The sequence below is a fragment of the Telluria sp. AZSoR62 genome (genome assembly GCF_058111565.1).
Genome location: NZ_JBYTST010000016.1, coordinates 1 through 57,671, shown reverse-complemented (window position 1 = coordinate 57,671; position 57,671 = coordinate 1). Strand labels below are relative to the sequence as shown.

At 65.1% G+C, this 57,671-nt stretch carries 45 protein-coding genes, 2 tRNA genes and 1 pseudogene (1 of these 48 running past the window's edge); 25 read left to right on the top strand and 23 right to left on the bottom strand.

Annotated features, from left to right (window positions below):
• Positions 1-412: the 3' end of a DNA topoisomerase (ATP-hydrolyzing) subunit B gene (gene gyrB, locus AC3XQU_RS20620; protein ID WP_489876034.1), read on the top strand. The gene continues 2,090 nt to the left of window position 1, outside the view; 412 of the gene's 2,502 nt are visible here — the last part of the coding sequence; its start codon lies beyond the left edge, outside the window; the stop codon is at positions 410-412.
• A 607-nt stretch (positions 413-1,019) separates the two neighbouring features.
• Complete coding sequence (locus AC3XQU_RS20615; RefSeq protein WP_489876033.1) at positions 1,020-2,006, top strand: TonB C-terminal domain-containing protein; 987 nt, start codon at positions 1,020-1,022, stop codon at positions 2,004-2,006.
• A gap of 27 nt (positions 2,007-2,033) precedes the next feature.
• Here the strand turns inward: AC3XQU_RS20615 and AC3XQU_RS20610 are convergent, their stop codons facing one another.
• The 3 genes from AC3XQU_RS20610 to AC3XQU_RS20600 all read right to left on the bottom strand — a co-directional run bounded on the left by AC3XQU_RS20610 (position 2,034) and on the right by AC3XQU_RS20600 (position 5,046).
• A complete protein-coding gene (locus tag AC3XQU_RS20610; protein WP_489876032.1) occupies positions 2,034-2,363 on the bottom strand; it encodes a hypothetical protein in 330 nt (109 codons plus the stop codon).
• Positions 2,364-2,400: 37 nt separating this feature from the next.
• Complete coding sequence (locus AC3XQU_RS20605) at positions 2,401-3,687, bottom strand: MFS transporter (protein ID WP_489876031.1); 1,287 nt, start codon at positions 3,685-3,687, stop codon at positions 2,401-2,403.
• Positions 3,688-3,831: 144 nt separating this feature from the next.
• The gene (locus tag AC3XQU_RS20600; protein ID WP_489876030.1) at positions 3,832-5,046 is read right to left on the bottom strand and encodes an extracellular catalytic domain type 2 short-chain-length polyhydroxyalkanoate depolymerase; all 1,215 of its coding nucleotides are present in this window, start codon (positions 5,044-5,046) and stop codon (positions 3,832-3,834) included.
• A gap of 368 nt (positions 5,047-5,414) precedes the next feature.
• On the opposite strand from AC3XQU_RS20600, the gene AC3XQU_RS20595 reads away from it, so the two are divergent.
• A complete protein-coding gene (locus AC3XQU_RS20595; RefSeq protein ID WP_489876029.1) occupies positions 5,415-5,915 on the top strand; it encodes an NMCC_0638 family (lipo)protein in 501 nt (166 codons plus the stop codon).
• A 24-nt stretch (positions 5,916-5,939) separates the two neighbouring features.
• On the opposite strand, the gene AC3XQU_RS20590 is transcribed toward AC3XQU_RS20595, so the two are convergent.
• From AC3XQU_RS20590 to infA, 3 genes are all read right to left on the bottom strand, one after another.
• On the bottom strand, positions 5,940-7,025 hold the full coding sequence (locus tag AC3XQU_RS20590; protein ID WP_489876028.1) for an NHL repeat-containing protein: 1,086 nt from the start codon (positions 7,023-7,025) through the stop codon (positions 5,940-5,942).
• 90 nt (positions 7,026-7,115) lie between these two features.
• Complete coding sequence (locus AC3XQU_RS20585) at positions 7,116-8,765, bottom strand: ATP-binding domain-containing protein (protein WP_489876027.1); 1,650 nt, start codon at positions 8,763-8,765, stop codon at positions 7,116-7,118.
• A gap of 131 nt (positions 8,766-8,896) precedes the next feature.
• On the bottom strand, positions 8,897-9,169 hold the full coding sequence (infA, locus tag AC3XQU_RS20580; RefSeq protein WP_171088499.1) for a translation initiation factor IF-1: 273 nt from the start codon (positions 9,167-9,169) through the stop codon (positions 8,897-8,899).
• 818 nt (positions 9,170-9,987) lie between these two features.
• On the opposite strand from infA, the gene leuA reads away from it, so the two are divergent.
• The 8 genes from leuA (at position 9,988) to AC3XQU_RS20540 (ending at position 18,502) form a co-directional block, all read left to right on the top strand.
• Positions 9,988-11,667: a 2-isopropylmalate synthase gene (leuA, locus tag AC3XQU_RS20575; protein WP_489876026.1), complete on the top strand. Its 1,680-nt coding sequence runs from the start codon at positions 9,988-9,990 to the stop codon at positions 11,665-11,667.
• 140 nt (positions 11,668-11,807) lie between these two features.
• Positions 11,808-14,768, top strand: a complete 2,961-nt coding sequence (locus AC3XQU_RS20570; RefSeq protein WP_489876025.1) for a DUF6701 domain-containing protein — start codon at positions 11,808-11,810, stop codon at positions 14,766-14,768.
• Complete coding sequence (locus AC3XQU_RS20565; RefSeq protein ID WP_489876024.1) at positions 14,765-15,250, top strand: prepilin-type N-terminal cleavage/methylation domain-containing protein; 486 nt, start codon at positions 14,765-14,767, stop codon at positions 15,248-15,250. The genes AC3XQU_RS20570 and AC3XQU_RS20565 overlap by 4 nt, the downstream gene beginning before the upstream one ends.
• 7 nt (positions 15,251-15,257) lie before the next feature.
• Positions 15,258-15,707 carry a type IV pilus modification PilV family protein gene (locus AC3XQU_RS20560; protein ID WP_489876023.1) on the top strand — a complete coding sequence of 150 codons (450 nt, stop codon included), beginning with the start codon at positions 15,258-15,260 and terminating at the stop codon, positions 15,705-15,707.
• Entirely contained in the window at positions 15,704-16,546 is an 843-nt protein-coding gene (locus AC3XQU_RS20555) for a prepilin-type N-terminal cleavage/methylation domain-containing protein (protein ID WP_489876022.1), read from the top strand. Before AC3XQU_RS20560 ends, AC3XQU_RS20555 begins: the two co-directional genes overlap by 4 nt.
• On the top strand, positions 16,543-17,028 hold the full coding sequence (locus tag AC3XQU_RS20550; RefSeq protein ID WP_489876021.1) for an MSHA biogenesis protein MshP: 486 nt from the start codon (positions 16,543-16,545) through the stop codon (positions 17,026-17,028). Before AC3XQU_RS20555 ends, AC3XQU_RS20550 begins: the two co-directional genes overlap by 4 nt.
• 95 nt (positions 17,029-17,123) lie before the next feature.
• Positions 17,124-17,864 (top strand): SDR family oxidoreductase, encoded by a 741-nt coding sequence (locus AC3XQU_RS20545; protein ID WP_489876020.1) that lies wholly within the window; start codon positions 17,124-17,126, stop codon positions 17,862-17,864.
• A complete protein-coding gene (locus tag AC3XQU_RS20540) occupies positions 17,861-18,502 on the top strand; it encodes an HAD-IA family hydrolase (RefSeq protein WP_489876019.1) in 642 nt (213 codons plus the stop codon). The genes AC3XQU_RS20545 and AC3XQU_RS20540 overlap by 4 nt, the downstream gene beginning before the upstream one ends.
• Before the next feature lie 58 nt (positions 18,503-18,560).
• Here AC3XQU_RS20540 and AC3XQU_RS20535 read toward each other — a convergent pair whose 3' ends face one another.
• Positions 18,561-19,799, bottom strand: a complete 1,239-nt coding sequence (locus tag AC3XQU_RS20535; protein WP_489876018.1) for an RtcB family protein — start codon at positions 19,797-19,799, stop codon at positions 18,561-18,563.
• A gap of 148 nt (positions 19,800-19,947) precedes the next feature.
• On the opposite strand from AC3XQU_RS20535, the gene AC3XQU_RS20530 reads away from it, so the two are divergent.
• Entirely contained in the window at positions 19,948-20,970 is a 1,023-nt protein-coding gene (locus AC3XQU_RS20530) for a lipid A deacylase LpxR family protein (protein ID WP_489876017.1), read from the top strand.
• Positions 20,971-21,069: 99 nt separating this feature from the next.
• Positions 21,070-21,480: a hypothetical protein gene (locus AC3XQU_RS20525; protein ID WP_489876016.1), complete on the top strand. Its 411-nt coding sequence runs from the start codon at positions 21,070-21,072 to the stop codon at positions 21,478-21,480.
• A 63-nt stretch (positions 21,481-21,543) separates the two neighbouring features.
• Here AC3XQU_RS20525 and AC3XQU_RS20520 read toward each other — a convergent pair whose 3' ends face one another.
• The 3 genes and pseudogenes from AC3XQU_RS20520 to folE all read right to left on the bottom strand — a co-directional run bounded on the left by AC3XQU_RS20520 (position 21,544) and on the right by folE (position 23,266).
• Positions 21,544-22,152 carry a phosphatase PAP2 family protein gene (locus AC3XQU_RS20520; protein ID WP_489876015.1) on the bottom strand — a complete coding sequence of 203 codons (609 nt, stop codon included), beginning with the start codon at positions 22,150-22,152 and terminating at the stop codon, positions 21,544-21,546.
• A 176-nt stretch (positions 22,153-22,328) separates the two neighbouring features.
• Positions 22,329-22,604: pseudogene (locus AC3XQU_RS20515) on the bottom strand (transposase); the annotation flags it as partial.
• 95 nt (positions 22,605-22,699) lie between these two features.
• A complete protein-coding gene (gene folE / locus AC3XQU_RS20510; protein WP_489876014.1) occupies positions 22,700-23,266 on the bottom strand; it encodes a GTP cyclohydrolase I FolE in 567 nt (188 codons plus the stop codon).
• A gap of 146 nt (positions 23,267-23,412) precedes the next feature.
• On the opposite strand from folE, the gene AC3XQU_RS20505 reads away from it, so the two are divergent.
• A complete protein-coding gene (locus tag AC3XQU_RS20505; RefSeq protein WP_489876013.1) occupies positions 23,413-24,267 on the top strand; it encodes a hypothetical protein in 855 nt (284 codons plus the stop codon).
• Here the strand turns inward: AC3XQU_RS20505 and nudC are convergent.
• The 3 genes from nudC to AC3XQU_RS20490 form a co-directional block, all read right to left on the bottom strand.
• The gene (gene nudC, locus AC3XQU_RS20500; protein ID WP_489876012.1) at positions 24,264-25,085 is read right to left on the bottom strand and encodes an NAD(+) diphosphatase; all 822 of its coding nucleotides are present in this window, start codon (positions 25,083-25,085) and stop codon (positions 24,264-24,266) included. The two genes, AC3XQU_RS20505 and nudC, sit on opposite strands and share 4 nt — an antisense overlap.
• An 84-nt stretch (positions 25,086-25,169) precedes the next feature.
• On the bottom strand, positions 25,170-26,327 hold the full coding sequence (locus AC3XQU_RS20495; RefSeq protein ID WP_489876011.1) for an MFS transporter: 1,158 nt from the start codon (positions 26,325-26,327) through the stop codon (positions 25,170-25,172).
• A 473-nt stretch (positions 26,328-26,800) separates the two neighbouring features.
• The gene (locus AC3XQU_RS20490; protein WP_489876010.1) at positions 26,801-27,811 is read right to left on the bottom strand and encodes a LacI family DNA-binding transcriptional regulator; all 1,011 of its coding nucleotides are present in this window, start codon (positions 27,809-27,811) and stop codon (positions 26,801-26,803) included.
• A gap of 270 nt (positions 27,812-28,081) precedes the next feature.
• Here AC3XQU_RS20490 and AC3XQU_RS20485 point away from each other — a divergent pair, with 270 nt between their 5' ends.
• The 6 genes from AC3XQU_RS20485 (at position 28,082) to AC3XQU_RS20460 (ending at position 37,553) form a co-directional block, all read left to right on the top strand.
• Positions 28,082-30,529, top strand: coding sequence for a TonB-dependent receptor (locus tag AC3XQU_RS20485; protein ID WP_489876009.1), 2,448 nt, complete (start codon positions 28,082-28,084; stop codon positions 30,527-30,529).
• 77 nt (positions 30,530-30,606) lie between these two features.
• Positions 30,607-31,941 carry a GH1 family beta-glucosidase gene (locus tag AC3XQU_RS20480; RefSeq protein ID WP_489876008.1) on the top strand — a complete coding sequence of 445 codons (1,335 nt, stop codon included), beginning with the start codon at positions 30,607-30,609 and terminating at the stop codon, positions 31,939-31,941.
• 36 nt (positions 31,942-31,977) lie between these two features.
• On the top strand, positions 31,978-33,054 hold the full coding sequence (locus AC3XQU_RS20475; protein ID WP_489876007.1) for a glucokinase: 1,077 nt from the start codon (positions 31,978-31,980) through the stop codon (positions 33,052-33,054).
• Complete coding sequence (locus AC3XQU_RS20470) at positions 33,041-34,378, top strand: MFS transporter (protein WP_489876006.1); 1,338 nt, start codon at positions 33,041-33,043, stop codon at positions 34,376-34,378. Before AC3XQU_RS20475 ends, AC3XQU_RS20470 begins: the two co-directional genes overlap by 14 nt.
• Positions 34,375-36,567 carry a heme-degrading domain-containing protein gene (locus AC3XQU_RS20465; protein ID WP_489876005.1) on the top strand — a complete coding sequence of 731 codons (2,193 nt, stop codon included), beginning with the start codon at positions 34,375-34,377 and terminating at the stop codon, positions 36,565-36,567. The genes AC3XQU_RS20470 and AC3XQU_RS20465 overlap by 4 nt, the downstream gene beginning before the upstream one ends.
• Complete coding sequence (locus AC3XQU_RS20460) at positions 36,564-37,553, top strand: Gfo/Idh/MocA family protein (RefSeq protein WP_489876004.1); 990 nt, start codon at positions 36,564-36,566, stop codon at positions 37,551-37,553. Before AC3XQU_RS20465 ends, AC3XQU_RS20460 begins: the two co-directional genes overlap by 4 nt.
• Here AC3XQU_RS20460 and AC3XQU_RS20455 read toward each other — a convergent pair.
• Positions 37,535-39,319 (bottom strand): ABC transporter ATP-binding protein, encoded by a 1,785-nt coding sequence (locus AC3XQU_RS20455; protein ID WP_489876003.1) that lies wholly within the window; start codon positions 39,317-39,319, stop codon positions 37,535-37,537. The two genes, AC3XQU_RS20460 and AC3XQU_RS20455, sit on opposite strands and share 19 nt — an antisense overlap.
• Positions 39,320-39,489: 170 nt before the next feature.
• Positions 39,490-39,993, bottom strand: a complete 504-nt coding sequence (gene ssb, locus AC3XQU_RS20450) for a single-stranded DNA-binding protein (RefSeq protein ID WP_489876002.1) — start codon at positions 39,991-39,993, stop codon at positions 39,490-39,492.
• 454 nt (positions 39,994-40,447) lie between these two features.
• Here ssb and uvrA point away from each other — a divergent pair, with 454 nt between their 5' ends.
• Positions 40,448-43,315 (top strand): excinuclease ABC subunit UvrA, encoded by a 2,868-nt coding sequence (gene uvrA, locus AC3XQU_RS20445; protein WP_489876001.1) that lies wholly within the window; start codon positions 40,448-40,450, stop codon positions 43,313-43,315.
• 87 nt (positions 43,316-43,402) lie between these two features.
• On the opposite strand, the gene AC3XQU_RS20440 is transcribed toward uvrA, so the two are convergent.
• Both AC3XQU_RS20440 and AC3XQU_RS20435 read right to left on the bottom strand, forming a co-directional pair.
• Entirely contained in the window at positions 43,403-44,221 is an 819-nt protein-coding gene (locus AC3XQU_RS20440; RefSeq protein WP_489876000.1) for a lipid-binding SYLF domain-containing protein, read from the bottom strand.
• A gap of 173 nt (positions 44,222-44,394) precedes the next feature.
• Positions 44,395-46,257 (bottom strand): phosphoenolpyruvate carboxykinase (GTP), encoded by a 1,863-nt coding sequence (locus tag AC3XQU_RS20435; RefSeq protein WP_489875999.1) that lies wholly within the window; start codon positions 46,255-46,257, stop codon positions 44,395-44,397.
• Positions 46,258-46,594: 337 nt separating this feature from the next.
• Between AC3XQU_RS20435 and AC3XQU_RS20430 the strand changes: the two genes are divergently transcribed.
• Positions 46,595-47,587 (top strand): D-2-hydroxyacid dehydrogenase family protein, encoded by a 993-nt coding sequence (locus AC3XQU_RS20430; protein ID WP_489875998.1) that lies wholly within the window; start codon positions 46,595-46,597, stop codon positions 47,585-47,587.
• On the opposite strand, the gene AC3XQU_RS20425 is transcribed toward AC3XQU_RS20430, so the two are convergent.
• Positions 47,584-48,360 (bottom strand): L-asparaginase, encoded by a 777-nt coding sequence (locus AC3XQU_RS20425; RefSeq protein ID WP_489875997.1) that lies wholly within the window; start codon positions 48,358-48,360, stop codon positions 47,584-47,586. The two genes, AC3XQU_RS20430 and AC3XQU_RS20425, sit on opposite strands and share 4 nt — an antisense overlap.
• Before the next feature lie 136 nt (positions 48,361-48,496).
• Between AC3XQU_RS20425 and AC3XQU_RS20420 the strand changes: the two genes are divergently transcribed.
• Complete coding sequence (locus tag AC3XQU_RS20420; RefSeq protein WP_489875996.1) at positions 48,497-48,982, top strand: asparaginase domain-containing protein; 486 nt, start codon at positions 48,497-48,499, stop codon at positions 48,980-48,982.
• A gap of 155 nt (positions 48,983-49,137) precedes the next feature.
• On the opposite strand, the gene AC3XQU_RS20415 is transcribed toward AC3XQU_RS20420, so the two are convergent.
• The 5 genes from AC3XQU_RS20415 to AC3XQU_RS20395 form a co-directional block, all read right to left on the bottom strand.
• Positions 49,138-50,034, bottom strand: a complete 897-nt coding sequence (locus tag AC3XQU_RS20415) for a recombination-associated protein RdgC (protein ID WP_489875995.1) — start codon at positions 50,032-50,034, stop codon at positions 49,138-49,140.
• A 75-nt stretch (positions 50,035-50,109) separates the two neighbouring features.
• Entirely contained in the window at positions 50,110-51,222 is a 1,113-nt protein-coding gene (gene dinB, locus AC3XQU_RS20410; protein WP_489875994.1) for a DNA polymerase IV, read from the bottom strand.
• A 191-nt stretch (positions 51,223-51,413) separates the two neighbouring features.
• Positions 51,414-53,198, bottom strand: a complete 1,785-nt coding sequence (locus AC3XQU_RS20405) for a S8 family peptidase (protein WP_489875993.1) — start codon at positions 53,196-53,198, stop codon at positions 51,414-51,416.
• Positions 53,199-53,540: 342 nt separating this feature from the next.
• A complete protein-coding gene (locus AC3XQU_RS20400; protein WP_489875992.1) occupies positions 53,541-55,751 on the bottom strand; it encodes a TonB-dependent receptor in 2,211 nt (736 codons plus the stop codon).
• A gap of 211 nt (positions 55,752-55,962) precedes the next feature.
• Positions 55,963-57,231, bottom strand: coding sequence for a glycerate kinase type-2 family protein (locus tag AC3XQU_RS20395; protein WP_489875991.1), 1,269 nt, complete (start codon positions 57,229-57,231; stop codon positions 55,963-55,965).
• Positions 57,232-57,418: 187 nt separating this feature from the next.
• Here AC3XQU_RS20395 and AC3XQU_RS20390 point away from each other — a divergent pair.
• Both AC3XQU_RS20390 and AC3XQU_RS20385 read left to right on the top strand, forming a co-directional pair.
• Positions 57,419-57,494 (top strand) — tRNA-Val (locus tag AC3XQU_RS20390).
• Between the two features lie 44 nt (positions 57,495-57,538).
• A tRNA-Asp gene (locus AC3XQU_RS20385) sits at positions 57,539-57,615 on the top strand.
• Positions 57,616-57,671: the final 56 nt, after the last annotated feature.

Here is a 57,671-nt window from a genome sequence, read left to right as displayed (position 1 = left end):
GCAGGTGACCTCGATCGACGCCGACTTCGTGCTGAGCAACGACTACGCGGTGCTGGCCAATGCGGCCGCCACCTTCCAGGGCCTGATGGGCGAAGGCGCCATCATGCGCCGCGGGGAAGGCGACAAGATGAAGGAATTCGCCGTGCGCGAATTCCACGAAGCGATGATCTGGCTGCGCGAAGAAGCCGAGCGCGGCGTAAGCAAGCAGCGCTACAAGGGCCTGGGCGAGATGAACCCGGAACAGCTGTGGGAAACCACGATGGACCCGACCGTGCGCCGTTTGCTGCGCGTGCAGATCGAAGATGCGATTGCTGCCGACCAGATCTTCACCACCCTGATGGGTGATGAAGTCGAGCCGCGCAGGAATTTCATCGAGAGCAATGCACTGCGGGCGGGGAATATCGACGTCTGATCGACGCCAGCCGGCGCCGGCATCCCGGCGCCGGCGCTCTCCGCTGTTTCGATTCTTCCTGCTTGCCCGCCGAGGCCAAACACGGCGGGATCTCCGCGCCTGGCAAAGGGTTGTCAATGTGAGTGCTGCGTTCTTCACCCGGCCCGATCCCAGGCGAATGAGCGCCGCGGTGGCGCTTTCCGTGCTGGCGCACGTGCTGTTGCTGAGCATGACTTTAGGTGGTTCCGGCGCCGGACTGCCAGGCCTTCAATTTCCCTGGAAAGAGCGACGCCTCGGGGCGAATGATTTGCAGGTGTTGCTGGAGCCGGGGCGGCCTGCTGTTCCAATACCGGCGGCGCCTCCGCCGGCAGCCGCAGCCACGACGGCGCCGGTCGATCCTCCCAAACCTGTTGCGGCAAGCGCGCCCGTGACCAGGACCGTTCCACCTCCCGTCATCACGCATAGCGAAGCCCCTGGCGTTTCGTTTGCACCCGTTCCGATCGCGCCTGCCGCTGCAGCAATCGTTCCACCTGATATAAAACTACCGGTTGCAGCGGATGCGCCGCCTGTGCGTGCGCCTGCCGACACGGTAGCGCGCGCCGTTCCGGCGCCAGGCAACGACGCGCCCGTGCCCGTTGCCGTCAAACCGGATAGCGCCGCACAAAAGGCGCTCGAGCAGCGAGCGCGGGAACAGGCGCTGGCGCAGGCCAAGGTGGAACAGGAAAAGCAGGCCGCGCAACAGCTGCGCCAGGCGGAACTGGCGGCGGAAGCGCAGCGGGAGGCGGCGCGCCAGGAGCAGCGGAAACTGGATGCCGCGCGTACCGAGCAGAACGCCAGGAACGAGGCGGCGCGCGTGGAGGCCGAACGCCAGGAACTTGCACGGCAGCGGCAGGAACAGGCAAAACAGGAAGCCGCGCGGGAAGAGCTGGCCCGGGCCGAGGCTGCGCGGCAAGAACGTGCACGCCAGGATCAGGCCCAGCGTGAGCGCGCCGAGCAGGAAGCGAAGCTCGCGCAGGCGCGGCAAGACGCGGCCAAACAGGAGGCGGCGCGGCAGGCGCAGACACAGCAGGAGCAGGCACAGCGCGAACGTGCCGAGCAGGACGCAAAACTCGCGCAGGCGCGGCAGGACGCGGCCAAGCAAGAGGCGGCGAAGCAGGACCAGGCGCAGCGCGAGCGCGCCGAACAGGAGGCCAGGCGTGAGGAGCTCCTGCGCGCGATTGCCAACCAGCTCAAACAGGAAGCCGCGCAGCCTACGACAAGCGGACTTCGCCGGGGATGGCTGTTCGGCCGTGGCGACCCGAACGCCGACCTGGTTCTCTACGCGGAAAACCTGCGCAGGAAGATCGAATTGAACATGACCCTGGACATGGTGCGCGACGTGGCGAAACAGCGTCACACCCAACCGATCGTGACAATGGCGATCCGTGCCGATGGCTCCGTGGAGAAGGTGACCTTCGTGGTATCCAGCGGCGTGGCGGCGATCGATGAAGCGATACGCAAGGTGGTGGCTAGCCAAGCGCCTTATGGCGTCTTTCCACCAGGGCTGGCGCGGCAATACGACGTGATCGAGATTCGCCGTACGTGGATATTCGATACTGCGATTCGGTTGCAGTGAAGACGCCGACGGTGATGCTCCTTCACCTCATTGATGGCCGCTTGCCGGAGGCAACTCGATACCCTCTTCGAACTCGTTCAAACGCTTCATTACGGCTTGATTCCTGGCGTACTTGCGCTTCAAGTTAACGAGTTTCTTGTCGGTGCCCGTACAGAGCTTGCGGATCTCGCGCTCGACTTCCTTCATTCGCTGTTCGTCCGGCGGGTCCGGGATCTCGCCACGGAAGTGATCACAGCTTTCACGCTGCTCCACGTAGTTAACGACATCGGCAGGGAGGCGCGCCTCAGCTGCCATTGCGGCAACGGCTCCGAAGCAGAGTCCTGCGACTGCTACCTTACGCACTACATGCATTGTCATGGCGCCGCTCCAGGATGTCGATCGCTAAGTAGGCCGTTCAGTCCTGCTCAGGTATCGACCGAACAACCAGGAATTGGTACGACATCGCACCAAGGAAGGCAATGCCGGCGCCAGTCAGCAAGGCCGGCACAAACGACCACGTCTGTGCGATGAAGCCAGTCAGGATCGGCGCCAGCGCTCCCCCAATAAAACCGCCGAAGTTCTGAATCGCGCCCAACGACCCGATACGGCTACGCGGCGCGACCACTGTGACGAGCGACCAGGAGCAGGCCGACGCCGCATTGGCCAGGAAAATCACGATCGAAATGCAGGCAATGGCCACCGTATTGCTCTCGACCAGCGCCGCTGGAATCGTGAACGCGACCATGCCCAGCATCGACGCCACCACCGCCCTTCGGCGACCGACGAGCGGCGAGGTCGACAGCCGGGCGACGCGGTCGGAGGCCCACCCCGCCACCAACGCGCCGGCAAAGCCGCAAGCAAAGGGAATCGAGGCCGCGATGCCGGCATAGGCGATGTCCATCTGGCGCTCGGTGCGCAGGTAGCCTGGAAGCCAGGTCAGGTAGACCCAGTTCAGATAAACCGAACCGGAAAAGCCGAACAACATGCCCCAGGTTGCACGGTGCCGGAACAGCGCGCGCCATGATGCGAAGGTGGTTGCCGGTGCAGGCTCCGCTTTCTGTCCTGCGTCGAGGTAGGCCAGTTCGGCTTCCGACATCTGCTCGCGGACCGGATCGCGGTACAGCGCAACCCAGACGACTGCCGCTACCAGGCCCATCGCGCCGGTCACGAAGAAGGCCCAATGCCAACTGGTTGCCGCAATCAGCGGCGACAAGAGCAATGGTGCAAGCGCCACGCCCAGAGGCGATGCCGAGTTATAGATACCCGTCGGCGTGCCGCGTGCGCGAATGGGGAACCAGTTGCTGACGACCCGCGCCGCCGCCGGGAACTGCGGCGCTTCACCGATTCCAAGCACGATACGCGCGATCACGAACCAGCCGAAGGTAGAGACGAGTCCACCTGCTGCCTGTGCCAGCGACCACACGACCAAGCCTATGCCGAGCAGCCATCGTGGGCCGATCTTGTCGACCAGCGCACCTACCGGCAGCTGGCACAGCGCATAGCTCCAGGAGAACGCGGACAACAGCAGTCCCATCTGGCCAAGCGAGAGGTCGAGATCGGCGCGGATGTACTCGTTGGCGACGGCGAGGGTAGCGCGGTCGAGGTAGTTGATGACACCGGTGACGACCAACAGCACAAGGGCTAAGGTCTGGCGGCGGCGGATTCGGAGAGGGGCAGCTTCGTAGGCAGGGATAGCGTTCATTTCGGAATGCTATCAAATGACCGTTGATAGAGGGAAAGATATTCTGATTGTGTTGGATTGCGTATCACGACGACTGTTGGCTGGCTCGACTTGACCAATGACGAGGGCCCGGTACGCCGGGCCCTCGATTGACCCAGTGATCGCTTACGAACACGTCCCGTACGCGTAATACCCCGCCGACGTCCTCCTGACATCCGTATAAGCCGTCGTCGTGTAGTAACCCAAATACTGATTCGAATTCACCGCATACACCTGTCCATTCGAGCCAATGTAGGCGCGCCCTGCCGACACATGCGAATAGTTACTGCTATACCAGGAACTACAGGTGAACGGCGCCGCTGTATTCCCACCAACGATCTTGTCGATCATGGTCTTAATCGCCACCATCTGCCCGCCGCTCTTGGCCGGGAAGTTCACGTCGTCGTGGCCCCACCAGTCCCAGCAGCCGCCTGGATTATTGAAGGTCGTCGTCGCCTGCGGATACAGGACGACGATCTTGTTCGTATCCGCCCAACGGTTGTAGCCGGCATTCTGGTAGAAGGCCGTGCCAACGCTTGCCACACTCTGCAGGCAACCGTGGAAGGCCACGTGCAGGCGGCAAGACTGTCCGGCGGCGCAGGCGGCAGGCACGTAGGCATAGCCGCTGCTGGCCATGCCGTGGGTGTTCGGGTTGCGATTGCCCCAGAATGCGGCCTGGTCGAAGTTGATGAAGCTGCCGGTCAAGCTGCTGACGTTCTTCGCATTCAAGGGACCATAGAGCCATTTCAGGATCTCGCCCGCGGTATCGAAGTTGCAGTTGTTGACGTAGGGCGAGCCGTTGGCGCCACAGCTGCTGCCGAAGAAATCGGTTGGGATCGAATGCTCGGCTGTCAGGTTGTTCTTATAGCTGATGTTGGCAGCCGGGAGATAGTTGCCGTACATGGTGCGCAAGTCGTCCATGACTGGCTGCCTGACGGTCGAATCGATGGTGCCGGATAACAGATACACCTTGGACGCCGCCATGTTGCTGGTCGGGTCGATATAGCCGTTCCCCGACCAGGTGTTCACCACCGACAGGAGGTAAGGCAGGTTGCGCGATGCTGTATTGGCCATGCACGGGCCGGTCGCGATCGCTGCGTTGCCTTGCGAGCAGTAGACCGGGCCACCGGCGATGACGCCTGCTCCCTTCTTCACCGTCTTCGAATAGGCGAAGTGCATCTGCGCGGCCATGTGGGCGCCGGACGAAAAGCCGGACACCGAGACCTCGTTGACGCTAACGTTGTATTTCGGGAGGGCGACTACTGCTGCGTGGGCCTGTGTTGCGACCAGGCCGATGGCCAGGGTGGCAAACCCCAAGATGGTTCGTTGTTGAACTTTCATTCTGTCTCCGTTGTTGTCCTTGTCGGGGAGTCGTCGTGCGACGCTCCAGCCATCGTTCACGCGTGGCTGAAACCAGAATAGTTGAGGTAGGGACATAGTCCAAGCGAACAATCGGCTCAGCGATGCACATGCGGTGTGCATGATTGCGCCGACAGGAAGGCAGTCGCAGTCAGTCGGGAGCAGCGCTTCGGTGACAGCACAAGCTGCTCATGCCGGAATGCCAGCCACCCACATGCTGTGTTCAATTCCTTTTGGCAAGCCAGTTTTTGATGACCAGATTGTTATAGTAGGACCTCCCAGCAACCAGCCGGAGCACGCCTTTTATGCGACTTCTTCGCCAGGCCGCCATCACACTCGGAGGGACCATCTTGCTTACTTCAACCGCCATCGCGGCGCCCGAGCAGCAGGCCGCCGCCTTCATGGACATCTATTCGTCGCACTGCCTCAAGTACCTGCACGACTTCGACGGCCTGCGCAAGCAGCTGAAAACCTTGCCACAGCTGCCGGCGGAGAAGGCGGCGATGTTCCTGCAGGGCGCGAAGGGCGGCGCCTGGGTCATGCCGAGCCGGCACGGGCAGTTCGTGCTGGTGGTCCACGCCGACAAGAACCTGTGCGCGTTGTACGCGAAGACGGTGCCGGCCACGGCTGCGCAGCAACTGTTCGAAAAAGTGGTGGGCAAGGCGCCGGCGCCGTTCAAGAGCGAGCGCAAGCGCAACACCTCGGAGACGGGAACGGACGGGGTCAAGCAGACCGTCGCCTATGAGTGGAGCACGGAGAAATCCGAACGCAAGCCGCTGTTTGCGCTGACCACGACCACCAGCAAGTCGAGCGTGGCGCAGGGCGTGGCGACGGCCGCCATCGGCCACTGAGCTTCCAGCTGCCGGCGCGCCGGTTCAGGGCAGCTTGATCTTGATGACGGCGTTCCCGGTGGTGGCGTACAGGTAGCCCTTGCCGTCGGTGGCGATACCGCGGATGTTCGGTAGGCTGCCGGGCAAGGCGCCGGTCGCGAGCGTCGTCGCCTTGGGCGTGCCGGCAACCGTCGTCACGACGCCGGCAGGCGTGATTCTGCGCACCAGGTTGTTGATGTTGTCCGCCGCGTACACGTTGCCCTGCGGGTCGACGGTCAAGGCCATCACATCTTCGAACCTGGCCGCCGCGCCCGTGCCATCGACGTAGCCGCGCTGGTCGGGCGAACCGGCCAGCCGCGCCAGGGTATTGGAGCCGTTGGTCTTGCTGATGGTGCGGTCCAGGGTCATCACGTAGACGTTGTTGCTGGCGTCGACCGCCACGCCGCGCTGCACGAAGGTGCGGGTGCCGGACACGTTCAGCACCGGCGTGCCTTCCAGTATCGCGGTCGCGCCATTCGGTGCGACGCGGCGTGTGCTGTGGCCGTTGGTCACGATGAGATCGCCTCTCGAGTCGACGGCGATGCCGCCGATATCGCTCAGGGGAGCGCTGCGGCCATCCGCGCTGGTCCCTGGCGGGATCTCGAATACGGTCTCGACCTGTGCGGCCGTACCGATCCTGCGCACCAGGCGGTTGTCGCCGACATACAGCAGGTTGCCCGGGCCGATGGCGATCGCCAGGGGATTGGTGAAGCGGGCGGTGCCGCCGACGCCGTTGATGAATTCGCTGTTGCCCGCGGAGCCGGCCAGCGTGGTGACGACACCCGCAGGCGTGATCTTGCGCACCGTGAAATTACCCCGGTCGGCCACATACAGGTTGCCTGCGGAATCGATGGTGATGCCGTGCGGCGCGTTGAAGCGTGCGGTGGCGCCGGTGGCATCCCTGCTGCCGGAGGCCGTCGCATCGCCGGCGACGAGCGTGATGGCGGCGGGCGGCGGCGGCGGGGTGTCGCCGTCGTCGGGTTTGTCCCTGGGCGGATGGTCGCCGCAGGCCGCCAGCAGCAGCATTAATGCCGACGCGCCCAGTAATGCGAGTCGCCTGCGTCCTGCGCGTGCCACCGCCTGCTGTTTCATCTGTCGTCTCCAAAATACGATAGACAAAATGCTAGCACGCCCAGGCCCGCGCCATGGCCGAATCCTCATGGCTCCCGCATAAACTGGGCATCAATCGTCGAAGGCCGCCGTATCCATCCGGTCCAAAAACTGCACCGAGGCGCGCTCGCTCATCACCAGCACCAGCTTCAGACGCGCGCGCGTCATGCCGACAAACAGCTTGCGCAGCGTGAGCTCGTCCATCTCCTCGAAGTCGATCTCGGTGAAGATCAGCGCCGGCGCCGACTGGCCCTTGAAGCGGTAGACCGATTCGGCCAGCAGCCCGCCTTCGCGGAACACCGGGTTGCCGAACAAATCGTAGGCGCCGGTGAAGGAGCGCAGGGTGTGGGCGTCGCTCAGTTTATCGAGCTTGAGGATGGCCGATTTTTCGCGCCCGCGGAAGGAGCAGATGGCGATGTCCTGGCGCCCGAAGCCCGCCGCCAGGCAGGAGGTAACGGCGCGCCGGGTGGCGGCCAGCATGGCTTCAAGGTCGCCTTCCGGGTAGGTGAGTTCTTCGATGTCCGCGCCCTTGAACGGGCTGCCCGCCTCCACCGGCTGGCTGACGGCGCCGATCGAGGTCAGCATCTGCACGATCTGGCGCGGGCTGCGGTAATTCGTGTTCGAGTGCAGCACCACCCAGCCCGGCAGCGGCACCGTGGCCTTGCCGTACAGGTTCTGGTCGGGGTCTTCCAGCCAGATGCCGCGGCCGTTTTCCTTCAGCATGCGCAGCACGATGTCGCGCCACATGGTCGAGAAATCCTGGCCCTCGTCGATGATGACGACGTCGTACTGCCAGGTCTCGGGCAGGTCGGCCGCCACCAGGGCCGCTTCGATGTCGGCCCAGACGTCGGGCGAGGCGTAGTCGGGGGTCTGGCCCTGGGCGCGCAGCCAGGCGTCGCACAGCTCGTGGAAGTTGGCGACGCGCCCGCCGCTGGGTACCAGGCGCTGGATGTGGTCGGCCAGCGGGCGGTTGAAGCAGACGTAGAGCGGTCGCAGGCCGGCGTCCAGCGCGGCGGTATATTCGGCCAGCGCCAGCTGGGTCTTGCCGCTGCCGGCGGTGCCCATCACGCGCAGGCGGAAGGGCGAGAATTCGAGCCGGCGCGCCCAGGTGGCCAGGCCGCCCGACAGGCGCGTGACCATCTGGGTGGCGCAGCCGATCATCGAGCTCGGGTCGGGCCGCAGGCTCAGGGTGTCGCCGAGGTAGCGCACGACCTTGTCGAATTCTTCGGTGCGCGCCGTGATCGGCAGGATTTCGCGGATGGCCGCGCCCAGCCGGCCCTTGTTGGTGGCGTCGATGATGTGGGTCGGGTCGATGCCGGCCTGCTGCGGGTCGCGCACGATGTAGTCGGGGCAGTACAGCAGGTAGTCGATCGACAGCTGGCCCTGGTAGCGCTTGGAGAAGCCTTCGATGCTGTGCAGGATCTGCTGGCGGATCTTGCGCGGCTTGCCTTGGTAGTTCTTCACCAGCCCGTCTGGCGATTCGTTCAGGAAGCCGGCGATCTGCTCGATGAGCAGGACCCTGCCGTTGGGCGCGACGATGATGAAGTCGATGTCGCCATAGGCCGAAAAGCCGTGCTCGACATTGGTCCAGTGGACGCCGTGGTAGATCTCGTAGGGGGTATCCGACAGCCGCTTGTCGAGGAGGGTGAGGGTTTCGATCTCACGTGCGGCAGAACCGGTGACGGACATTTCGCGCCAGCCGGCAGGGTGAATATGGGCCATGGATCGTCCGGAGGTTGTCGTTTTATGAACACATTGTAAAGCTGTTCATGCCACGCAACCGCACTATTGGCACAGGGGCCGGGACAATCCGCCGGTCCGTCCCGTTTGGAACAGGACCGGCGCCTGCTGGATCAGCGGCGGCGTGGGGCCGGGCGCTGTCCGCCGCCGGTCGAAGGACCGCGGGTTTCGATGTGACGGAACACGATACGGCCCTTGTTCAGGTCGTATGGGGACAGTTCGAGCGTGACACGGTCACCCGCCAGGATGCGGATGTGGTTCTTCTTCATGCGGCCCGAGGTGTAAGCGATCAGCTTGTGGCCGTTGTCGAGGTCGACGCGGAAACGCATTTCCGGCAGGATTTCGGACACGAGGCCGTTCATTTCAATCAGTTCTTCTTTTGCCATGCTGGTTCTCCTAAAGCGTGCGTTACGGCCCGGGCGGCGCGCGGGTTCGTTGTCATTCGGTCGCACCGCCAGACATGTCACGAAGGCGGCGATTGGTGCTGGCCTGACCGGGAAGCCAGGGCTGGAAACGGAAGCGCGCAACCTGGAAAGGAGCGGAGGCTTGGGCGGTGGCGTAGCGCAGTGCGGGAAGCGCAGGGTGCAGGTACGAGACCGGATTGGTGCCGAGAAGCGCTGCTGCTTCATCGACAGGGAAAGCACAGTATACCAGTAAACATCGTGCGGTGCAGAAACAGGGCTTGATCCAGGTCGTGGCGTTGGGAGATTTCCGGCTCCTTGGCGGATCGTTAACCCGTAGGGTGGGCAAGTTCCTTGCCCACCCTACGGTGTAGTGGCGGCGCCGACTGTGTAGTTTACCGCAGCGCACAAATATTTGCTTGACACGCCATTGCCTGCTCTCTTACATTCATTCACATGTCCTGCCCACTGCATCTGTCGATTTCCCTACCTGCCGCCGGCGCGCTAGCGCTGGCCGCCCTGCTACTACGCGCGTAAATTACGCCGTAGGTCCCGGCCACAAGCCGGCCAAGCAAGCAGCATGTAGTCCAGGAAAGTCCGACCCGATGTCCAAGATTCCTTCTCCAGCACCGACGTTCTCCGCCACCAGCCATAACCTGGCCTCTGCTGCACGTGCGTTCGTCCGCCTGCTGCTAAAGCTACCGACCGGTTACCGGGCCTAGCGCATCGCGGCCGCCCGGTAGCCTTCCGCCGCATTTCCGCCCTCACCGGGCTCAGAAGAACACCGCAAGGAGCAAGCGATCATGCTGAAGAACCCCGCCGCCAAATACCGTCCTTTCCCCGCCGTACCGCTCGCCGACCGCCAGTGGCCGTCGCGCTCGATCACCCGCCCGCCGATCTGGATGAGCACCGACCTGCGCGACGGCAACCAGGCGCTGATCGAGCCGATGAGCCCGGAGAAGAAGCTGCGCTTCTTCGAGATGCTGGTGAAAGTGGGCATCAAGGAAATCGAGGTCGGCTTCCCGTCCGCCTCGCAGGCCGATTTCGATTTCGTGCGCATGCTGGTGGAAGAGAATCGCATTCCGATTGATGTGACCATCATCGTGCTGACCCAGGCGCGCGATGAGCTGATCCGCCGCACGGTGGAGTCGGCGGTGGGCGCACGACGCGCCATCGTCCACGTTTACAACTCGGTGGCGCCGGTGTTCCGCCGCGTGGTGTTCGGCATGGAACGCGACGAGATCGTGCAGATCGCAGTAAAAGGCACGCAGCTGATCAAGGAACTCGTGGCCGCGCACCCGCAGACCCAGTGGGGCCTGGAGTATTCGCCGGAGTCGTTCTCCACCACCGAGCTCGATTTCTCGAAACAGATCGTTGATGCCGTCAGCAGCGTGTGGCAGCCGACCCCCTCCAGCCCGATGATCGTCAACCTGCCCTCGACGGTGGAGGCGAGCACGCCCAATGTCTACGCCGACCAGATCGAGTGGATGTGCCGCAACCTGGAACGGCGCGCATCGCTGGTGATCAGCGTGCACCCGCACAACGACCGCGGCACGGCCGTGGCGGCGGCGGAACTGGCCGTGATGGCCGGCGCCGACCGCGTCGAGGGCTGCCTGTTCGGCAACGGCGAGCGCACCGGCAACGTCGACCTGGTGACCCTGGCCATGAATTTGTACACCCAGGGCGTCGACCCGGGCCTGGATTTCTCGGACATCGACGCCGTGCGCCAGCTGGTGGAGGAATGCAACCAGCTGCCGGTGCAACCGCGCCATCCGTATGCGGGCGACCTGGTCTTTACCGCCTTCTCGGGCTCGCACCAGGATGCGATCAAGAAGGGCTTCGCCAAGCAGGACAAGGACGGGATCTGGGAAGTGCCCTACCTGCCGATCGACCCGGCCGACCTGGGCCGCAGCTACGACGCCGTCATCCGGGTCAACAGCCAGTCCGGCAAGGGCGGCATGGCCTACCTGCTGGCGCAGGAATACGGCCTGGAGCTGCCGCGCCGCCTGCAGATCGAATTCTCGCGCGCGGTGCAGCGCATGGCCGACGAAACCGGCCGCGAGATTGCCGCTTCGAGCATCCACGCGCTGTTCTCGCAGGAATACCTGGAGCAGGAATCGCCTTTCAGCTACGTGTCGCACCGCATGACGGAAGACAGCCAGCACGGCGTGCAGATCGACCTGAGCGTGGCGCGCGATGGCGTCACCCAGGCCTGCCGCGGCGACGGCAATGGCCCGATCGACGCCTTCGTCAAGGCGCTGGGCCTGGACATCCGCCTCATGGATTACCACGAGCACGCGATCGGCCGCGGCGCCGATGCGCGCGCCGCCTGCTATGTCGAGCTGCGCGTGGGCAGCGGCCAGACCCTGTTTGGCGTCGGTATCGACAGCAATATCCTGACGGCCTCGTTCCGCGCGGTGCTGTCGGCGGTGAACCGCCACGTGGGGATGACGGCAGCGGGCGAGCAGGCCATCGCAGCCTGAACTGCTGCCATGTTGGCAAGGACAGGCGTCGCGGCGTGGCCTGGATGCACGAAAAGCGTTGCCTGAGCGAAAAATCCGTTGTCGGGTAAAGGTAACTGGGGCAAACTTTCGGCATTGATGCTTTGACGCCGGCCGCCACCTTGTCCTTCCCTTCCCTGTTCGCGATCCTGTTCGCCCGCCTCAGCCTGCCGCGCTGCCGCGCCCTCACCCGGTGGCTGGCGGCGCTCGTCTTCGGGTTGGCGGGGATGCTGGGCACTAGCATGGCCCAGGCCGCCACCTATGTCTTCGATGGGGATCCGATCTATTCGTGCACCTATTCGGCGTCGCTCAAGCTCTACACCTGCCCCTCCTCGGCCTACCTGGCTGAATACGACCAGGTCATCATCGCCAGCGGCTATACCGTCAAGGTCAACAACAATATCATCATCGGCTACAACCATGGCCTGACGATGAGCGGGACGGCCAAACTGATCGTGACGGGCTACCTGGACATCTCGGCCATGAAACCTGCCAACCTGAATGTGACGGACGGCAGCTTCGAGATCGGCGGCGCGTTCACGGCGGGCGACCTGTCGACCACGATGAGCGCCGACGTCAAGGCCGGCGCCATCCAGCTCGGCCCGGCCCGCGTCACCATCACCGGCAACCTGGTCTCGACGGGCGTGGTGAACATCAGTTCGAATTCGAAAGTGACGGGCGATATCAGCGGCACGGTGATCACGACCGGCTCGACGGTATCGATCACGGGCAACATTACGGCCAGCACCAGGGTTTCGCTCGAGAACGCGACGACGGTGGCCGGAACAGTGACGGCGCCGGTCGTCAACTTGCTCCCCTCGAATACCCGGATCACGGGCGACGTCACCGCCACTACCTCGGTGACCATGGGCAGCAGCACGTTCATTACCGGCAACGTCGATACCGGCAGCCTGGTGCTGGAAGCCTCGTCCTCCGTCATCACCGGCAACGCCAGCGTGACCCAGGCCAGGCTGGAACACGCCGGCCGCGTCACCGGCACCATCTTCTGCAAGAACGGCACCGCGAAAAACAAGTGCGACTGTGTGACCAACAACAGCGGTTATACGGTCAACAGCACGAATGGACCGAAGTGCGATAGCCCCCTGCCGAAGGGCCCGCACCATTTCCAGATCACGCACGACGGCGTGGGCGACACCTGCGTGCCCGAGCAGGTCACGATCCTGGCCTGCGCCAACGCCACCTGCACCGCGCCGCACTACACGGCCGGCGTCAGCGGCCAGCTGGGGCCCTTCGGGACGGCGTTTTCCATTCCCGTCAATGCCTCGACGGCGGTGGTGAGCGCGACGCGTATCCCGACCGGATCGGTGACCCTGGCCATCTCCAGCGCCAACCCGGCGTCGTTGTGGGCCGATACCTGCACCAACACGGCCAAGAATACGGCCAGCTGCGCCATGGAGTTCCTGGGCGGGACCAAGCTGATCCTCGACGTGCCCCACCACCTGGCCGGCGACAGCACGACCCTGAAGATCCGCGCGGTCAAGGCGAACGATACGCAGACGGCCTGCGTGACCGCCTTTACCAGCGTGAGTTACAACGTCCCCTACCGCTGCACCTACGGCAAACCAACGACCGGCACCAAGCCAATCACGCTCAACGGCACGGCGCTGGCCTGTACCGGATCCAGCACAAGCATCCAGACCGATTTCGACGCCAACGGGATGGACGAGCTCACGCTGGTCTATCCGGATGCCGGCGAGGTGGAGCTGAGCGCGACGGCCGACAGCGGCAAGGGCATGACGGCCGCCGGCAGCACCCGCTTCATCGTCGCGCCCAAGTCGTTCGAGCTGGTCAAGCCGGCCGCTCCGATCCGCGCCGGCGCAAACTTCGATCTGACCGTCAGGGCCAAGAATGCCGCGGGCGAGATTACCCCCAACTTCGACACGAAGAAGCTGACCGACGCCGGCGGGACCAGCCACACGGTCGCGCTGGACATCGATTGCCGTGGCCAGACAGGTGCGGACGGCGTCCTGACCACTCCGGCCTTCAGCTTTATGAACGGGGTGGCAAAAGCCACGCCGGCGTGGTCGGAAGTCGGCAAGATCGACCTCAAGGCCAGCGTGGTCAACTTCCTGGGCAGCCAGCTCGCTCCTGGCGGCAGCACCGACCTGGCGACACCCGGCTGCTCGGGCAACGTTGGCCCTTTCATTCCCAACCATTTCAAGGTCGCGCTGGCCGACACGCGCACGGCGTACTACTCCGGCGAGCCATTCGCGCTGGACGTCTTCGCCATGAGCGCCGGGGGCACCGTCACCGTCAACTATGCCTCCACCCTGGGGCTGAGTAACGCCGTGGCGCTGGCGGCGAACAACCTGGATGGCGCCGCCGTCGTCCCGGCCCCCGGGGTGCTGGTCCTGACGCCGGCGGCGCCGCATATTCCGGCAACCCCGCCGACGCAGACGATCCCGGCGGCCCTGTTCAACCTGGGCGTCGCCCGGGTCAAGCCGGTGTACACCCTGGCGGCCTACCCGGCCGCGCCGCTGCAGATCCGGTTGCGCGCCGCCAATGTCCATGCCAGGACGCCGGCCGCTTCCTGGGACATCGGCTCGGCCCTGCCGGCGGCCGCCGAGGAAGCCAGGCCGATCATCCGCAGCGGGCGCCTGCGCCTGGGCAGCCGCTTCGGCGGCCACAAGGCGGCTTTGTCGATTCCGGTAACTGCAGAATACTGGACCGGCCGCAGCTGGCTGCTCAACAGCGACGACGACTTCACGGTCATTCCGCCGGGGGCATTCGCGTTCACGCCGAGCGTGGCGGGCATGACGCCGACGAAATCCTTCGCGCCCGACCCGTTCCGGCTCGTCAAGGGCGCCGCGGCCTTCACGCTGCAGGTCGGCGCCGGTGGTCCGGGCTGGTTCGACATCGCGGCCAACCTCGGCTCCGCCAGCGCGGACAATGCCTGCGTAGGCAACCACCCGGCAAGCGCGGGCGCCGCGATCCCCTGGCTGCGCCCGATGACTGCAAGCTGCGGCGCCGCCGCGCGCAAGGACCCCGCCGCGCGCGCGACCTTCGGCGGCTTCCCGCCGGAACAGCGCCGCCTCATCCACGTGCGCGAGGTGTTCAATTGAACGGGGCTGCATTCAAGCGTTCCGGCGGCTTTACGATGGTCGAGCTGGTGGTGGTGATGGTGCTGATCGGCGTGCTGGCCGCCATCGGCGTGCCGCGCCTGATGGGCGACAATTCGATGGAGGCCGCCGCTTTCGGCGACGAGGTCGTCAGCGCGCTGCGCACCGCGCAGAAATCGGCGGCCGCCAAGCGCCGGGTGATCCGGGCAACCGTCGGCAGCAATAAGGTGATCCTGACCCTGAACCTTTCGTCCAACCTCACTCCGCCCGTACCCACGGCGCCGCTCAACGGCGAGACTTATGCCACCAGCGCAGGTGATGTTACTGCAACCTCGCACACGCTATTCTTCCAGCCAAACGGCACTATTACGCTTGACGAGGCCGGCACCACACCCGCGAGCGGCATGGTCCTCATCCAGCTCGGCACAGTCACTAAACGCCGTATCCGCTTCGAAGGGACCACTGGCTATGTGCAATATGAATAGGAAGCGCATGGCCGGGGTCACCCTGATCGAGCTGATCGTGGCGATCGTCATCATCAGCGCGGCGCTGGCCGGCCTGGTGGGCGCCTTCACGCAAGCCAACCGCGCCAGCGCCGACCCGGTGATCGCGCAGCAGATGCTGGCGATCGGCGAGAGCATGATGGAAGAAGTACTGCTCAAGCCCTTCGTTGCCAACGCCGAGCCGGCGACGACCCGGGCGCAGTTCAACGACATACGCGATTTCGATCCGGTCGACGATGCCAACTACGGCTATTCGAGTACCGGCATCAAGGATATCGACGGCGCCGCCGTTCCCGGGCTGGGCGGCTATTCCGTCAACGTACGCGTGAATAACGTCGCCATCGGCAATGTGCCGGCCGGCGACGCCTTGCGCGTCATCGTCACCGTCGGCAACGGCGCCGAGCGGCTGGCGCTGACCGGCTGGAGGACCAGGCCATGAAGCGCCAGCAGGGTTTCTCGCTGGTCGAGCTGGTGGTGGTCATCGTGCTGATCGGCGCCATCGGCGGCATCCTGGCAATGCAGCTGGGGCCGACGATCCAGGGTTACCTGGATGTGAGCCGGCGCGCGGGCCTGACCGATGCGGCCGATACGGCGCTGCGCCGCATCGTCACCGACGTACGAAGGGCCGTGCCCCATTCGCTCAGGATGCACAACGCACAATGCCTGGAGCTGGTGCCGACCATCGACGGCGGCCGCTACCGCACCGGCCCGGACGTGTCGGGCAGCCGCAGCGGCGACGCTTTCCTCGACTACGACGCCGGCGCTGCCCAGTTCGACGTGACGACGCGGTTTACCAGGGTACCGGCCGCGAACGACCTGGTCGTGATCGGCAACCAGAATCCGGGCGATGTGTACAGCGGGGCCAACGTCTCCTACATCCAGGGCGTGACAAACCGCGCCACGGACGCGGCCGACGCCTGGATGGGCCCGCACCGGATCGCCCTCACGGCGCCGGCGCAGATCCCGTTCGGCTATGAAGGCGGGCGCTTCGTGGTGGTGGCGCGTACGGAGCAGGCCGTGAGCTATGTCTGCGACGTCGCCAACGGCAGGCTTTCGCGCGTCGTGCGGCCGCTCTCGGCTGCCGGTAACGGGGCGAGCTGCCCTTCCCCGGTTGGTGAACCCTTGGTGGCGCAGCGGGTCTCGCGCTGCGAATTCACCTTCAACCCGAACCAGGGCGCCACGCCGCAGAGCGGCTTCATCCAGCTGCAGCTGGAGCTCACCGACGGCGGCGAATCGGTGCCGCTGACAATCGGCGCCCATGTGAGCAACATGCCATGAATGCCGTGAAACTACGCCGGCGCCAGTCCGGCTTTGCCTATATCGCGGCGGTGGTGCTGCTGATCGTCGTGGCCGGTGTGTGCACCGCGCTGCTGCGGCTGTCCGGCACCCAGCAGGCGACCGTCACCCAAGGACTGATGGGGGCACGGGCCAACCTGGCGGCGCGTGGGGCCGTCGAGTGGGGGTTCTACCAGATACGCGGTGGGGGTGACTGCTTCGCAAATCAGACCCTGAACGGGTTCAATGCGGACAGCGGTTTCGTGGTGCAGGTCGAGTGCACGCGGACCACCTTCAACGAAGGCGAGTCGAGTCCCGGTGTCGCGATCGGTAAGGCCATTTACAGCATCAGCGCAGTGGCCTGCAATGCGGCCGCCTGCGGCACTGCCGCAACACCCGCCATGGTCTCGCAGCCGGACTACATCGAACGCCGCCGTGTCGCGACCACCTGCATGGTCGACGGCAACCCGGCCGCGGACTGCTGACCCAGGCGCGCCGAAGGCCTTGCTGCGGCTGCCAAAAATATTTTGGCAAAATGGTTCATGATGGCGTCAACACCATCACGCAAAGGAAGCGCGCCATGAACCAGGACACCCGACAAGTCGCCATCGTGACCGGCGCCTCGCGCGGCATCGGCGCTGCCATCGCGCAGCGGCTGGCCGAGGACGGCTACCGGATTGTCGTCAACTACGCCGCCAACGCCTCCGAGGCGCAGCGCGTCGTCGCCACCCTGCACGCGACTGGGCACACGGCCATCGCCGTGCAGGCGGACGTATCCAAACCGGACGAGGTGCGCGCGATGTTCGACACCGCCGAGCGCGAGCTGGGCCGGGTGGACGTCCTGGTCAACAATGCGGGCATCCTCAAGACCATGGCGCTGGCCGACACCAGCGACGCGCTGTTCGAGCAGACCTTCGGCGTCAACGTGCAGGGCACCTTCAACACCCTGCGCGAAGCCGCCAGGCGCATGAAGGACGGCGGGCGCATCGTGAATTTCTCCACCACCGTGCTGGCCATGAAGCTGCCGGGCTATGCGGTCTACAGCGCCAGCAAGGCCGCGGTCGAAGCGCTGGGCGGCGTGTTCGCCAAGGAGCTGCGCGGCCGCCGGATCCGCGTCAACACCGTCGCGCCGGGGCCGGTGGCCACCGAACTGTTCTTCGAAGGGAAGACCCAGGAGCAGGTCGACCATTTCGCCAGGCTGCCGCCGCTCGAGCGCCTGGGCGAGCCTGGCGACATCGCGCGCATCGTGTCCTTCCTGGTGAGCGAGGAATCCGGCTGGGTCAACGGCCAGGTGCTGCGCGCCAACGGCGGCACCGCTTGAGCGCCTGCCTGCCCTGCCGGCTCGCCATCTTCGACTTCGACGGCACGCTGGCCGATTCCTTTCCGTTTTTCGTCAGCGTGTTCAACCAGATCGCCGACCAGCACGGCTTCCGGCGCATCGCGGCGGGCGAGGCGCACAGCCTGCGCCACCACGACATGCGCGCCATCATGCGCCATGTCGGCATGCCGGCCTGGAAGCTGCCGCTGGCGTCGAACAGCTTCATCGCCCTGATGCGCGAGCACGCGGCAAGCATCGCGCTGTTCGACGGCATCGAGGAGGTGCTGCCGGCATTGCATCGCGCGGGAGTGCGGCTGGCGATCGTGTCGTCGAATTCGGAGCAGAACGTGCGGCTGGTGCTGGGGCAGAAACTGAGCGCCCTGTTCGGGCACTACGAATGCGGGATGTCCGTGTTCGGAAAGGCGGCGCGGCTGCGCAGGGTGCTGCGGCAGGCGGGCGTGTTGCCGGCGCAGGCCTTGTATGTGGGAGACCAGGCGCTCGATGCGGAGGCGGCGCGCAAGGCCGGGATCGCATTCGGGGCGGTGAGCTGGGGGTATGCGCCGATCGAGGCCTTGCGGCGTGTAGGGCCGGAGCGCGAGTTCGGGGTGCCTTCCGAGCTGCTGCACATCTTGCGCGGCTGATCGAAGGGCACTTGAACGCGTGGGCAAGAAACTTGCCCACCCTACGGGTCAAGACGGATCAGCCTTTCACGCACACCACCTGCTTGAGCGTGTGCACCACTTCCACCAGCTCGCGCTGGGCATGCATGACGTCGTCGATGTCCTTGTAGGCCATCGGGATCTCGTCGATCACGCCCTCGTCCTTGCGGCATTCCACGCCTTCGGTGGCGCGTTCGGCGTCAAGCCTGGTAAAGCGGCGCTTGGCTTCGGTGCGGCTCATCACGCGCCCGGCGCCGTGGCTGCAGCTGTGGAAGCTTTCGGGGTTGCCCTTGCCGCGCACGATGAAGCTTTTCGCGCCCATCGAACCGGGAATGATGCCCAGCTCGCCCTCGCGCGCCGACACCGCGCCCTTGCGCGTCAGGAGCACGTCCTTGCCGAAGTGGCGCTCCTTCTGCACGTAGTTGTGGTGGCAGTTCACCGCTTCGACGTGCGTCTCGAAGGGCTTGGCGATGACGCTGCGCACCGCGCGGATCGCGTTCTCCATCATCACTTCGCGGTTGATGCGCGCAAACTTCTGGGCCCAGCCCACGGCCTCGACATAGTCGTCGTAATGCTGGGTGCCTTCCTCGAGGTAGGCCAGGTCCTGGTCGGGCAGGTTGACCTGGTGGCGCCGCATGTCCTGGCGCGCCAGCTCGATGAAATGGGTGCCGATGGCGTTGCCCACGCCGCGCGAGCCCGAGTGCAGCATGATCCAGACGGCGCCCTCTTCGTCCAGGCAGACCTCGACGAAATGGTTGCCGCTGCCGAGGGTGCCCAGGTGCTTGTAGTTGTTGGTGCCGCGCAGTTTCGGGTACTTGCGGCAGATCTCGTCGAATTCGGCCCTGAGTCTGGCCCAGCCGGCATCGACCACGGGCGGCGGATTGCTCCAGGAGCCGACATCGCGGCTGCCCTTGTGGTTGCGGGTCTTGGGCGACATGCCATGCGGGACCGCCTGCTCGATGGCGCTGCGCAGCTTGGCGAGATTATCCGGCAGGTCGTTCGCGCGCAGCGTGGTCTTGGCCGCCATCATGCCGCAGCCGATGTCCACGCCGACCGCGGCCGGGATCACGGCGCCCAGGGTCGGGATCACGCTGCCGATGGTCGAGCCCTTGCCGACGTGGACATCGGGCATGACGGCCACGTGGTGGAACAGGAAGGGCATCTGCGCCAGTTTCTGCAGCTGTTCCTTTGCCTCTGCCTCGACCGGGACGCCCTGGGTCCACATCTTGACCGGCTTGCCGCCCTTGGTCGCCAGCAGTTCGATATCGTCGTTTTTCATGGTGAATATGATCGCGCAAATCGCCGAACCGGGGAGTCCGGAATGAATCCGACTCGATGCTGTTGCAGATCAACAAGATCTACGGCAGGAGGTCAAGACTGGAGGATATTTCGATTCAGAAAGGTACACCATGCGGACACTGGCCAGTGTGCTCACTCTCTTCGCCGGCCTGCTCGCGCTTCCTTGTGCGGCGCAGGAAGCCGGCGCACCGGAAGCGCGGTTCGTCACCTGGGACAACGACAGCTGGTTCAAGACCGACCGCTATTACACCAACGGCATCCAGTTCAGCTCGCGCTCCACGCAAGACATGCGCGACGATGTAGCCCGGCGCGCAACGGGCGCGGCCTGCCGCTGGTTCGGCTGCGGCGATGCGCGCTTCCTGTTCAGCCAGCACAGCGTCGGCCAGTTGATGTACACGCCCAGCGACATCACCGTTCCCGCCCCCCAGCCTTTTGATCGTCCGTATGCCGGTCTGCTGTATGTCGAGCGGTCATGGCTGTTCATCGACCGGGATGCGCAGGCGATCACGACCTTCAATGCCCAGGCCGGCGTGACCGGCAAGCTGTCGCTGGCCGAACCGGCCCAGAAACTGTTCCACCGCATCTTCGACCGCCCGCGGCCGCAGGGCTGGGACCACCAGGTCGGCAACACCCTGGCGGTGCTGGTGTCGGCCGAACGGCGCTCGGCCTGGCCCAGCCTGTCCGGCGCGGTGCTGGGCGACATCCGCCTGCACACGGCCGGCCACTGGCGCCTGGCCGTCGGCAACCTGATGAGCTATGCGGCCGGCGGCGTGACTGTCACGCTGGGCAAGAACCTGCCGCCCGTGTCGCCGGCCCCGCCCGGCATCGTCCACCGCGCCGTCCCGGTGGACACCGCCTGCCGCCTGCGCTGGATCCAGTGCACGGTCACGCTGGGCGCGGAAGTGCGCGGCATGGCCTACAACATATTCTTGCAGGGCCGGCCATGGCGCGACGATCCGGAAGTCCGGCCGCGGCGCTGGGTGGGCGACCTGACCGCCGGGCTGCGGATGGATTTCCCCACCACCCGCGGCAGCGATCACGGCCCCTGGTTCGCACAGCTGCGCGTCACCCGCCGCAGCGCCGAATTCCGGGCGCCGGTGGACGTGCCGCGCCATACGATCGGCTCGCTGACCCTGGGCGTCGATTTCTAGCTGGGCGGGTCAAACCCCGCTGCGCGGTTGCGCCTGCCTCCGGGCGCTTCTATACTCCGTCAGGCGATGCATTCCTGCATCCTTGACCACGGAACCTCCATGCGCCTTCGATTTCTCCTGCTTGCACCGTTGCTCCTTACCGGCTGCGTCAACGACACGGCCAGCTACCGGATCGACAGCAACGACCACGTGCTGACCGTGCGCGTGGTGCAGGATTATTTCTGGAACAAGGAAGGCAGCCTGACGCTGACCGCCGCCCGGCTGCCGGACTGCCAGCGCATGATCGACCTGGGCAAGGTGGCCTTGCCGGGCCTGGAAATCGAACTGTTTGCCAGCGGCCCGAACATCTATACCCTGCGCGCGGGCGAGGACACCTGGCAGGTCGACACCGGCGCCTGCGCCGAGCTCGAAGCCCCCGAGGCGAATGCCGTTACCGGCCAGGCGCTGGGCGTGTTCCACCTGGACGCCGAGAAGAAACTGGTGTTCGAGGCGGCCGACGCGGCCTCGTAACACCACGCCATTCTCCAGGAACCATCCACGCGTCCTGCGTGCGTTGGCTCGTCCGACGCCGTGTCAAGGACGCAGCCAGCCGCGCCCGATCGGCACCGCCAGCACGCGGCGGTACAGGTGCTCCATCGATGGCAGCATGTGCGCACAGGCAGTGCGCAGCGCCGGCGTATAGACCAGCACGGCCATCGCAGCCGACATCATGAGCGCGCCCGCCATGTCTTTCGGCCAGTGCACGCCCAGGTAGACGCGCGACCAGGCGACCACCAGCGCCAGCGGCAGGAGCAGCAGGCCGATGCGATGCGCCAGGCCAAAGCGGCTGAAGGCCAGCACCAGGGCCACCGAGAACATGCTGGTGGCATGGTCGCTCGGGAAAGAGCTGTCCGGATCGTGCAGCAGGAAGGTATGGCCGATCTCGGCGACGAACGGACGCGGGCTGTACCAGAAATGCCCGATCAGTCCGTTGAGGGTGAGTGCGCACACTGCGGCGACAAAGGCGCGCAGCGCCACGTCGCGTCCGGCGCTGCCGCCGGCCGTCCACAGCAGCACCAGCGCCAGCGGCATCAGGAAAATCAGGAACTGGGCGGCAAACACGGCGCCCAGCAATTGCCAGCCGTCCAAACTGGCTTGCGCATTGAGGATGGAAAACAGGGTGAGGTTGAGATGCTCGAGCATGGTAGCCGCCAAAACGATAAAATATTGACAATATTTTAGTAGCTTAGCTCAGCAATACCCGCGCACATTTCGATAAGTGCAACAGATTGTGACAAGAATGTGACAATCTCACCGGCTACTGCCCCATCTCAACGGCGCCCCTGGAGCTTGCGCAGCTGGGCCAGTTCCACCTCGCGCCCGGCTTTCTCAAGCACGCTTTCGAGCAGCGAGCGGTCGCCTTCCCGCAGCATGGTCCATTGGGTGAAATACTCGTGCACCGTGCGCCAGGGCGGGAAGCCCGGCGGCATGCTGCGCCAGGCGGCGCCTGTCTGGAGGAAGTAGAGCACCGCGCAGAACACGTCGTAGAGGTCGTGCTTGCGCGGGCGGGTCTTGCGGCGCGCCGCTTCCAGCACGCCGCGCAAGGGCTCGAAGCTCTCGCGAGAAATATCGCTGGGAAAAGCGGGACGGTCCATGGCACTCCCCCAAAATCACTTGGAGGGGCCGGATCCGGAACAGGTTCCAAGGCGGTCCCGGCCTTCAGGAAGCCGGGCCTGGAACCAGGAGGGACTTAGTCGCGCGCGAGGGCCAGGAACTCGGTGCGCAGGCCGAGATTCGGCTGGAGCTCGCCCAGCATGGCCGAGGTGATGGTTTCTTCGCCGATGGCGCGGATGCCGCGGCTTTCCATGCACAGGTGGCGGCATTTGATGACGACGCCGACGGCCTTCGGTTCCAGCACTTCCATCAGCGCATTGGCGATCTGGATCGTCATGCGTTCCTGCACCTGCAGGCGCTTCGAGAAAATGTCCACCAGGCGGGTCAGCTTGGACAGGCCGACGATCTTCCCGTTCGGCAGGTAGCCGACGGTAGCCTTGCCGAAGAAAGGCGCCAGATGGTGCTCGCAATGGCTGTACACCGGGATATTGCGCACGACGATGAGCTCGTTGTATTCCTCGGCGCCGTCCTCGAAAGCCTTGAGCACTTCGACCGGATCCTGGTCGTACCCTGAAGTCCAGTGTTTCCACGCCTTCGCCACGCGGGCCGGCGTCTCGTGCAGGCCCGGACGGTCCGGATTCTCGCCCAGGCTCGAGAGCAGCCGGCGCCAGTCGTGTTCGGTGAAAGCTTCTTTGTCGGACATGGTGAACCTTACTAAATTCGAATTGCCGCAAGTATATAGAAAATGCGCCCGGGGTTCCGGCTGCTGCCGATTTCTTGAGCAAGGTTAATGTACCAGCGCCATGGCCGGCGTAGCGTGGACGGTGGTTCCAGCCTACGGAGGTCATTATGTTCGGCAGCACAGTCCTTGAAGTCGCCATCGGCCTGACGTTTTGCTACGGCACGCTGGCACTGGTTGTCAGTACCTTGCAGGAAGCCTTGGCGGCGGCCTTCAGCCTGCGCGCCAACATGCTGCTCGCCGCCATCAAGCGCATGCTCGACGACCCGCGCTGCGAAGCGCTGGCGCAGAGCCTGTACGACCATCCGCTGGTCAACCCGCACGGCAGCTCCACTGCGCGGCGGCCCTTGTCGGTGCGGCCATCCTACATCGAACCCGCGCATTTCGCGATTGCCCTGCTCGATTCGCTGCGCACCAGCCCGGCCATCCCGCTGCAGGCCGCGATCGAAGCCCTGCCGGACGCGCAGGTGCGGCGCGTGCTGCTGGCGCTGCTGCGGCAGTCGGGCGGCGACCTGGCCCGCTTCCAGGAAGGCATCGCCGGCTGGTTCAACAGCGCGATGGAACGCCTGTCCGGGGTCTACAAGCGGCGCCAGCTCCTGATCTCGTTTTTACTGGCCATGCTGCTCACGATCATGCTCAACATCGACAGCATCCACCTGTTCCAGACCCTGTGGCAGAACCCGGCGCTGGCAGCCCAGATCGAGGCCGCCCCGGCCGGACTCGACCCCGAAGCGCTGCGCCAGATGTGGGCCCTGCCGATCGGCTGGCGCAGCTTCCCGCCGACCCTCGACGGCGCATTCGCGCTGCAGGTGGCCGGCTGGCTGATCACGGCCGGCACCACGCTGTTCGGCGCTCCGTTCTGGTTCGACCTGCTGCAGCGCGCCGTGCAGCTGCGCAGCACCGGCGCCAAGCCGCAGGCCCAGGCTGCGCGCACCGCGCCGGAAAGCGCCGCCGTCCAGCCCTAGCGCTGCGGTGGACGGTGCGCGTCCACCAGCACGCTCGATATCGACATGTGCGGCACGCGTTCGGGCCATTCGTCGTTCGGCCCGAACCAGCGCGCTTCCGCGATCTCGGTGGCGTCGACGCGGATCTCGCCATCGAGGTAGTCGGCCGTGAAGGCCAGCATCAGCGAATGCGGGAAGGGCCAGGACTGGCTGGCGAAATACTGCAGGTTCTGCACCCGCAGCCCCACCTCCTCGAATACCTCGCGGTGGATCGCTTCTTCCACCGATTCGCCCGCCTCCAGGAAACCGGCCAGCGGCACGAAGCGCTTGGTGGGCGAAGCCAGGTGCATCGCCAGCAGCACGCTGTCGCCCTTGCGGATCAGGACCATCATCGCCGGCGAGATGCGCGGGTAAGCCATGTGGCCGCACGACACGCACTTGAAGCAGCGTTCGCCGGCCGCGATCTCGGTGCTCCTGCCGCAGGCGCCGCAATAGCGGTGGGTGCGCGCCCATTCGGCCACCTGGGCGGCGCGCCCGGCCAGTCCCACCAATTCTTCGCTCATGTCGGCAAATAGCGAGCGCAGGCCGCGGAAGGCAAAGCCCGGCGGCAGGCCCGGCTCGCTGTCGAACCAGCCGGTCTCGCAATAGCGTTCGCCAAGCAGGCCAAGCGGCTGCAGGCGGGCGCGGTCGACGTCCAGCTCCTGGAGGATCGCGCCGTCCGGCAGCGACAGGTCGCTTTCGCGCACCAGCAGGCGCCCGCCGTGAAACAGGAAACTCAGGGGGGCGGAATCCTGGCGCGGCGCGAACAGGGGCGTGAAGGAGGCAGGCGTCTGGAGCATGGTCGGTATCCGGGCAGGTCGAGTCCTCGATGATACCTTCAATCCCGTGCGTGCTCCCGGGCCTGCTTTAAGCCTGCGAAGGGATTACTTGAGCAGCCTGGTACGGCTGGCCACCAGGGCGATCACCACCGACAGGCCGCCGACGTAGCCGATGGCCGCCTGCATGCCCACGAAATGCGCGACGGCGCCGATCACCGGTGGACCCATCAGGCTGCCGCTATAGGCCATGCTGGCCACCGCCGCCAGCGCCATCGGGCCTTGCGCGCCGGCCGCGCTGAACACGAAGGGGAACAGCAGCGACAGGCCCAGGCCAGCCACCGCGAAGCCGCCCAGGGCGACATAGGCGCTGGGCGCCACCACCGCAAAGAACAGGCCGGCGGCCGAGACCAGCGCGCCGGTGGTCACCAGGCGCTGGGCGCCGAAGCGCAGCTTGAGCTTGTCGCCTACCAGGCGCGCGAGCAGCATCATGACCGAGAAGGCCGACAGGGCCAGCGGGGCCAGGCCGTCCGAGGCGCCGAAATGCTCTTTCAGGAACACGCCGCTCCAGTCGGCGATGCTGCCTTCGGACATCGAGCCCAGGAAGCCGAGCAGGCCCAGCAACGCGAGCGGACCGCGCGGCAGCACGAACGATTTCTTCTCGACCTTCTCGATGCTGTCGTCGACCGGCATCATGCTGAAGGCAAACCAGAGCACCACGGCCAGGGGACCGGCCAGCATCAGGAAGTGGGTGCCAGGGGCGATCTTCATGCTGGCCATCAGGCTGCCGAGGGTGGCGCCGGCCAGGCCGCCGGCGCAGCCGATGCCGTGCAACATCGACAGTTCCGACTTGCCGGTCTCTTTTTCACGCTTGGTGGCGGCCGAGTTGATGGCGACGTCGAAGGTGCTGGCGGTGATGCCCAGCATCAGGACCGCCAGCATCAGGCGCGGCACGGTCGGCGCCATGCCGATCGACACCAGCACCGCGAGCAGGGCCATGCCGGAGATGAGCATCGACTTGCGGGCGCCGACGCGGCCCATCAGGAAAGACGAGATCGGGTAGGACACCACCGCGCCCAGGCCGCCACACAGCAGCACCATCGACAGCGCCGAATGCGACACCTGCACCCGCTCGGCCAGCGCCGGGATGCGGCCGGCCCACGAGCCCATGATCAGGCCGAACAGCGCGAACAGGGTCGGGAGTGCGAATTGCTGGGTTTGGGCGAGAGCGAAAGAAGAACGCGAAGCAGAAGCGGTAGAGTGCATCGAAGGATGAATTGTTAAATTTTTAGGGAAATGAGGAACTTGCAATAGGCTTTGAAATGCAAACGCCAACCGCAAAAGTTGGCGTCGAAAGCTGACAGGGAGCAATTTTACCGACGGGCAAAATTTTATGTTTGCCGTGTGGGAATAATTTTTGAGACCGTTGTAGCGAGTCGACGCCAAGATGACAAGTCTCTTGTCGCATGATCAAGAAACTGCAAATTTTGGTTGATTATTGCGAGGAATATCGCGAATTGTAAGCAAATATTGCTGGTTTAGATGAGGTTTAAACGACTTCGAGGGCGAAGCCCAATGCATGAACCCGACCGATGTCGGTCAAACCAGAACGTGCAAGGGTGAATTCCGGCGGCACATGCCGTGCCAGACCGGGCAAGCCGGCACCGGCAGACCCGATCCGTCCACGGCACTCAGCAATACTTCAATTGTGAAATATTGGCGCGCATCTCATGCGCCAGTCAGATCCGCCGTACCGACTCCCGGACGATCAGGCCCAGCGGCGGCATGTCCATCTCCGGCTGCGGATGCCCCAGCATGGCCAGCATCATGCGGCCGATATTGGTTCCGACCTCGTACAGCGGCTGGCGCACGGTGGTCAGCGGCGGCGTCGTGTACATCGAACTGTGCAGGTCATCGAAGCCGACGATCGAGATATCGTCCGGCACCCGGATGCTGCGCCGGTACAGCGCCAGGCGCGCGCCATAGGCGGTCAGGTCGTTGCCGGCGAAGATGGCGGTGAAACGCTGGTTGGAGGCGAGCAGCTGGTTCACGGCCAGCAGGCCGCCGGACTCCTGGAAGTCTCCCGGCACCACCAGCTGCGGGTCGAGCGCGATCTTGTGGCGCGCCAGCGTGTCCTGGTACCCGGCCAGGCGCGCGCGCGCATCTTCGTGATCGGCCGGACCGGTGATCATGGCGATGCGCCGGTGTCCCTGCTCGACCAGGAAGTCCACTGCTTCGCAAGCGCCGCGGTAATTGTCCAGCCCGAAGCTCAGGACGCGCTCCCCGGCCACCTTGCGCCCGAAGGCGACGATCGGCACCCGCTCCGAGAAGCGCAGGATCTGGTTGTCGCTCATGTTCCCCGTGAGGATGGCCACGCCGTCCACGCGGCGGCCGATCAGCAGCTCGACCCGTTCGGCCTCCTCGTCCGCATGCCAGTGTCCGCTCATGATCAGCAGCGCATAGCCGGACTCCTTGACCGCATCCTCGATTCCCACCATCGCCCGGTTGAAATAGCCGCTTTCGAGCGACTGGGTGAGCACGCCGATGGTGCGGGTGCTGCCCATCTTGAGGCTTTGGGCCAGGCGGTTCGGCTTGTAGTTGAGCTCTTCGATCACGCGCTCGATGGTCTTGCGCTTGTCCTCGGACACCTTGGCGGTGCCATTGAGAAAGCGCGACACGGTGGCGGGGGAGACGCCGGCGGCAAGGGCAACCTGGTTCAGTGTGCTGGTGCCGCTGTCGTCTTTTTTCATGGAATCGCCTGCGCCGGCAGGACCGCCGGCGTGATGGTGGAAGGGTTGCGCAGGTATCGGTCGACCTGCGAGTTTTGGATGAGCTTACCACGCCATGAAAATCTTTCATAGATTTTGGCCAGTGGCGCCACATCAGGCGCCTCTCACATTTTTCAAAATTTCGTTTGACATCTCGTGAGGAGCAAAATTACTATGAAATCGTTTTCAAGATTTATGAAATCGTTTTCTTGAAACGCCGACAATAATCAAAAATCATATTCTGGAGACAGCATGAACACCTCTGCACCGCAGCGCCGGCGCGCCTTGCGCCTGAACTTCGCTCCCATCCACGTGGCCGTGCTGGCGCTGGTGGCCGGCATCGGCAATGCCGCCGCCCAGACCGCTCCCGACATGGCCCCTCCCGCCGCATCCTCGCCCGGACCGGCGGCCACGGCGCCGCGCGCGGTCGACAGCAACGGCATGGCCGAAGTCATTGTCACCGCCACCAAGCGCTCGACCTCGCTCCAGAAGACCCCGATCGCGATCACCGCGCTGAGCGCCGCCACGCTGGCCGATAACCACGTGCAGACCATGCTCGACGTGGTGCAGCTGGTGCCGGGCTTCCAGGCCACGGCCCAGGGCGACCATGGCGTGACCACCATGACCCTGCGCGGCATCGGCAACGACAGCGCCAAGACCCAGTATGCCGACCCGGAAGTCGCCTCCTTCGTCGACAATATTTATTCGCCGCGCGCCGAAGGCGCCACCGCGCTGCTGTTCGACGTGGAAGGCATCGAGGTGCTGCGCGGCCCGCAGGGCACCCTGTGGGGACGCAACTCGACGGTGGGTGCGGTCAACATCCAGACCGTCAAGCCGGAGCTGGGCAGCCGCGCCGGCTATGTCGAAGGCGGCATCGGCGACTACAACCGCTACGGCATGCGCGGCGCGGTCAACGTGCCGCTGTCCGACACCGCGGCCCTGCGTTTCGCCATCGTGCACGAGCAGCACGACGGCTACGTCGATTACCAGACATTCCCGGGCGTGCCGCTCGAGCAGCAGCGCGCCGCCTACCTGGCCGCCGGCGGCAACCCGGCCGCCTTCCGTCCGATCAACCCGAACGACTTCGCCGTGGGCGACCGCAAGTACAACGCCCAGGACCAGAGCGCTGCCCGTGTCAGCCTGCTGTGGCACATCACCCCGAGCCTGCAGTGGAACGTCGCCTACGAGAAGTTCAGCGACCGCGGCACGCCGAACGCCAACCTGATGCAGACCCCGCGTCCGGGCCAGGACCACTGGTCCATGCTCAGCGACAGCGCTCCCTGGATCGAGCGCGACAGCCACAACATCCGCAGCCGCCTGAGCTGGGAGATCGGCCCGGACATGGCCCTGAACTACGTGGCCGGCTTCTCCAAATACAAGGGCACGATGCGTTTCGACCAGGATGGCGGTGCCACCGTGCCGACCTCGATCATCTCGGGCGCCAAATGGCAGGAGCACACCACTACCGACTCGGACTACCGCAGCCAGAGCCACGAACTGCTGCTGCAGTCGACCGGCACCCGCACCATCGACTGGCAGACCGGCCTGTACTACGGAAACGAGAAAAACAGCATCCGCTTCGACATCCCGATCATGGAAGGCACCAGGGACAGCGGCAAGGTCGCCTGGCAGGGCTCCTTCATCCAGCCCAAGGAAACGGTGGACTCCGCGGCAGTCTTCGGCCAGGCCACCTGGAACGTCTCGAGCCAGCTGCACCTGACCGCCGGCGCGCGCTACACCCACGACAAGCGCGAGAACATCGGCGGTCGCGCCTATACCTGGGCCTATGACGCGAGCGCGCCGCAGCTGCCGCTGAACCCATCCATCGATCCGCGCGTGCAGCCGGGCTTCAAGGCCGACGTGCCGGGCAACGACGGCACCTTCAGCGGCAGCAAGGTGACCTGGCTGGGCCGCGTCAATTACGATCTGAACAAGGACCACATGGTCTACGGCAGCGTCTCGACCGGCTATAAATCGGGCGGCACCCAGGACCGCGGCCTGACCTTCCAGCCCGAAACGCTCACCAACTACGAGGTCGGCTCGAAGAGCTCCTTCATGAACGGCGCCGTCAAGGTCAACAACGCCCTGTTCTACATGGACTTCAAGGACTTCCAGTTCAATTCGCCGGTCAACTTCTCGGACGGCAGCCGCGGCCTGTCGATCGAGAACGCCGAAGGCGCCGAAGTGTATGGCCTGGAATCGGAGATTGCAGCGCGCCTCTCACCGAACGACCGCCTGTCGGTCAGTTTCGCCCTGCTCAAGACCAAGCTGGGCGCCCTGGTCGCCGGCTCCAACGACTACACGCTGCCCTCGCCTTGCCTGGCCAAGCCGGAGTTCGACCGCTGCCTCGATGTGACCGGCAACACCCTGCCGCACGCGCCGCGCTTCTCGACCACGGTGATGTACCAGCACACCTTCAACCTGGCCAACGGCGGCACCCTGGTGCCGCGCGTGACCGCGCACTACGAGACCGACGCCGAACTCTCGGTATTCAACTACGGTCCGGAAGACCGCCAGGAAGCCTATGCCAGCGCCGATCTCGGCCTGCGCTACCAGCACAAGGGCTGGTGGGTCGACGCATTTGTCCGCAACGTGGGCGACAAGAAGGTCAAGACCAGCGCCTTCAATGGCTTCGGCCCATGGCTGGCGCAGTACAAGCCGCCGCGCACCATCGGCATCAACACCGGTTTCGATTTCTGACCGGTCTCGCGGCAGGCCACGCGGCCTGCCGCTTTTTTCACCCGCCTCTACCACTTCGCCTCATGAACCAGCGTCCCATGATTCACTCCGCCTTCGACACCGCCAACGACTTCCCCGCCGGCTTTACCTGGGGCGTGGCCACCAGCGCCTTCCAGATCGAGGGGGCGTCCCGGGCCGACGGCAAGGGCCCGTCGATCTGGGACACCTTCTGCGCCGACCGCGCCAACATCAAGGACGCCAGCGACGGCAGCGTCGCCTGCGACCACTATCACCGCTACCGCGAGGACGTCTCCCTGCTCGCCTCGCTGGGCGTGGACGCCTACCGCTTCTCGATGGCCTGGTCGCGGGTCCAGCCCGACGGCCAGGGCGCGTGGAACGAAAAGGGCTTCGATTTCTACGACCGCCTGCTCGATGCGCTGGCCGAAAAGAACGTCAAGGCCCACCTGACCCTGTACCACTGGGACCTGCCGCAGGGCCTGCAGGACATCGGCGGCTGGCTCAACCGCGACACCGCGCACCGCTTCGCCGACTATGCGCACGAAGTGACGCGCCGCTTCGGCACGCGCATCGAGGCCATCGCCACCCACAACGAGCCCTGGTGCACGGCCAACCTCGGCTACGGCAACGCCCAGTTCGCGCCCGGCGTGGCCGACCTGAAGCAGTCGATCCAGGTCTCGCACCACCTGCTGCTGTCGCACGGCCTGGCCATGCGGGCAATGCGCTCGCTGAACACCCCGGCGCAGCTGGGCATCGTCCTGAACCAGTGGACCGCGGATCCGGCCACCGATTCCCAAGCCGACCGCGACCTGGCCGCCTTCGAGTACGCGCGTTCGACCCAGTGGTTCATGGACCCGATCTTCAAGGGCCATTACCCGGAGCTGGCCCTGCGCGCCCACGGCGCCAATGCGCCGATCGTCGCCGAGGGCGACTTCGACATCATCCGCCAGCCGATCGATTTCCTGGGCTGTAACTACTACTTCCGCGCCTGGTGCAGCGCCGAGACGCCGCCCCGGCCGATGCCGGGCAAGCTCGGCTTCACCGACATGGGCTGGGAAATCTATCCGCAAGGCCTGCCGGAGCTGCTGCTCAAACTGAAGGCCGAATACGACCTGCCGCCGATCTACATCACCGAAAACGGCATGGCCAACCCGGACACGGTCTCTGGTGGCCAGGTCCACGACGGGGAACGCATCGCCTTCGTGCGCAGCCACCTGGACGCACTGGGCGAGGCGATGGCGCAGGGCGTCGACGTCAAGGGCTACTTCCTGTGGAGTTTGCTGGATAATTTCGAATGGAATTCCGGCTACAGCAAGCGCTTCGGCATCGTGCACGTCGATTACGCGACCCAGCAGCGCACGCTGAAGGACAGCGCGCTGTGGTACCGCGAATTCCTGGCCGCACGCAAGGCATGAAGCGGCCGGCAGCACCATAAAAATACAGGAGGAGACATGCAAGACTTCATCGATGCCCCGAGCTACGCCCAGCCACGGCTGCTGGCCGACATCGGCGGCACCAACGCCCGCTTCGCGCTCGAGCCGGGCCCTGGCAAGATCACGGCCATGCTGACGCTGGCCTGCGCCGACTACCCGCGCCTGCAGGATGCGGTGCACGCCTACCTGGCGCAATGCGGGGCCGCCGTCGCCCACGCCGTGATCGCCATCGCCAACCCGGTCGACGGCGACGCCGTGCGCATGACCAACCACCACTGGGCCTTCTCGATCGAGGCTGCGCGCGCCGAGCTGCAACTGGCCACGCTGCTGGTGGTGAACGACTTCACCGCGCTGGCGATGGCCCTGCCGGCGCTGGGTTCCGCCGACCTGGTGGCGGTGGGTGGGGGCGCCGCGCGCGCCGGCAGCGCCATCGGCCTGGTCGGCGCAGGCACCGGCCTGGGGGTCTCGGGCCTGGTGCCGCTGGACGGCCGCTGGGCGCCGCTGCACAGCGAAGGCGGCCATGTCGCCTTTTCGCCGCTCGACGAGCGCGAGGTCGAGGTCCTGCGCTATTGCTGGCAGCGCTACGACCACGTCTCGGCCGAGCGCTTCGTCTCCGGCCCGGGTATCGTCCTGATCCGCGAAGCGCTGGCCGCCACCCGCGGCAATGCGCTCGAAGTCCCGATGGCGCCGGGCGAGATCGTGGCGCGCGCCCTGTCGGGCGGCGATGCGCTGAGCCGCGAAGCGGTCGACTGCTTCTGCGGCATGCTCGGCACCGGGGCTGCGAACCTTGCCGTGACCCTGGGCGCTCAAGGCGGCGTGTACATCGGCGGCGGCGTGGTGCCGCGGCTGGGTGGCTATTTCGCCGATTCCCCTTTCCGCGCGCGCTTCGAACGCAAGGGGCGCTTCAGCGCCTTCACCGCCGGCATCCCGACCTGGGTGATCACCGCGCCCTATCCGGCGCTGACGGGCGCTGCGGCCATCCTGGCCGATCGCCTGGCGCGCCAACCGGCTGCGCCGGCGCCGCGGCGCTTGCGTGCGGGCCCCATGGCGGCGCCCCTCGACCTCCATGCGAAAGCCGGCCATGCGCAGCGCTAGGACGGGCGCCTCGCCGCTGCTGTGGGTACCGAGCGGCTACTTCACGATGGCGCTGGGCTACGTGATGCTCACCAGCGTCACCGCCATCATGTTCAAGAACCTCGGCATGGACAATGGCCGCGCCGCGCAGTATTCGAGCCTGCTGATCCTGGCCTACACCATCAAGCCGCTGTTCGCGCCTTTTGTGGAGATGTACCGCACCAAGAAGTTTTTCGTGCTGTGCGCGCAGGTGGCGATCGGCCTGGGTTTTGCCGGCGTCGGCCTGGCCATGGGCCTGCCCGGCTACATGGGCTTTTTGATGGCGATCTTTTTCGCGCTGTCCTTCATCGGCGCGACCCAGGACATCGCCAGCGACGGCGTCTACGTCACCTCGCTCGACAGCCGCGCGCAGTCGCTCTACTGCGGCATCCAGAGCCTGTCGTGGAACATCGGCCCGATCGTGGCCGCCGGCGGCATGGTGTTCCTGAGCGGCTACCTGCACACCGAGGTGTTCGGCCACGACCCGAAGGTCTTCGGACCCGACTGGATCGAGGCCTGGCGCATCGTCTTTTTCATCGTCGCCGGCATCACCCTGCTCATGGCCCTGTGGCACCTGCGCGTGATGCCAGACGGCGCGCGCGCGGCCGACACGCCCGCCAATGCGCGCGCCGCTGGCGGCATTTTGCTCGATGCCTTCGTCACGCTGTTCCGCAAGCCCGGCATCTGGCGCATGATCGCGTTCGCCTTCCTGTTCCGGCTCAGCATCGGCTTCCTGGAGAAGATCGGCCCCTTCTTCATGGTCGACCCGGCGTCGAAAGGGGGACTGGGCCTGTCCAACGAGATGCTGGGCCTGATCTACGGCACCTATGGCCTGGCCGCCGTGCTGCTCGGCTCCCTGCTGGGCGGGTGGTACGTGGCGCGGCGCGGACTGAAGGCGACCCTGTTCGTGCTGTGCTGCGCGGTGAACATCCCGAACGTGACCTTCCTGCTGATGGCCATCTACCTGCCCTCGAGCCTGGCCGCGATCACGGCCGGCGTGGTCATTGAAAAATTCTTTTTCGGCTTCGGCGCGGTGGGATTCATGATCTACCTGATGCAGCAGCTCGCACCCGGCAAGTACACCACGACCCACTACGCCTTCGGCACCGGCGTCATGGGACTGTGCGGGCTGGTGACCGGCGTGATCAGCGGCCACCTGCAGGAGCTGCTCGGCTACACCAGCTATTTCGTGTTCGTGATGGTCGCGACGATCCCCTCGTTCCTGGCGACCTGGTTCGCGCCGTTCCATCATGACGACGGCAGTGCGCCCCAGGCCGGGGCCCAGGGCAAGGCGGTGCCGGCATGAGGCGGCTGCTACTGCCCCTGCTGCTTGCCGCTAGCTCGGCCGCCAGCGCCAACCCCACGGTCAAGGTCAACGGCCTGGGCTTCCTGCCGGCGGCGCAGAAACTGGCCGTCGTGCCGGACAGCGCCGGCACGCGTTTCGAGGTCGTCGACGCCGCCAGCGGCAAGCGGGTGCTGGAAGGCGCGCTCGGCGCCCCGCTGCGCTGGGAGGCCTCCGGCGAAACCGTGCGCCTGGCCGACTTTTCCAGCCTGGCCGCGCCCGGCCGCTACCGGCTGAAGGTGGGCGCGCTGGCGCCGTCCGATCCATTCACGGTCGGCCCGGACGCCTACCGCGCGCTGGGCGCGGCCGCGCTCAAGGCCTACTACTTCAACCGCACGGCGATCGCGCTCGCACCGCAGCATGCCGGCATGTACGCGCGCCCGGCCGGCCACCCGGACGACAAGGTGCTCGTGCATGCGTCGGCCGCCTCTGAGAAGCGTCCTGCCGGCACCGTCATCGCCAGTCCCAAGGGCTGGTACGACGCCGGCGACTACAACAAATACCTGCCCAGTTCCGGCATCACGACCTATACGCTGCTGGCGGCGTATGAACACTTTCCGCGCTGGTTCGACCGGCTGGACGTGAACATCCCCGAGTCTGGCAACGGCGTGCCCGACATCGTCGACGAAGCCATGTGGAACCTGGACTGGATGCTGAGCATGCAGGATCCGCTCGATGGCGGGGTCTATCACAAGCTGACCAACCTCACTTTCGATGGCATGGTGATGCCGCACCAGGCCATGAAGGCGCCGCGCTACGTGGTAGCCAAGAGCACCTCGGCGGCCCTGAATTTCGCGGCCACCATGGCGGCCGCCAGCCGCGTGCTGGCGCCCTACCAGAAGCAGTATCCCGGCATGGCGGCGAAGATGCTGGCGGCGGCCGAACGGGCCTGGACCTGGGCCGAGGCCAACCCGGCAGTGCTGTTCAAGAATCCGCTTGATGTCGTCACCGGCGAGTATGGCGATGCCCGCGTCGACGACGAGCGGGCCTGGGCCGCGGCCGAGCTGTATATCAGTACCAGCAAGGACAGCTATTACCTGGCGCTGCAGCCCGAGACGGTGTCGGCCACCTATCCGGCCTGGGACGACGTGCGCGGCCTGGCCTGGATGTCGCTGGCGCACCACCGCGACCGCCTGACGCCCGCCGCGGACCGCAAGCTGATCGCGGCGCGCATCGATGGCCTGGCCGCGCGCCTGGCCGGGCAGTGGCGCAGCTCGGGCTACCGGGTGCCCATGAAAGCACAGGACTTCGTCTGGGGCAGCAACGCCGTCATGCTGAACCAGGCCATGATGCTGGTGCAGGGCCACCGCCTGAACGGCAACCGGGATTACCTGGCGGCGGCCCAGTCCGCGCTTGATTATGTCCTGGGCCGCAATGCGCTGGGGATGTCCTTCGTCACCGGCTTCGGCGCCCGCCCTTCCCAGCACCCGCACCACCGTCCCTCGGCCGGCGACGCCATCGCCGCGCCGGTGCCGGGCTGGCTCACGGGCGGCCCGCAGCCCTTCCAGCAGGACAAGGCGGAATGCCTACCCTATCCTTCGGCGCTGCCGGCGCTGTCCTATCTCGACCATGTGTGCAGCTATGCCAGCAACGAGGTCGCCATCAACTGGAACGCGCCGCTGGTGTACGTCACCGCGGCGCTGTCCGAACTCACCGTGCAGGCACCTACCATGCGTACCCAAGCTGACCCACTCGACCTGCTGCGGCGCCAGGAACAGCTGCTGCAGTTCGACAGCTTTTCCAATGCCGCGGCGCTGGCCATCGGCCAGCAGCTCATCGAGCGGGCGCGCGCCGCCAGGCAGGTCGTCAGCGTCGAGATCGCGCGCAATGGCCAGGTGCTGTTCGCGCACGCCATGGACGGCGCGCCACCCGACCATGCCGACTGGATCCGCCGCAAGAACAATCTCGTCAACCGCACCGGCCACAGCTCGTTCTTCGTGCATACCGAGGTGGTGCAACGGGGCGGCGACATCGACGCGATGCCATCCTTCGACGTGCGGGAGTATGCTGCCCATGGCGGCGCCTTCCCGGTGGTCGTCAAGGGAACCGGACAGGTCGGGACCATCACCGTGTCCGGCTTGCCGGGACCGGACGACCATGCATTGGTCGTGGCCGTGCTGAAGGACTACCTCAAGGTCAGGGAGGCATTGTGACGAACGAGACAGTCAGGTGGGGCATCCTGGGCACCGGCGGCATCGCGCGCGCGTTCGCGCTGGGCCTGAAGCAGGCGCCTGGTGCCGTACTGGCGGCGGTAGGCTCGCGTACGCAGGATAGCGCGGCGCGTTTCGCGCGCGAGCTGGGCATCGACGCGGCATACGGGTCCTACCAGGCGCTGGCCGAGGCCGCGGATGTGGACATCATCTATATCGGCACGCCACACCCGATGCATGCCGAGAACGCCTTGCTGGCGCTGCGAGGCGGCAAGGCGGTCCTGTGCGAGAAGCCGTTTGCGATGAACCGGCGCGAAGCCGCCACCGTCGTGGCGCTGGCGCAGAAAAAGAGGCTGTTCCTGATGGAGGCGATGTGGACGCGCTTCCTGCCGGCGCTGGCCGAGGTGAAACGCGTCATGGCCTCCGGCGAGATCGGCACCGTGACGCAGGTGCACGCCGACTTCGGCTTTTCCGCCACCACCGACCCCGAGCACCGCGTGAACAAGCCCGAACTGGGCGGCGGCGCCCTGCTCGACCTGGGCATCTATCCACTGTCGATCGCCAGCGCCTTGCTCGGGCCAGTGGAGAGCGTGCAGGCGCAGGCGATCATGAGCGACACCGGCGTCGACGCCACCACGGCCTTCACCATGAAGCATGCCGGCGGCACGCTGTCGGTATGCAGCTGCTCGATCCGGGCCCGTTCGGCGTCGGAACTGATCGTGTCGGGCACCCAGGGCAGTATCCGCATGCACCGCATGTTCCACCTGGCCGAACGCATCACGGTCGCGCTGCAGGACGGCTCCTCGCGCACCATCCCCACACCTTACCTCGGCAACGGCTACACGCACGAAGCCATCGAAGCCGGGCGCAGCCTGCGCGCGGGCGCGATCGAGCATCCGCTGATGACGCATGCCGACACGCTGGCGCAGATGGCCCTGCTCGACACGATTCGCGGCCAGATCGGACTGCGCTACCCCGCCGACGACTGAGCGTCCGGCTCCACGCCGGAAGGCACCGGCCGCTCGCCGATCTGCTGGCGCCACATGGCGTAATACAGTCCCTTCTGCCCCACCAGTTCGTCGTGCGAGCCGGTTTCGACCACCCGCCCCTTTTCCAGCACGAAGATCGACTCCGCATGCATGATGGTGGAGAGCCGGTGGGCGATCAGGATCGTGATCTGGCTGGCGCGCGCCGAGATCTGGCGCACGGTATTGGTGATCTGCTCTTCGGTGAGCGAATCGAGCGCCGAGGTGGCCTCGTCGAAAATCAGCAGCCGCGGCTCGCGCACCAGGGCGCGCGCGATCGACAGGCGCTGCTTTTCGCCGCCCGAGAGCTTCATGCCGCGCTCGCCGATGACGGTGTCCAGCCCATCGGGGGACTTGAGCAGCAGGTTGGCGCAGGACGCCTGTTCCATCGCGCGCACGATCTGGGCGTCGGTCGCGTCGGGCTTCACGAACTGCAGGTTCTCGCGCAGCGTGCCGGCGAACAGGTTGGTTTCCTGCGTGACGAAGCCGATCTGGCGCCGCGCCTCGTTATAGCGCAGGTCTTCGGTCGAGATCTCGTTATAAAACACCTGGCCGCGCGCCGGCGTGTACAGCCCGACCAGCAGTTTCACCAGGGTCGACTTGCCCGAACCCGAAGGCCCGACAAAGGCCACGGTCTGGCCCAGCGCGGCGGAAAACGAGATGTCCACCAGCGAGTCCTCTTGCGCGCCTTTGTGGCGAAAGCCGACGCTGGCGAAGCGGATCTGCTCGAGCGGCCCGATCTCCACGAACTCTTCCGGCCGGCGTTCGATCGGCTTGTCCATCAGCGCGCGGAAGTTCAAGAGCGATGCCTCGACCTCGCGGTGGGCCAGGATGATGTTGCCCAGCTCCTGCAAGGGTGCGAAGATCGCCACCGAGATGAACTGCATCGCGATCAGCTCGCCCGGCGAGAGCACGTCGCGGAAGATCAGCCACAGCAGCGCGAACAGAATCGCCAGCTTCAGCAGGCTCAGCGTGCTGCCTTGCAGGAACGAGAGCAGGCGGATGCGCTTCACCTTCTGCATCTCGAGCGCGAAGATGCTGTCGGTCTGCGCCTTGAGCCGACGGATCTCGGTGAAGGTCAGGCCCAGGCTCTTGATCAGCTCGATGTTGCGCAGCGACTCGGTGATGAAGCCGGAATTGCGGTTGGTCTCGCGCACGATCGAGCGCTGCTGGGTCTTGATCTCGCGGCTGAGCATGCCGGTCAGGCCGCCCAGCACCAGCACCCCGACCAGGAACACCGGCACCAGCAGCCAGTGCTTGTTCACCGCGTACCAGATCAAAAAGGTCACGCCGACCAGGGAGGCGAACACGGTATTGATGAAGGTATTGATGAAGCGCTCGCTGTCGGCGCGCACCTTCTGCAGCAGCGACAGGGTCTCGCCGCTGCGCAGGTCTTCGAATTCCTGGTATTTCAGGCGCAGCACATGGCGCAGGCCGTCGTTGAAGATCGCCACGCCCAGCTTTTGCACCACCAGCCGCGTCACGTATTCCTGCAGCGCCTTGGCCAGGCGCGACAACAAGGCCACCACGACCGCGATGCCGAGCAGGCGCAGCACGCCGCGCACCAGCTGCTCGTCGGTCCTGGCGCCTGGGTTGAGTGCATACTCGTCGATGATCTTGCCGAAAATGATGGGGTCGACCAGGCTCAGCACCTGCGAGATGCCCGCCAGCAGCAGCGCCAGGCCGGCAAGGCGCCAATGGGGGCGGAGGTAGCTCCAGAGAATGTGCATCTCTGCATCGTACCAACCCGGCCGTTTGCAGCGCGCACGCGGCGCTGCGCTGGATTGACGATAGGGAAAGGCAAGCCGGCAGCGCTCTGGCAAAGCCCTGGTGCGCCGCTCAAAAAAAAACGGAGCCCGATGACGGGCTCCGCTTGATCGACGCTGTCGTTCTCTCAGCCTTAGAACGGGATGTCGTCGTCCATGTCCGAGAAGTTCGGCGCCGGTTTCGGCTGCGGACGTGCGGCCGGCGCCGGAGGGGCCTGGCGTGGCGCAGGACGCTGCTGCTGTTGCGGCTCGTAGCCGCCACCGTCATCCATGCCACCGCCCATGTTGTCGCCGCCCATGCCCTGGCGACCGCCCAGCATTTGCATGTTCTCGGCGATGATGTCGGTTGCGTAGCGCTCGATGCCGTCCTTGTCGGTGTACTTGCGGGTCTGCAGGCGGCCTTCGACGTAGACCGACGAGCCCTTTTTCAGGTACTGGCCGACGATTTCAGCCAGGCGGCCGAAGAAGGAAATGCGGTGCCATTCGGTCAGTTCTTTTTGCTCGCCGGTGTTCTTGTCTTTCGACTTGTACGAGGTTGCCACTGCGATGTTGGCGATCGCGTCGCCACTTGGCATGTAGCGGATTTCCGGGTCGCGGCCGAGGTTGCCGACGATGATGACCTTGTTAACTGATGCCATGGTGTTACTCCAATCAATTTTATAGAGCCCTGACTCTGCGCACTTCTAAGCGTCAGGGAACGAGGTGTTACAGCCAACTATTATGGGGCCGGAAGGCAGAGAAAAAAAGTAGATTTTTTGCGCCCCTGCAAGCGCACGATTGCGCTTCTTCCGCCCCAAAACTTGCCGATATCCCGGTGTTGACCCGGGCTCTGTTAAAAATTTGTGGTTTCTGAACGCTTTGTCATTGAACGGCAGGGTAAACGGCCCACATACGTCACTCGCCGCGTTGGCAGGGGCATGTTGCTTGCCAGGCTGACAGCAGAAACGTGTCCTGGCGGCACAAAAGTGCTGGATGCATGTACAGCACTTCGAAAAACGCGCTACAATAATGGGTTCCCCTGATTGGCCCGCTCACCGCGACACTGACTCGTGTGCCGGCCCCGCAAACTTATTGAAAGCCTCCACAAACCTAATGGAAGAAATTCGTATCCGCGGTGCACGCACGCACAACCTGAAGAACATCAATCTCAACCTTCCGCGTAACAAGCTGATCGTCATTACCGGCCTGTCCGGTTCGGGCAAGTCCTCGCTTGCTTTCGATACCTTGTACGCCGAAGGCCAGCGCCGCTATGTCGAGTCGCTGTCGGCCTACGCGCGCCAGTTCCTGCAGCTGATGGAAAAGCCGGACGTCGACCTGATCGAAGGCCTGTCGCCGGCGATCTCGATCGAGCAGAAGGCGACCTCGCACAATCCGCGTTCTACTGTCGGCACCGTCACCGAGATCCACGACTACCTGCGCCTGCTGTACGCGCGTGTGGGTACGCCTTACTGCCCGCAGCACCCGCAGGAGCCGCTCGCGGCCCAGACCGTCTCGCAGATGGTCGATGCCGTGCTGGCAATGCCGGAAGGCACCAAGCTGATGATCCTGGCGCCCACCGTTGCCAACCGCAAGGGCGAGCACACCGACCTGTTCCAGGCCATGCAGGCCCAGGGCTTCGTGCGCTTCCGCGTGGCCAGCGGCGTCAACCCCGCCAAGATCTACGAAATGGACGAGCTGCCCAAGCTCAAGAAGACCGAGAAGCACACCATCGACGTCGTCATCGACCGCGTGAAAGTCAATGCCGATATCAAGCAGCGCCTGGCCGAGAGCTTCGAGACCGCGCTGCGCCTGGCCGACGGCCGCGCCGTGGCCTACGAGATGGATAGCGGGATTGAAACCGTGTTCTCGAACAAGTTCGCCTGCAATGTCTGCGGCTATTCGCTGCAGGAGCTGGAACCGCGCCTGTTCTCCTTCAATAACCCGATGGGCGCCTGCCAGGAATGCGATGGCCTGGGCCATATCGAGTTCTTCGATCCGAAGCGGATCGTGGCCTTCCCGCACCTGTCGCTGGCCTCCGGCGCCGTCAAGGGCTGGGACCGCCGCAACCAGTTCTATTACCAGATGCTGCAGAACCTGGCGTCGCACTACGATTTCGACCTCGACAAGCCCTTCGACACCCTGCCCTCGACCGCGCAGGATGCAGTGCTGTTCGGCTCGGGCAAGACCTCGATCCCGTTCAGCTATGTCAACGAGCGTGGCCGCACCGTGATCCGCGAGCATACCTTCGAGGGCGTGGTCAACAACCTGCAGCGGCGCTACCGCGAGACCGATTCGATGGCGGTCAAGGAAGAACTGGCCAAGTTCATCAACGAGAAGAAATGCCCGTCTTGCGAAGGCGCGCGCCTGCGCACCGAGGCGCGCTACGTGAAGATCGGCCAGGGCGCGCAGCAGCGCGCGATCTATGAAGTGTCGGACAAGCCCTTGCGCGATACGCTGGCCTTCTTCGAGACGCTCGAACTGGTCGGCGCCAAGAAGGAAATCGCCGAGCGGGTGATCAAGGAAATCATCGCGCGCCTGAAATTCCTGAACAACGTCGGCCTCGATTACCTGTCGCTCGACCGCAGTGCCGATACCCTGTCCGGCGGCGAAGCCCAGCGCATCCGCCTGGCCTCGCAGATCGGCTCGGGCCTGACCGGCGTGATGTACGTGCTGGATGAGCCCTCGATCGGCCTGCACCAGCGCGACAACGACCGCCTGATCGGCACCCTGAAGCACCTGCGCGACATCGGCAACAGCGTGCTGGTGGTGGAGCACGACGAAGACGCGATCCGCACCGCCGACTACATCGTCGACATGGGTCCGGGCGCGGGCGTGCACGGCGGCCAGATCATCGCCGAGGGCACGTTAGAAGAGATCATGAAGAACGAGCACTCGGTCACCGCCCAGTACCTCGATGGCCGCCGCCGCATCGAAGTGCCGAAGAAGCGCACCAAGTCGGATCCGGCGCGCCAGCTCGTCATCACCGGCGCCAAGGGCAACAACCTGAAGAACGTCTCGCTCACGCTGCCGGTCGGCCTGATGACCTGCATCACCGGCGTCTCGGGTTCGGGCAAATCGACCCTGATCAACGACACGCTCTATCCGGCGCTGTCGCGCCACCTGTACGGTTCGCAGCTTGAACCGGCCGAGCACGAAGCGATCCATGGCCTGGAGCACTTCGACAAGGTGATCTCGGTCGACCAGGCGCCGATCGGCCGCACCCCGCGTTCGAACCCGGCGACCTACACCGGCCTGTTCACGCCGATCCGCGACTTGTTCGCGACCGTGCCGACCGCCAAGGAACGCGGCTATTCGGCGGGCCGCTTCTCGTTCAACGTCAAGGGCGGCCGCTGCGAAGCCTGCCAGGGCGATGGCGTGATCAAGGTCGAGATGCACTTCCTGCCGGACGTGTACGTGCCTTGCGACGTCTGCCACGGCAAGCGCTACAACCGCGAGACGCTCGAGGTGCACTACAAGGGCAAGAGCATCACCGAAGTGCTGGACATGACGGTGGAAGACGCGCACGAGTTCTTCAAGCCGGTGCCGGTGATCGCGCGCAAGCTGCAGACCCTGCTCGATGTGGGCCTCGGCTACATCAAGCTGGGCCAGAGCGCGACCACGCTGTCGGGCGGCGAGGCGCAGCGCGTCAAGCTGTCGCTGGAACTGTCCAAGCGCGATACCGGGCGTACCCTGTACATCCTGGACGAACCGACCACCGGTTTGCACTTTGCCGACATCGATTTGCTGCTCAAGGTGATCCACCGCCTGCGCGACCAGGGCAACACGCTCGCCATCATCGAGCACAACCTGGACGTCATCAAGACGGCGGACTGGGTGGTTGATTTGGGGCCGGAAGGCGGCGCCGGCGGTGGCCTGATCGTGGCAAGCGGTACGCCGGAGGATGTGGCGAAGAACAAGGGCAGCGCAACCGGCAAGTATCTGAAGCCCTTGTTGAAGGTGAAGGCTGCCGATATCGCTTGAAACTAGCGGTTATCTCTGAAACCGGGAAGTGGTTGTAATGAAAACAGGGGCAGCGCCGCCAGGCACTGCCCCTCTTTTTTGCCTGTCCTACCGGCTGCGCTCCCGCTCCGACTCGGTCTTCACGTCCTTGCCAGACCCGGTCGTGCCCTTCGCCCCGCTGGCCCCCATGCTCGACGCGGCGCTGCCGCTGGAGAGGTTGGCCAGCGCCTGGCGCAAGGTATCGGCCTGCGGATTGCGGATCTTCCCGGACAAGACCTCGCGTGCGGCTACCTGGCGCCGGTAATAGGCAGAGGTCTCGTCTTCGTCGTAGTCGATATCGCTGACATTCAGGGCCACGCCGCCGAACAGGCCTTCGGTATCGGCCCAGGCGGTGACGTTACCCCAGCCGGCCGAGCCTTCGCCGCGCCTGGACCAGTCGGCCACCGTCAGGCCGGCGTCGGCGCCGAGCGAGAACTTGTTGTTCTGCATGAAGCTGTTGAGCGCCTTCTCGTCGTTGAGCACGAAGGCGATGGCGCCGGCTTCGACGCCCGCCTGCAGGCCGGCGCTGATGCCGCCCATGTTGTAGAAGGCCGGGCTGCTCCAGGTATCGCCGCTGCGCACCAGCAGCACGCCTGCGCCGCCGCGTGCGCCGATGCCGAGCGCCGCGCCGCCGTAATCGGGCACGACGAACACGCCTTTCGAGCGCTGCAGCAGCGCGCGCATCTCGGGCGTGGCCTGCATCTGCTGTACGACTTCGACGGCCTTGTTGACGTGCTCGGTCGCCTTGCGCAATTCCTTCTTGTGGCGCTCGGTGCCCGGGGTGGCGGCTTCCCGTGCCGGCCCGACCTGGGCAAGTGCAGCCGCGGTCGTTCCCGTCAACAGCGCGGCAATCGACGCCGCGATGATTCGCTTCATGGTCGGGTTCATGATGGGTCCTCCTTGAGTGGACATGGAGCGGCTAGCCTAAACCCGACCGTCATCAAAGAGCGCCAGTTTGAGTGCGAGAAAACGACTGCAGGAATGATTGAACAGCTCCAATGAAAACAGGGACGGCGCCCGTGGCGCCGTCCCTGTTTTACTTGACCGACCCTGTCCCGGGCTTAGTGTGCCAGCTGCTTTTCCAGCTTGGCCTTGGTCTCCACCAGTTCCTGCGGCAGGCGGTAGGCGAGCTTGTCGAACAGCTCGCTGTGCAGCTTCAGTTCTTCGCGCCAGGCGTCCTTGTCGATCGAAGTGATCTGCTCGAACTGCTGCTCGGTAAAGTCGATGCCGCTCCAGTTCAGGTCGCCGTACGATGGCGAGCGGCCGAACAGGTGGGCGTTGCCGGCCGGGACGCTGTCGTCGGCACGGTCGAGGATCCACTTCAGCACGCGCATGTTGTCGCCGTAGCCCGGCCACACGAAGCTGCCGTCTTCACCGGTGCGGAACCAGTTGACGCAGAAGATCTTCGGCGCGGCGCCCTTGGCCTGCACTTTCTTTCCGAGGTCGAGCCAGTGCTGGAAGTAGTCGCTCATGTTGTAGCCGATGAAAGGCAGCATCGCGAACGGGTCGCGGCGCACGACGCCCATCTGGCCGGCAGCGGCGGCGGTGGTTTCCGAGCCCATGGTCGCGGCCATGTAGACGCCTTCGACCCAGTTGTTCGCTTCGGTCACCAGCGGCACGGTGGTCGAGCGGCGGCCGCCGAAGATGAAGGCCGAGATCGGCACGCCGGCCGGGTCGTCCCAGGCCTGGTCGATCACCGGGTTCTGGGTGGCGGCGACGGTGAAGCGCGCGTTCGGGTGGGCGGCCTTGGTGCCCGACGCCGGGGTCCAGTCCTTGCCCTGCCAGTCGATCAGGTGATCGGGCGCTTGCTTGGTCATGCCTTCCCACCACACGTCGCCATCGTCGGTCAGCGCCACGTTGGTGAAGATGACGTTCTCGCGCAGCGAAGCCATGCAGTTCGGGTTGGTCTTGTCGTTGGTGCCGGGGGCCACGCCGAAATAGCCGGCTTCCGGGTTGATCGCATACAGCTGGCCATCCGGGCCCGGCTTGATCCAGGCGATGTCGTCGCCGATGGTGGTGACCTTCCAGCCGTCGAATGCGGTAGGGGGGATCAGCATGGCGAAATTGGTCTTGCCGCAGGCCGAAGGGAAGGCGGCGGCGACGTATTTCTTGTCGCCTTTTGGCGACTCCACGCCCAGGATCAGCATGTGCTCGGCCAGCCAGCCGGTGCCGCCTGCCTGCGCTTCCTGGTAGCCCATGTTCGAGGCGATCCGCAGTGCGAAGCACTTCTTGCCCAGCAGCGCATTGCCGCCGTAGCCCGAACCGAAGGACCAGATCTCGCGGGTTTCCGGATAGTGGACGATGTATTTGGTGGAATTGCATGGCCATGGCACGTCCTGCTGGCCGGCCGACAGCGGCATGCCGACGCTGTGCACGCAGGGCACGAATTCGCCGTCAAGACCCAGCACGTCGTACACGGCACGGCCCATGCGCGTCATGATGCGCATGTTGACGGCGACATAAGGCGAGTCGGACAGCTCGACGCCGATGTGGGCGATTGGCGAACCCAGCGGGCCCATCGAGAACGGCACCACGTACAGGGTGCGGCCGGCCATGCAGCCGTCGAACAGGCCGTTCAGGGTGCGGCGCATCTCGGCCGGGTCCATCCAGTTGTTGGTCGGGCCGGCCTGCTCTTTCGTTTCGGCGCAGATATAGGTGCGGTCTTCGACACGGGCGACGTCCGACGGGTCGGACCAGGCCAGATAGGAGTTCGGGCGCTTTGCCGGATTCAGCTTCTTCATGGTGCCGGCCTCGACCATCTGTGCGCACAGGCGGTCGTACTCTTCTTCGGAACCATCGCACCAGTAGATGCTGTCAGGCTTGGTCAGGGCGGCAATATCGGCCACCCAATTGATAAGCTGCTGGTGCTTGATGTAAGCTGGAACGTTCAAAGCGGCGACGCCGCCCATCACGGGCTGGTTCATAGATACCTCCAATGCCAATTAAGAATCCTGTCTGTCCCGGCACACGCGGTGCGCCTGTCTGGCCGTGCCCTGGTGGCATATCGCTCCAGCGGAGCGCGGCGTTTACGGCGGTCGTGTCGACGTCCGCTAAGGGACGCCGGGAACTGTGCTGCTGGGCCGACACAAGCGTGTCAAACCCTCAATTAATTGGCCGATTGTACACCCCTAAAACCGCGATTCGCGCTCAGCTACTACAAAAAAGTAGCCGATAATGACCGAGTAATGTAGTAGGCTATTCGGCATCTTTTTAGAACCTGTTATTTCGCTACGCGATAAACATTAAACGGAAGAAACACTCATGCGAATAGCTGTTCTCGACGATTACCAGGACTCGGTGCGGGGTCTGTCGTGCTTCCACCTGCTCGACGGACATGAGGTAAAAGTGTTCACCCACCCCGGCCGCGGGCTGGGCCAGCTGGCCATCCGCCTGGCGCCCTACGACGCGCTGGTGCTGATCCGCGAGCGCACCGCCTTCCCTGCCGCCCTGCTGGCGCGGCTGCCGAACCTGAAACTGATCTCGCAAACCGGCAAGGTCAGCGGACATATCGACGTCGCCGCCGCCACCGAACACGGCATTGCGATCGCGGAAGGCATCGGCTCGCCGGTGGCGCCGTCCGAACTGACCTGGGCGCTGATCATGGCGGCCAGCCGCAAGATCGTGCCCTATGCGAACAACCTCAAGGATGGCCTGTGGCAGACCGCCTCGACCAACCCGGTGCTCAACGGCCTGGGCCGTTCGCTGCGCGGTCGGACGCTGGCGATCTGGGGTTACGGCAAGATCGGGCAACTGGTGGCCGGCTATGCGCGGGCCTTCGGGATGCGGGTGCTGGTCTGGGGGAGCGAGGCCAGCCGGCAGGCGGCCGTGACCGACGGCTACGAGGCGGCGGCGTCGCGCGAGGCCCTGTTTGCGCAGGCGGACGTGTTGACCCTGCATTTGCGTCTCTCCGACGCCACCCGCGGGATCGTCAAGCCGGAAGACCTGGCGCGCATGAAGCCGGACGCGCTGTTCGTCAACACGAGCCGGGCGGAACTGGTCGAGGAAGGCGCGCTGGAGCAGGGCTTGCGTTCGGGCCGGCCGGGCAGCGCGGCGCTGGACGTGTTTGCCAGCGAGCCGCTGCGGGGCGATTCGCCGCTGCTGCGCATTCCGACGGTGCTGGCCACGCCGCACCTCGGGTATGTCGAGCAGGACAGTTACGAGATTTACTTCCAGACGGCCTTCGAGAACGTCGTGCGGTTTGCGCAGGGGCAGCCGGACAATATCCTGAATCCGGAAGCGCTCGGGAAGCGCTAGGCCGGGCGCGGCGAGTCCTGGCGCAGTTCCGGCTCGCCCGTCAGGTTAAGCTTGGGCTCCGGCATCACATGCCTGCCCGTCCACAAGCCGGCCCAGCCCGGCGGCCAGCCGATCGCCGGCCCGGCATAGGGCTGCAAGCCCGCCCTGACCGGCACCACCGGCACCAGCGGCGCCTCGATCAGTCCACCGCCCGCCGGCCGCTCCATATTCAGGCTGTACATGTACCCCGGCAGCAGGGCATCGCACACCTGCGCGAACCAGGCCGTGTGGTCTTCGTCGCGGCCCAGCGCCTGCGCCAGGCCCTGCGGGTCGAACTTGGCCAGCGCATGGATCAGTTCGTCAGTCGTCGCACCCGGCAAATCGCCCCAGCCCATCACCGGATTGTTGTTGTATTCCGCGCCCGAGCCATACCAGCCTTCGCGCCAGGTGCGCTGCATCCAGTTGCGCGGGCCGGTAAACAGATGCCAGCGCCAGTGCAGTCCGGAGGGCTTGGGCCAGGAATACAAATAGAGTTTCTGGTAGCCGGCCTTGTGCAGCGCGCGCACCACTTCCATCAGGCGCGCGTGCGGCATGCGGTCCGGCGGGGCGCGGCGGAACAGGATCGGCTCGCCGTCGGCGTGCTGCACTTCGTCGCTCGACAGGTTCAGGTCGAGGGCGCGCGCTTCGCTGCCGAAACGCGCCGAAATCCAGCCCGTCAGCAGGTTGACGTGGGTGATCACGCCATAACCGCGATGGCGGTGGAAGATGACGGTGCCCGGTGCGACGGCTTTCATGGAATCAACTGGAAATGAGAAAAAGGACGATCAGTCTACTCAACCGATCCGACCGATTCTAGCGCAGTCACATACAGATACACTACGGTTTGCGGCTATCATTACGCACCTTTTTTCAGCACGTGGACAAATCAACATGACCTTGCGCATCATCGCCACCGGCGGCACTTTCGACAAACACTATAACGAACTCGATGGCGTGCTCGGCTTCTCCGACAGCCACTTGCCGGCGGTGATTGCCCGCTCGCGCATGACGATTCCGGTTGCGCTCGACGTGCTGCCGCTGCTCGACTCGCTCGACATGCAGGACCCGGACCGCCAGCGCGTGCTGGCTGCCTGCCAGTCGGCGCCAGAAAAGGCCATCGTCATCATCCACGGCACCGACACCATGCGCGAAACCGCCGCGGTGCTCGGCGCGGCCGGGCTTGGGCAGACCATCGTGCTGACCGGGGCCATGATTCCCTACGAAATTGCGAATTCGGATGCGCTATTCAACCTGGGGCTGGCTTGCGGCGTGGCGCAAACCTTGCCGGCCGGCGTGTATGTCGCGATGAATGGGCAGGTTTTCCCGTGGGATAACGTGACCAAGAATCGGGCGGCGGGGGTGTTTCAGCAGTTGTAGCGCAGGTGCAGCGGTGCGTGAGTGCACGCTTGGTTTGAACGCGTGGGCAAGAAACTTGCCCACCCTACGAGTTGCCGACGAATCGTAGGGTGGGCAGATCCTGCCCACGCGGTGATCGTTAGCGCCATTCTTACCGCAATGGCACCAATGGACGTTCAGGCCTTCGCTTCGCCGCCCAGCGCTTCCACCACATCGGCCATCAGTTTGGCCAGCTCGCCCGTCATCAGCATGATGTCGTTATCGAAACGCTCATCGTCGCTATAGGTGACGGCTTCGCCTTCCTTGATCACGTCCAGCGGCTTGATGCCCTTGATCGCCATCGATTCGGTCAGCACGAAACTGATGCGGTCGGTCCAGGTCATGGCCAGGCGGGTGCACTGCTTGCCGGCGGCGATGTGGCGGCGGATGTCGTCCGGTTCCAGCGTGTGCTTCACGTAGCGCACGGCAGCGCGGCTCTCGCCGGTGGCGCGCAGTTCGGTGTCCTGGTCGATCGTGAAGCCGTACGGGGCTTCGTCCGCTTCCAGCCAGCCGGTCATCACGGCCACCGGCGAGCGCTGCACGCGCAGCGACTCGAGCGGCATGCGGTCGACCGCCTTGAGCAGCAGCTTGATCACGTCGTCCGCCTTCGAGGGGCTGGCGGCATCGACCACCAGCCAGCCGTTGACCGGGTCGATCCAGACCCAGACATTGCTGCGGATCGAGAAGGCGCGCGGCAGCAGCTCGTCGGCGACGCGCTCCTTCAGTTCCTTCATGGCCTTCTTACCCGGCGGGAAGCCCTGCTGCTCTTCCATCTCGGCGGCCTTGGCCTTGGCGACCTGGTTGATGACCGACGACGGCAGCAGCTTCTTCTCGGTTCCGAGCATCATCAGCATCTGCTTGTTGACGACGTGGACCAGCTTGCCGTTGGCGCGCGGCGAATCCCAGCCCTGGCGCAGCAATTCGTTGCTGCTCGCAGGAGAGAACGCCTGCGACTGGAGCGCTTCTTCCATTTTTTCTGGGGTGAATGCCCATGGGGCGGGCAGGCGATAAATCTGGAGATTCTTGAACCACATACGCTTTATCCAATGTTTCAGTATTTCAAGGGAACGACATTCTACGCTGCCCTTGCAGGCAGCGAGTACGAAAAATTATTCAGTTGACGAGTCATCAACAATGCTGGCGACGGCGTCCGGGGCGGCGTCATCGAACAGGCGCAATTGCTCCACCGTCTCGGTGTCGCCCAGGCGCACGCCGACGCCCAGCAAGCGCACCGGTCGGCTGGCGCGGGCCCAGCCGGTTTCCATCAGCCGCGTATAGGTCGGGATATGTGGCGCATAGCCAACACACTCGACCGTGGTCTGCTGGAAGTCCGAAAACTTGATCTTCACGAACAGCTTGTTGATGAATTTTTCGGCATTGTTGCGCTTGATGCGGCCCAGCAGGTGCTCGTGCAATTCCGGCAGCAGCTTCAGGCAGGCAGCCAGGTCGGGCACGTCGGGCGTATAGGTTTCCTCGGTGCTGATCGACTTTCGCTCACGCGAAGTGTTCACTTCGCGCACGTCGATACCGCGGCACAGGTCGTACAGCCGGGCGCCGAAGCTGCCGAAATGCTCCTGCAGCCGCTCCACGCTCCAGCCGCGCATGTCGGCGCAGGTCTGCAGGCCCAGCCGGTGCATCTTGTCGGCCGTGACCTTGCCCACGCCATACAGCTTCTTCACGGGCAGCGCCGCGACAAAGGCGTCCACCTCTTCCGGGCGCACCAGGAACAGGCCGTCGGGCTTGTTCCAGTCGCTGGCGATCTTGGCCACGAACTTGTTCGGCGCCACGCCGGCCGAGGCGGTGATGCCGACGGTCTCGAAAATGCGCTGCCGGATTTCCTGGGCGATCAGGGTGGCGCTGCCCTTGCAGTGGGTCGCGTTGCTCACGTCCAGGTAGGCTTCGTCGAGCGAGAGCGGTTCCACGACCTCGGTGTAGTCGCGGTAGATGTCCATGATCTGGCGCGAGGCGATCCGGTATTTTTCCATCGCCGGCGGAATCACCACCAGCTGCGGGCACAGCTTCATGGCCTGGGCCGTGGCCATGGCCGAATGGATGCCGAAGCGGCGCGCCTCGTAGTTGCAGGTGGCGATCACGCCGCGCTGGTCGGAACGCCCGCCCACCGCGAGCGGACGCCCGCGCAGCGAGGGATCGTCGCGCATCTCGACCGAGGCATAGAAGCAGTCGCAATCGCAGTGGATGATTTTACGGAGCGGGGCGTTCACGGAGACGAGGCCGCCCCAGGGCGGAACACTACTGTAATTGCATACAGTATCCGTTGAATGTGGAATTTACGCAATACGCAGAGAAGCAGGGGCAATCAACTCAGGGGCAAAAAAAGAACGCGCGGCAAGCCGCGCGTTCCCGGTTGAAGGCCGCGCAGGGGAGCCGCGCCGCTTCTTCCTGATCGAACCAGTTACCAGGTCATTTTCAGGGTGTACTTGCCGCTGGTCGAGCCGGTGCCGCCGCTGTAGTACACCACGCGGACGTAGCGGGTAGCGGTGGTGGTGCCGGTGTTGGCCGAGCTGTAGCTGTCCACTGCGCCGGCGCCGTTCTCGCTCTTGCCCAGCAGCGTGCCTGCGCTGTTGTACACGAACAGGTCGTAGTCGGCGGTGCTGGTGCCCGGGGTCAGGACCGAGCTCAGCGTCTTGCCGGCCGGCAGGTCGACACGGAAGTAGTCGGTGTCGGTCGTGGTCGCCATGGTGCCGTTCACGGTGGTGCCCGAGGTCGTGATCATGCTCGCGGTGCCGGTCGTGTTGTTCGACTCGACTTCCGTGATGGTCGGACCTGGCGTCGGGGTCGTGCCCAGCGCGGCATTCACGGCCGCGGTCGCGTCCACGATGCCGGTGCCGCAGCCCGAGCAGGTTGCCGGGAAGGCGCGCGAGCTCGACTTGAGCATGCTTTCGACGTCGTCCGGGGTCAGGGTCGACTTGGCAGCGAACATCAGCGCCGCCACGCCGGCCACGTGCGGGGTCGCCATCGAGGTGCCCTGGTAGCCTGCGTAGTTGTCGGCGCCCGGGGTGCTGGTGCCGGCGTTCAGGGTCGAGATGACGCTGAAGCTGCCGTCGCCGCCTGGGGCTGCGACGTCGACCAGGGTGCCGTAGTTCGAGTACGACGCACGGCCGCCGGTCTTGCCGGTTGCCGCCACGGCGATGACGCCGGAGCAGTTCGCCGGGCTGGCGTTGCTGACGTTCATGTTGTCGTTACCAGCCGCGACCACCACGATCGAACCGCGCGAGCGGGCGCCATTGATGGCGGTCTGGGTGGTGGCGTCGCAGGCGCCGCCGCCGCCGAGCGACAGGTTCAGCACCTTGGCGCGGTTGGCATTGGCCGGGACACCGGTCACGGTACCGCCCGACGACCAGGTGATCGCGTCGGCGATGTCGGAGGTGTAGCCGCCGCACTTGCCCAGCACGCGCACCGGCACGAGCTTGGCGTTGTAGGCCACGCCGGCGACGCCCAGGCTGTTGTTGGTCTTGGCGGCAACGGTGCCGGCCACGTGGGTGCCGTGCCAGCTCGAGCCGGAGGCCGGGGAACCGGTGCCGCACTCGCCTGCTGCGACCCAGTCGCCCGGATCGGTTGGATCGCTGTCGCGGCCGTTGCCGTCGTTGCCGATGGCAGCGGTGCTGATGAAGTCATAGCCGGCCAGCTGCTGGCCGCTCAGGTCGGCGTGCGGACGCGAGCCGGTATCGATCACGGCCACGATCACACCGGTGCCGGTGGACTTGTCCCAGGCGGTCGGCAGGCGCAGGCCGCCGGTGGTGTCGGTGTAGTGCCACTGCTGGGCGTACAGCGGGTCGTTCGCCGTCGCCATGTGGGTCATGATGCGGTCCGGCTCGGCGTACTCGATGGCAGGATCGCGGGCCATCATTTCGGCAGCCAGCTGTTCCACTTCCTTCAGTGCTTTCTTGCCGTTGAGCTTGAACACGTGGGCGCCGGTCGAGATGGCGTGGCTCTCGCTGACCAGCATGCCGTACTGCTGGCCGGCGCGGTCGAGCTTGGCCTTGCGGTCGGCGCCGAGGGCGGCCTTCTTGGCCTGGCCCTTGCTGTCAGGCACCGAGTCCTTGTACTTCACGATGATACGGTCTGTCTCCAGGATGAACTTCTGCTCGGCAGCACCGGCCACGGAGGCGGCGAGAGCGAGCGAAACTGCGGCACACATCTTCAACATTGCAGGATGAATCGAATGCGATTGCTTCATGTTTCTTCCTTTTTGTATAGTTTTCCGTCAAGCGAAATGGACCTCGCCTGTGTCGTTGTGTAACCGGTGCCTTGCGGCGTATCCGGTGCCGTCTGAGTGCGGCGAAAAGCAGCGTATCGCGAAAGAAAGAGACAGTGCGTGACAATTCGATACAATTTCAGCGTAATAACAACACTCGACCGATCTAAAACATAAGAAACATTTTTCTTCGATGAAACGTTAAAAGAGCCGAATAACGTATGCCACAGTTGTGTTGATGCTCCAGAAAAGGTGTTGCTTAAAGAAAAAGGCCACGCAATGCGCGGCCTTCCTGGTTACTACGCCGGAGCGACTAGCAGGCGATCAGAAGTTACCCTTGAACTGCATGCCCCACTGGCGCGGCTCGTTCGTGAAGCCGGTCAGGTTGTTGAAGTCGATCCCGCCGGTCACGCGGCGCTGGTCGAGCACGTTGCGGCCAAAGGCTGCCACTTCATACTTGCCGCCGCCAAAGATGTAACCCAGGCGCAGACCGCCCTCGGTCAGCGGCGCACCGGTGAACTCGGTCGACTCGTACAGGAAGAAGTTGATCTTGCTGCGGTAGGACCAGTCGGTGAAGAAGTACAGCTCGCCGTCGCGGAACGGGATGCCGTAGCGGGCCGTCGCGTTCAGGGTCCAGCGCGGCGCCTGCGGCAAGGCATTGCCGTCGATCACGACGCGACCGGCCGCATTGATCGGGTCGGTCACCGTGCACTGCGCGCAGCGGTTCACCGACAGGCTGGCGTCGCGGATCTGCGTGTAGTTGTAGCTCGCGCCGGCGCTCACGCGCAGGGCGGTGGTGACAGCCGCTTCGAAGTCGAACTCGGCGCCCTTGCCCTTGGTCTTGTCGGCATTGATCAGGCGGTTGACGTTCGAATTGCCGCCGACCACGGTCAGCTGCTGGTCCTTGACGGTGTAGTCGTAGATCGAGAACGAGGTGCGTGCACGGCGCTCGAACAGATCCGCCTTCACGCCCAGTTCCACCGAGGTGATGGTTTCCGAATCGGCGACGGTGATCGGCACGGCGGCCGAGGCGGCTGCGATACTCGGCGCGCGGAAGCCGGTGGCGACGCGGCCGTACATGTTGACGTCGTCGGTCAGCTTGTAGGTGGCCGACAGGTCCCAGTTGATCTTGTCCTGGTCGGTCGCGACCGAGCCCGGTCCGATCTGAACGACATTCTGCGCGGTGATGGTGCGGAACTGCTTCTCGTCGCGGGTGTAGCGCACGCCGCCACGCACCGTCCAGGCCGGGTTGATCGTGTAGTTCAGCGAAGCGAACGCAGCCCAGGCTTCGTTGGTCTGGTTGCTGACCAGGCGCGAGGTGCGCGCGCCGGCATCGTTGAAGTTGTCGCTGCCGCCGGTGGCATCTTCGTCGAAGAAGTAGACGCCTGCCTGCCAGTTCAGCGGGCCGGTGTTCTTCGATTCGACACGGAATTCCTGGCTCCACTGGTCGAGGTCGCTAATATAGCCGCCGGTCTGCACCTGGAACGGGATGAAGCCCGGGCCGCCCGGGGTGCCGCCGTCGATGTCGCCGCGGCTGAAGTAATCGCTGACGTGCTCGTAGCCGGTGATCGAGAACACGCGGAAGTGGTCCAGGTCCCAGGACAGGCGCAGGTTGGCGCCATTGCTGTTCAGGCGCTGGAAGTTCTCGGCATTGGTGACGATCTTGTCGAGGTCATAGCCCGGGGCGATCTTGTTGCTGCCCTTTTGCATCAGGTTCGCGCGGAACAGGCGGGCGCTGCCCTTGGTGTTGCGCTGGTGGGCGTTGAACAAGGCGTTGAAGCTGGTGTCCGGGCTGTACAGCACCTGGACGCGCTGGGCGTTCTCGTTGTAGCCGTCGAGCTGGCCACGCTTCTGGGTCATCGCCACGTCGCCGAAATTGTCGATGTGGTCGTCGCGGTGCTGGCCGGTGGCCGACACGCGCAGCGCCCACTTGTCCGACAGCGGCACGTTCACGGCGCCGTCGGCGTTCATCGTGTAGTGGGTCGCGGCCGACAGGTTGTAATAGCCTTCGACCTTGCCCAGCTTCGGACGCTCGGATTCGAACTTGACCACGCCGGCCGGGGTGTTGCGGCCGAACAGGGTGCCTTGCGGGCCGCGCAGCACTTCGACGCTGGCCAGGTCGAAGATCGGGAAGCCTTTGAGGATCGGGTTTTCCTGCACCACGTCGTCATAGATCAGCGAGACCGGCTGCGAGGCGAAGGTATTGAAGTCGGTATTGCCGTAGCCGCGGATGTAGAAGCGCGGGAAGGTGCGGCCGTTCGAGGATTCGACGTTCAGGCTCGGCACCTTGCCGGCCAGCAGGCGGATGTCTTCGCCGCCGGACACCAGCACGTCGAGCTTTTCGCCCTTGAGCGCGGTGACGGACACCGGGACTTCGCGGATGTTTTCAGTGCGGCGCTGCGCCGTCACGGTGACGGTCTGCAGCTCGGGAGCCTGGTTGGTCTGGGCCTGGACCGGCATGGCTGCGGTAGCCAGGGCCAGTGCTGCGCCGTGGGCGCCGAGCACGCGCTTGTGCATCTTGGACATCTTAATCATGGAGTGTTTTCCTAACGATTGATAAAAGAACCGATGTCCCCGTTCTCTTCTAATCGACGCCCTGTTCAGGGGCGCAAGCGGATATGTCCCGCCTTCGGCCGCGCATCTTGGCGATGTCTTAAGCTTGCCGACTTGATAAAGGCGGTATTGTCAGTGATGGATGTGCGCCAAAGCAAGCAATTCACGCCAAGTTGAGCTTTTTTCAACTCCGTTACAACACATCGGTCTCGATGACGATGGCGCGCAGGTCGTTGACATTGGTGCGGGTCGGGCCGGTGACCACCAGCTGGCCGAGCGCGCCGAAGAAGCCGTAGCCGTCGTTGTCGAGCAGGCGCACGCGCGCATCGATGCCTTTCGAGCGCGCCAGCGCCAGCGTGCCGGGCGCCAGCCAGGCGCCGGCATTGTCCTCGGTACCGTCGATGCCGTCGGTGTCCGCTGCCAGCGCATGCACGCCGGGCAGGCCGTCCAGCGCCACGGCCAGCCCCAGGAGAAATTCGGCATTGCGCCCACCCCGCCCGCGGCCGCGCACGGTCACGCTGGTTTCGCCGCCGGACAGGATCACGCAGGGCGCGCGCAAGGGCTGGCCATGCGCGACGACCTGGCGCGCGATGCTGGCGTGTACCAGCGCGACGTCGCGCGCCTCGCCTTCCATGCTCGAGGACAGGATCAGGGGCATGTAGCCGGCCGCGCGCGCCGCCTCGGCCGCCGCATCGAGCGCCTGCTGGGCGGTGACGATGACATGCGTTTCGTTGCGCGCCAGCCGCGGGTCGTCCGCGCGCGGCGTGGCCTCCGGATTGGCCAGCACGGCCCGCACCGCGCTCGACACGGGAATGCCGTATTTGTTGAGGATGGCCAGCGCCGCGTCGCCGCTGCTGCTGTCGGGCACGGTTGGCCCGGATGCAACCACGGCCGGATCGTCGCCAGGCACGTCCGACACCACCAGGGTCACCACGCGCGCTGGATGGCAGGCCAGCGCCAGTCGCCCGCCCTTGATGCTCGAGAGGTGGCGCCGCACGCAATTCATCTCGCCGATCGGCGCGCCGCAGCGCAGCAGCGCCTCGTTCAGCGCGCGCTTTTCGGCGAAGCCGATGCCGGGCGCCGGCAACGACATCAGCGCCGAGCCGCCGCCGGAGACCAGGCACAGCACCAGGTCCTCCGGCCCCAGGCTGTCCGCCAGCGCCAGCATGCGCCGCGCCGCGTCCTCGCCGGCCGCATCGGGCACCGGGTGGCCGGCTTCGATCACCTCGACGTGGCGGGTCGGCGCGCCATGGCCGTAGCGCGTGACCACCAGGCCTTCGAGCGGGCCCTGCCAGTGATGCTCGACCGCCTCGGCCATGCGCGCCGCCGCCTTGCCGGCACCCAGCACCACGGTGCGGCCCTTGGGAGGCGGAGGCAAGTGGGCCGCGACCAGGTGATAGGGATCGGCCGCCTTCATCGCGGCGTCGAACAGGCGGTGCAGCAGTGGGTGGGGACCGGTCATGGGCGGGCTCTCCAGGCAGGGGCAAACATGATCTTTACACAAAATCGCGCCCCGGTAAAAAGATCGATTCGCCGCCCCTGGAATTTTTTTCGAAAAACCCTTGCACACCCCGAATTGCAGCCTCTATAATTCGGGCCTCTTCGGACGCAATGACAAGCGTCAGACAGAAAACCTCTGAAAGAGTCACGGGCGCTTAGCTCAGTTGGTAGAGCGGATCCCTTACACGGATTAGGTCGGGAGTTCGAGCCTCTCAGCGCCCACCAAGGATTCAGTCAGATGTCGAAACGAAGTGCCGATCAGATTAAACGGAGCGGTAGTTCAGTTGGTTAGAATACCGGCCTGTCACGCCGGGGGTCGCGGGTTCGAGTCCCGTCCGCTCCGCCAGCTAAAAGAAAAAAGGATCCTTCGGGATCCTTTTTTCGTTGCCGCGCCAGAGTGCT

Bases quoted from the DNA above. Each gene is read 5' to 3' on its own strand.
- folE (WP_489876014.1), bottom strand. From the start codon at position 23,266: ATGTCCGACAAAGAAGCTTTCACCGAACACGACTGGCGCCGGCTGCTC.
- AC3XQU_RS20610 (WP_489876032.1), bottom strand. From the start codon at position 2,363: ATGACAATGCATGTAGTGCGTAAGGTAGCAGTCGCAGGACTCTGCTTC.
- AC3XQU_RS20545 (WP_489876020.1), top strand. From the start codon at position 17,124: ATGAACCAGGACACCCGACAAGTCGCCATCGTGACCGGCGCCTCGCGC.
- AC3XQU_RS20420 (WP_489875996.1), top strand. From the start codon at position 48,497: ATGACCTTGCGCATCATCGCCACCGGCGGCACTTTCGACAAACACTAT.
- AC3XQU_RS20395 (WP_489875991.1), bottom strand. From the start codon at position 57,231: ATGACCGGTCCCCACCCACTGCTGCACCGCCTGTTCGACGCCGCGATG.
- AC3XQU_RS20505 (WP_489876013.1), top strand. From the start codon at position 23,413: ATGTTCGGCAGCACAGTCCTTGAAGTCGCCATCGGCCTGACGTTTTGC.
- AC3XQU_RS20525 (WP_489876016.1), top strand. From the start codon at position 21,070: ATGCGCCTTCGATTTCTCCTGCTTGCACCGTTGCTCCTTACCGGCTGC.
- uvrA (WP_489876001.1), top strand. From the start codon at position 40,448: ATGGAAGAAATTCGTATCCGCGGTGCACGCACGCACAACCTGAAGAAC.
- nudC (WP_489876012.1), bottom strand. From the start codon at position 25,085: ATGCTCCAGACGCCTGCCTCCTTCACGCCCCTGTTCGCGCCGCGCCAG.
- AC3XQU_RS20535 (WP_489876018.1), bottom strand. From the start codon at position 19,799: ATGAAAAACGACGATATCGAACTGCTGGCGACCAAGGGCGGCAAGCCG.
- AC3XQU_RS20465 (WP_489876005.1), top strand. From the start codon at position 34,375: ATGAGGCGGCTGCTACTGCCCCTGCTGCTTGCCGCTAGCTCGGCCGCC.
- AC3XQU_RS20585 (WP_489876027.1), bottom strand. From the start codon at position 8,765: ATGGCCCATATTCACCCTGCCGGCTGGCGCGAAATGTCCGTCACCGGT.
- AC3XQU_RS20475 (WP_489876007.1), top strand. From the start codon at position 31,978: ATGCAAGACTTCATCGATGCCCCGAGCTACGCCCAGCCACGGCTGCTG.
- AC3XQU_RS20425 (WP_489875997.1), bottom strand. From the start codon at position 48,360: ATGAAAGCCGTCGCACCGGGCACCGTCATCTTCCACCGCCATCGCGGT.
- AC3XQU_RS20455 (WP_489876003.1), bottom strand. From the start codon at position 39,319: ATGCACATTCTCTGGAGCTACCTCCGCCCCCATTGGCGCCTTGCCGGC.
- infA (WP_171088499.1), bottom strand. From the start codon at position 9,169: ATGGCAAAAGAAGAACTGATTGAAATGAACGGCCTCGTGTCCGAAATC.
- AC3XQU_RS20430 (WP_489875998.1), top strand. From the start codon at position 46,595: ATGCGAATAGCTGTTCTCGACGATTACCAGGACTCGGTGCGGGGTCTG.
- AC3XQU_RS20470 (WP_489876006.1), top strand. From the start codon at position 33,041: ATGCGCAGCGCTAGGACGGGCGCCTCGCCGCTGCTGTGGGTACCGAGC.
- AC3XQU_RS20555 (WP_489876022.1), top strand. From the start codon at position 15,704: ATGAAGCGCCAGCAGGGTTTCTCGCTGGTCGAGCTGGTGGTGGTCATC.
- AC3XQU_RS20440 (WP_489876000.1), bottom strand. From the start codon at position 44,221: ATGAACCCGACCATGAAGCGAATCATCGCGGCGTCGATTGCCGCGCTG.
- AC3XQU_RS20480 (WP_489876008.1), top strand. From the start codon at position 30,607: ATGATTCACTCCGCCTTCGACACCGCCAACGACTTCCCCGCCGGCTTT.
- AC3XQU_RS20550 (WP_489876021.1), top strand. From the start codon at position 16,543: ATGAATGCCGTGAAACTACGCCGGCGCCAGTCCGGCTTTGCCTATATC.
- AC3XQU_RS20405 (WP_489875993.1), bottom strand. From the start codon at position 53,198: ATGAAGCAATCGCATTCGATTCATCCTGCAATGTTGAAGATGTGTGCC.
- leuA (WP_489876026.1), top strand. From the start codon at position 9,988: ATGCTGAAGAACCCCGCCGCCAAATACCGTCCTTTCCCCGCCGTACCG.
- AC3XQU_RS20485 (WP_489876009.1), top strand. From the start codon at position 28,082: ATGAACACCTCTGCACCGCAGCGCCGGCGCGCCTTGCGCCTGAACTTC.
- ssb (WP_489876002.1), bottom strand. From the start codon at position 39,993: ATGGCATCAGTTAACAAGGTCATCATCGTCGGCAACCTCGGCCGCGAC.
- AC3XQU_RS20590 (WP_489876028.1), bottom strand. From the start codon at position 7,025: ATGAAACAGCAGGCGGTGGCACGCGCAGGACGCAGGCGACTCGCATTA.
- AC3XQU_RS20560 (WP_489876023.1), top strand. From the start codon at position 15,258: ATGGCCGGGGTCACCCTGATCGAGCTGATCGTGGCGATCGTCATCATC.
- AC3XQU_RS20605 (WP_489876031.1), bottom strand. From the start codon at position 3,687: ATGAACGCTATCCCTGCCTACGAAGCTGCCCCTCTCCGAATCCGCCGC.
- AC3XQU_RS20495 (WP_489876011.1), bottom strand. From the start codon at position 26,327: ATGCACTCTACCGCTTCTGCTTCGCGTTCTTCTTTCGCTCTCGCCCAA.
- AC3XQU_RS20415 (WP_489875995.1), bottom strand. From the start codon at position 50,034: ATGTGGTTCAAGAATCTCCAGATTTATCGCCTGCCCGCCCCATGGGCA.
- AC3XQU_RS20435 (WP_489875999.1), bottom strand. From the start codon at position 46,257: ATGAACCAGCCCGTGATGGGCGGCGTCGCCGCTTTGAACGTTCCAGCT.
- AC3XQU_RS20490 (WP_489876010.1), bottom strand. From the start codon at position 27,811: ATGAAAAAAGACGACAGCGGCACCAGCACACTGAACCAGGTTGCCCTT.
- AC3XQU_RS20400 (WP_489875992.1), bottom strand. From the start codon at position 55,751: ATGATTAAGATGTCCAAGATGCACAAGCGCGTGCTCGGCGCCCACGGC.
- AC3XQU_RS20520 (WP_489876015.1), bottom strand. From the start codon at position 22,152: ATGCTCGAGCATCTCAACCTCACCCTGTTTTCCATCCTCAATGCGCAA.
- AC3XQU_RS20600 (WP_489876030.1), bottom strand. From the start codon at position 5,046: ATGAAAGTTCAACAACGAACCATCTTGGGGTTTGCCACCCTGGCCATC.